Annotated in this window: 49 protein-coding genes and 1 pseudogene (2 of these 50 only partly in view); 32 read left to right on the forward strand and 18 right to left on the reverse strand. The window is 74.1% G+C overall.

Annotated elements, in window-relative coordinates:
• The 18 genes and pseudogenes from Cch01nite_RS03565 to Cch01nite_RS03645 all read left to right on the forward strand — a co-directional run.
• A protein-coding gene (locus tag Cch01nite_RS03565) for an ABC transporter substrate-binding protein (protein WP_203748646.1) crosses the window boundary here: on the forward strand, nt 1–971 show its 3' portion. It extends 748 nt beyond the left edge of the window; 971 of the gene's 1719 nt are visible here — the last part of the coding sequence; the start codon falls outside the window, past its left edge; its stop codon occupies nt 969–971.
• Between the two features lie 35 nt (nt 972–1006).
• The gene (locus Cch01nite_RS03570; protein WP_203748648.1) at nt 1007–2239 is read left to right on the forward strand and encodes an LLM class flavin-dependent oxidoreductase; all 1233 of its coding nucleotides are present in this window, start codon (nt 1007–1009) and stop codon (nt 2237–2239) included.
• 25 nt (nt 2240–2264) lie between these two features.
• Complete coding sequence (locus Cch01nite_RS03575; protein WP_203748650.1) at nt 2265–3146, forward strand: LLM class oxidoreductase; 882 nt, start codon at nt 2265–2267, stop codon at nt 3144–3146.
• Nucleotides 3143–4540 carry an O-acetylhomoserine aminocarboxypropyltransferase/cysteine synthase family protein gene (locus Cch01nite_RS03580; protein ID WP_203748653.1) on the forward strand — a complete coding sequence of 466 codons (1398 nt, stop codon included), beginning with the start codon at nt 3143–3145 and terminating at the stop codon, nt 4538–4540. The genes Cch01nite_RS03575 and Cch01nite_RS03580 overlap by 4 nt, the downstream gene beginning before the upstream one ends.
• Nucleotide 4541: 1 nt before the next feature.
• Nucleotides 4542–5723, forward strand: coding sequence for an acyl-CoA dehydrogenase family protein (locus Cch01nite_RS03585; RefSeq protein ID WP_203748656.1), 1182 nt, complete (start codon nt 4542–4544; stop codon nt 5721–5723).
• 44 nt (nt 5724–5767) lie between these two features.
• Nucleotides 5768–6838 carry an aldo/keto reductase gene (locus tag Cch01nite_RS03590; protein WP_203748658.1) on the forward strand — a complete coding sequence of 357 codons (1071 nt, stop codon included), beginning with the start codon at nt 5768–5770 and terminating at the stop codon, nt 6836–6838.
• A complete protein-coding gene (locus Cch01nite_RS03595; RefSeq protein WP_203748660.1) occupies nt 6835–7854 on the forward strand; it encodes an aldo/keto reductase in 1020 nt (339 codons plus the stop codon). Before Cch01nite_RS03590 ends, Cch01nite_RS03595 begins: the two co-directional genes overlap by 4 nt.
• Complete coding sequence (locus tag Cch01nite_RS03600) at nt 7851–8870, forward strand: LLM class flavin-dependent oxidoreductase (RefSeq protein ID WP_203748662.1); 1020 nt, start codon at nt 7851–7853, stop codon at nt 8868–8870. Before Cch01nite_RS03595 ends, Cch01nite_RS03600 begins: the two co-directional genes overlap by 4 nt.
• Nucleotides 8867–10186, forward strand: coding sequence for an NtaA/DmoA family FMN-dependent monooxygenase (locus Cch01nite_RS03605; RefSeq protein ID WP_203748664.1), 1320 nt, complete (start codon nt 8867–8869; stop codon nt 10184–10186). The genes Cch01nite_RS03600 and Cch01nite_RS03605 overlap by 4 nt, the downstream gene beginning before the upstream one ends.
• Complete coding sequence (locus Cch01nite_RS03610) at nt 10183–11214, forward strand: ABC transporter permease (protein WP_203748666.1); 1032 nt, start codon at nt 10183–10185, stop codon at nt 11212–11214. Before Cch01nite_RS03605 ends, Cch01nite_RS03610 begins: the two co-directional genes overlap by 4 nt.
• Nucleotides 11215–11216: 2 nt before the next feature.
• A complete protein-coding gene (locus Cch01nite_RS03615; protein ID WP_203748668.1) occupies nt 11217–12098 on the forward strand; it encodes an ABC transporter permease in 882 nt (293 codons plus the stop codon).
• Nucleotides 12095–13210: pseudogene (locus Cch01nite_RS03620) on the forward strand (ATP-binding cassette domain-containing protein); the annotation flags it as partial. The gene Cch01nite_RS03615 and the pseudogene Cch01nite_RS03620, both read left to right, overlap by 4 nt.
• 80 nt (nt 13211–13290) lie before the next feature.
• The gene (locus tag Cch01nite_RS23090; protein WP_505661158.1) at nt 13291–13803 is read left to right on the forward strand and encodes an ABC transporter ATP-binding protein; all 513 of its coding nucleotides are present in this window, start codon (nt 13291–13293) and stop codon (nt 13801–13803) included.
• Nucleotides 13800–14675 (forward strand): LLM class oxidoreductase, encoded by an 876-nt coding sequence (locus Cch01nite_RS03625; RefSeq protein WP_203748670.1) that lies wholly within the window; start codon nt 13800–13802, stop codon nt 14673–14675. Before Cch01nite_RS23090 ends, Cch01nite_RS03625 begins: the two co-directional genes overlap by 4 nt.
• Nucleotides 14672–15928, forward strand: coding sequence for an NtaA/DmoA family FMN-dependent monooxygenase (locus tag Cch01nite_RS03630; RefSeq protein WP_203748673.1), 1257 nt, complete (start codon nt 14672–14674; stop codon nt 15926–15928). The genes Cch01nite_RS03625 and Cch01nite_RS03630 overlap by 4 nt, the downstream gene beginning before the upstream one ends.
• A 15-nt stretch (nt 15929–15943) precedes the next feature.
• Nucleotides 15944–16870 carry an ATP-grasp domain-containing protein gene (locus Cch01nite_RS03635; protein WP_203748676.1) on the forward strand — a complete coding sequence of 309 codons (927 nt, stop codon included), beginning with the start codon at nt 15944–15946 and terminating at the stop codon, nt 16868–16870.
• A 32-nt stretch (nt 16871–16902) separates the two neighbouring features.
• Complete coding sequence (locus tag Cch01nite_RS03640) at nt 16903–17244, forward strand: carboxymuconolactone decarboxylase family protein (RefSeq protein WP_203748679.1); 342 nt, start codon at nt 16903–16905, stop codon at nt 17242–17244.
• A 66-nt stretch (nt 17245–17310) separates the two neighbouring features.
• Nucleotides 17311–18903: a CYTH and CHAD domain-containing protein gene (locus Cch01nite_RS03645; RefSeq protein ID WP_203748681.1), complete on the forward strand. Its 1593-nt coding sequence runs from the start codon at nt 17311–17313 to the stop codon at nt 18901–18903.
• Between the two features lie 69 nt (nt 18904–18972).
• On the opposite strand, the gene Cch01nite_RS03650 is transcribed toward Cch01nite_RS03645, so the two are convergent.
• The 4 genes from Cch01nite_RS03650 to Cch01nite_RS03665 are packed head-to-tail and all read right to left on the reverse strand — an operon-like array spanning nt 18973 to nt 23955.
• Nucleotides 18973–19914 (reverse strand): VOC family protein, encoded by a 942-nt coding sequence (locus Cch01nite_RS03650; RefSeq protein WP_203748683.1) that lies wholly within the window; start codon nt 19912–19914, stop codon nt 18973–18975.
• A gap of 60 nt (nt 19915–19974) precedes the next feature.
• The gene (locus Cch01nite_RS03655; protein ID WP_203748686.1) at nt 19975–20619 is read right to left on the reverse strand and encodes a CYTH domain-containing protein; all 645 of its coding nucleotides are present in this window, start codon (nt 20617–20619) and stop codon (nt 19975–19977) included.
• Nucleotides 20620–20671: 52 nt separating this feature from the next.
• The gene (locus Cch01nite_RS03660; protein ID WP_203748688.1) at nt 20672–23230 is read right to left on the reverse strand and encodes an ABC transporter permease; all 2559 of its coding nucleotides are present in this window, start codon (nt 23228–23230) and stop codon (nt 20672–20674) included.
• Nucleotides 23227–23955 carry an ABC transporter ATP-binding protein gene (locus Cch01nite_RS03665; protein WP_203748690.1) on the reverse strand — a complete coding sequence of 243 codons (729 nt, stop codon included), beginning with the start codon at nt 23953–23955 and terminating at the stop codon, nt 23227–23229. Before Cch01nite_RS03665 ends, Cch01nite_RS03660 begins: the two co-directional genes overlap by 4 nt.
• Nucleotides 23956–24146: 191 nt before the next feature.
• On the opposite strand from Cch01nite_RS03665, the gene Cch01nite_RS03670 reads away from it, so the two are divergent.
• From Cch01nite_RS03670 to Cch01nite_RS03685, 4 genes are all read left to right on the forward strand, one after another.
• Nucleotides 24147–25601: a DEAD/DEAH box helicase gene (locus Cch01nite_RS03670; RefSeq protein ID WP_203748692.1), complete on the forward strand. Its 1455-nt coding sequence runs from the start codon at nt 24147–24149 to the stop codon at nt 25599–25601.
• Nucleotides 25602–25788: 187 nt separating this feature from the next.
• Nucleotides 25789–26391 (forward strand): sulfite oxidase-like oxidoreductase, encoded by a 603-nt coding sequence (locus Cch01nite_RS03675; RefSeq protein ID WP_203748695.1) that lies wholly within the window; start codon nt 25789–25791, stop codon nt 26389–26391.
• Nucleotides 26388–27218, forward strand: coding sequence for a ferredoxin reductase (locus Cch01nite_RS03680; protein ID WP_373309765.1), 831 nt, complete (start codon nt 26388–26390; stop codon nt 27216–27218). The genes Cch01nite_RS03675 and Cch01nite_RS03680 overlap by 4 nt, the downstream gene beginning before the upstream one ends.
• A gap of 40 nt (nt 27219–27258) precedes the next feature.
• Nucleotides 27259–27744 (forward strand): NUDIX domain-containing protein, encoded by a 486-nt coding sequence (locus tag Cch01nite_RS03685; RefSeq protein WP_203748701.1) that lies wholly within the window; start codon nt 27259–27261, stop codon nt 27742–27744.
• A 28-nt stretch (nt 27745–27772) separates the two neighbouring features.
• Here Cch01nite_RS03685 and Cch01nite_RS03690 read toward each other — a convergent pair whose 3' ends face one another.
• Nucleotides 27773–30466 carry a phosphoenolpyruvate carboxylase gene (locus Cch01nite_RS03690; protein WP_203748704.1) on the reverse strand — a complete coding sequence of 898 codons (2694 nt, stop codon included), beginning with the start codon at nt 30464–30466 and terminating at the stop codon, nt 27773–27775.
• A 138-nt stretch (nt 30467–30604) separates the two neighbouring features.
• Between Cch01nite_RS03690 and Cch01nite_RS03695 the strand changes: the two genes are divergently transcribed.
• Nucleotides 30605–31027 carry a VOC family protein gene (locus Cch01nite_RS03695; protein ID WP_203748707.1) on the forward strand — a complete coding sequence of 141 codons (423 nt, stop codon included), beginning with the start codon at nt 30605–30607 and terminating at the stop codon, nt 31025–31027.
• An 80-nt stretch (nt 31028–31107) separates the two neighbouring features.
• On the opposite strand, the gene Cch01nite_RS03700 is transcribed toward Cch01nite_RS03695, so the two are convergent.
• Nucleotides 31108–32391 (reverse strand): S8 family peptidase, encoded by a 1284-nt coding sequence (locus Cch01nite_RS03700; RefSeq protein WP_203748710.1) that lies wholly within the window; start codon nt 32389–32391, stop codon nt 31108–31110.
• 139 nt (nt 32392–32530) lie between these two features.
• Between Cch01nite_RS03700 and Cch01nite_RS03705 the strand changes: the two genes are divergently transcribed.
• Together Cch01nite_RS03705 and Cch01nite_RS03710 are read left to right on the forward strand one after the other, a co-directional pair.
• Entirely contained in the window at nt 32531–35296 is a 2766-nt protein-coding gene (locus tag Cch01nite_RS03705; RefSeq protein ID WP_203748713.1) for a CHAT domain-containing protein, read from the forward strand.
• An 85-nt stretch (nt 35297–35381) separates the two neighbouring features.
• Nucleotides 35382–35846, forward strand: a complete 465-nt coding sequence (locus Cch01nite_RS03710; RefSeq protein ID WP_203748714.1) for a hypothetical protein — start codon at nt 35382–35384, stop codon at nt 35844–35846.
• Here the strand turns inward: Cch01nite_RS03710 and Cch01nite_RS03715 are convergent.
• The 3 genes from Cch01nite_RS03715 to Cch01nite_RS03725 form a co-directional block, all read right to left on the reverse strand.
• Nucleotides 35824–36438: an RNA polymerase sigma factor gene (locus Cch01nite_RS03715; protein ID WP_203748717.1), complete on the reverse strand. Its 615-nt coding sequence runs from the start codon at nt 36436–36438 to the stop codon at nt 35824–35826. The genes Cch01nite_RS03710 and Cch01nite_RS03715 overlap by 23 nt on opposite strands.
• Nucleotides 36439–36533: 95 nt before the next feature.
• The gene (locus tag Cch01nite_RS03720) at nt 36534–37760 is read right to left on the reverse strand and encodes a serine hydrolase domain-containing protein (RefSeq protein ID WP_203748720.1); all 1227 of its coding nucleotides are present in this window, start codon (nt 37758–37760) and stop codon (nt 36534–36536) included.
• A 75-nt stretch (nt 37761–37835) separates the two neighbouring features.
• The gene (locus tag Cch01nite_RS03725; RefSeq protein WP_203748722.1) at nt 37836–38807 is read right to left on the reverse strand and encodes an aldo/keto reductase; all 972 of its coding nucleotides are present in this window, start codon (nt 38805–38807) and stop codon (nt 37836–37838) included.
• Nucleotides 38808–38959: 152 nt separating this feature from the next.
• On the opposite strand from Cch01nite_RS03725, the gene Cch01nite_RS03730 reads away from it, so the two are divergent.
• Entirely contained in the window at nt 38960–39622 is a 663-nt protein-coding gene (locus Cch01nite_RS03730) for a histidine phosphatase family protein (protein ID WP_203748724.1), read from the forward strand.
• 26 nt (nt 39623–39648) lie between these two features.
• On the opposite strand, the gene Cch01nite_RS03735 is transcribed toward Cch01nite_RS03730, so the two are convergent.
• From Cch01nite_RS03735 to fdhD, 3 genes are read right to left on the reverse strand one after another with little or no spacing between them, the layout of a single operon-like run.
• Nucleotides 39649–40575, reverse strand: coding sequence for a Ppx/GppA phosphatase family protein (locus tag Cch01nite_RS03735; RefSeq protein ID WP_203748726.1), 927 nt, complete (start codon nt 40573–40575; stop codon nt 39649–39651).
• Nucleotides 40575–42896, reverse strand: a complete 2322-nt coding sequence (locus tag Cch01nite_RS03740) for an FdhF/YdeP family oxidoreductase (RefSeq protein ID WP_203748728.1) — start codon at nt 42894–42896, stop codon at nt 40575–40577. The genes Cch01nite_RS03735 and Cch01nite_RS03740 overlap by 1 nt, the downstream gene beginning before the upstream one ends.
• Nucleotides 42896–43738: a formate dehydrogenase accessory sulfurtransferase FdhD gene (gene fdhD, locus Cch01nite_RS03745; RefSeq protein ID WP_203748730.1), complete on the reverse strand. Its 843-nt coding sequence runs from the start codon at nt 43736–43738 to the stop codon at nt 42896–42898. The genes Cch01nite_RS03740 and fdhD overlap by 1 nt, the downstream gene beginning before the upstream one ends.
• 215 nt (nt 43739–43953) lie before the next feature.
• Here fdhD and Cch01nite_RS03750 point away from each other — a divergent pair, with 215 nt between their 5' ends.
• Nucleotides 43954–44475 carry a hypothetical protein gene (locus Cch01nite_RS03750; protein ID WP_203748732.1) on the forward strand — a complete coding sequence of 174 codons (522 nt, stop codon included), beginning with the start codon at nt 43954–43956 and terminating at the stop codon, nt 44473–44475.
• Nucleotides 44476–44516: 41 nt separating this feature from the next.
• Here the strand turns inward: Cch01nite_RS03750 and Cch01nite_RS03755 are convergent, their stop codons facing one another.
• The gene (locus Cch01nite_RS03755) at nt 44517–45203 is read right to left on the reverse strand and encodes a hypothetical protein (RefSeq protein WP_203748735.1); all 687 of its coding nucleotides are present in this window, start codon (nt 45201–45203) and stop codon (nt 44517–44519) included.
• A 174-nt stretch (nt 45204–45377) separates the two neighbouring features.
• Between Cch01nite_RS03755 and Cch01nite_RS03760 the strand changes: the two genes are divergently transcribed.
• From Cch01nite_RS03760 to Cch01nite_RS03775, 4 genes are all read left to right on the forward strand, one after another.
• Nucleotides 45378–45575 carry a DUF2510 domain-containing protein gene (locus tag Cch01nite_RS03760; RefSeq protein WP_203748738.1) on the forward strand — a complete coding sequence of 66 codons (198 nt, stop codon included), beginning with the start codon at nt 45378–45380 and terminating at the stop codon, nt 45573–45575.
• 37 nt (nt 45576–45612) lie between these two features.
• Nucleotides 45613–46077 (forward strand): hypothetical protein, encoded by a 465-nt coding sequence (locus Cch01nite_RS03765; protein ID WP_203748741.1) that lies wholly within the window; start codon nt 45613–45615, stop codon nt 46075–46077.
• Nucleotides 46074–46538 carry an SRPBCC family protein gene (locus Cch01nite_RS03770; protein WP_203748743.1) on the forward strand — a complete coding sequence of 155 codons (465 nt, stop codon included), beginning with the start codon at nt 46074–46076 and terminating at the stop codon, nt 46536–46538. The genes Cch01nite_RS03765 and Cch01nite_RS03770 overlap by 4 nt, the downstream gene beginning before the upstream one ends.
• Nucleotides 46539–46699: 161 nt before the next feature.
• A complete protein-coding gene (locus Cch01nite_RS03775) occupies nt 46700–47965 on the forward strand; it encodes a M15 family metallopeptidase (RefSeq protein ID WP_203748746.1) in 1266 nt (421 codons plus the stop codon).
• Between the two features lie 7 nt (nt 47966–47972).
• Here Cch01nite_RS03775 and pflA read toward each other — a convergent pair whose 3' ends face one another.
• The 3 genes from pflA to lysX form a co-directional block, all read right to left on the reverse strand.
• Entirely contained in the window at nt 47973–48857 is an 885-nt protein-coding gene (gene pflA, locus Cch01nite_RS03780; protein ID WP_203748749.1) for a pyruvate formate-lyase-activating protein, read from the reverse strand.
• 12 nt (nt 48858–48869) lie between these two features.
• Complete coding sequence (gene pflB / locus Cch01nite_RS03785; protein WP_203748752.1) at nt 48870–51122, reverse strand: formate C-acetyltransferase; 2253 nt, start codon at nt 51120–51122, stop codon at nt 48870–48872.
• 156 nt (nt 51123–51278) lie between these two features.
• Nucleotides 51279–54653: a bifunctional lysylphosphatidylglycerol synthetase/lysine--tRNA ligase LysX gene (lysX, locus tag Cch01nite_RS03790; protein ID WP_203748754.1), complete on the reverse strand. Its 3375-nt coding sequence runs from the start codon at nt 54651–54653 to the stop codon at nt 51279–51281.
• A 157-nt stretch (nt 54654–54810) separates the two neighbouring features.
• Between lysX and Cch01nite_RS03795 the strand changes: the two genes are divergently transcribed.
• Nucleotides 54811–55467: a DUF998 domain-containing protein gene (locus Cch01nite_RS03795; protein WP_203748756.1), complete on the forward strand. Its 657-nt coding sequence runs from the start codon at nt 54811–54813 to the stop codon at nt 55465–55467.
• Nucleotides 55468–55479: 12 nt separating this feature from the next.
• Here the strand turns inward: Cch01nite_RS03795 and Cch01nite_RS03800 are convergent, their stop codons facing one another.
• Together Cch01nite_RS03800 and Cch01nite_RS03805 are read right to left on the reverse strand one after the other, a co-directional pair.
• Nucleotides 55480–56274, reverse strand: coding sequence for a hypothetical protein (locus Cch01nite_RS03800; RefSeq protein ID WP_203748758.1), 795 nt, complete (start codon nt 56272–56274; stop codon nt 55480–55482).
• Nucleotides 56275–56729: 455 nt separating this feature from the next.
• Nucleotides 56730–56796: the 3' portion of a hypothetical protein gene (locus Cch01nite_RS03805; protein ID WP_203748759.1), read on the reverse strand. Its footprint extends 443 nt past the window's final position; the window shows 67 of its 510 coding nt (coding positions 444–510); the start codon falls outside the window, past its right edge; its stop codon occupies nt 56730–56732.

Below are 56796 nucleotides of genomic sequence, written 5' to 3' on the forward strand. Positions count from 1 at the left end.
GGTACGACTGGGCGCCGCCCGCGCTCAAGCACAAGGGTGAGGCGTACCTCGACAAGATCGTGTTCAGCTCCGTCCCCGAGGCGAGCGTCCGCACCGGGTCGCTGGAGTCCGGCGAGGTCGACGCGACCCTCGACGTGCAGACCACCGACGAGGCGCCGCTGCGCGACAAGGGCTTCGTCGTGGAGTCCGGCCGGGTCCGCGGCGCGGACATCCGGTTCGACTTCAACGTCGGCCTCTTCCCGACGGACGACCTCGCGGTCCGCCAGGCCATCCAGCTCGGCTGGAACCGGGACACCGTCGCGAAGAACGTCCTGACCGACTCCTACGAGATCTCCACCTCGGTCGTGGCACGGGCCGTGGACGGCTGGGTCGACTACAGCGGCACGCTGCTGCACCAGGACACGAAGAAGGCAGAGAAGCTGCTCGACGACGCCGGGTGGGTGCCCGGGCCGGACGGCATCCGCGTGAAGGACGGCAAGCCGCTCGTCGTCAAGCTCTCCGGGATCAGCAACCTCGTCGTCAACAAGCCCGCGTACGAGTCGATCCAGCAGGACCTGCGCAAGCTCGGCATCGACCTGCAGCTCACCGTCGTGCCGATCGCCGACTACACGGCCAACAACGCCAAGGCGAAGACGGACTTCAACATCACGGCCGCGAACCGCAGCCGCGCCGACATCTCGGTGCTCAACATCGCCTACAACCCGACCCTCGGGAACGCGAACTACGTGCCCGACGGCTTCGAGGGCCGCCAGGAGATCGTCGACACCCTGTCGGCGCTCGAGACGACGCTCGACCCGGACGAGCGGCACGCCGCCGCGAAGAAGGCCCAGGACCTGATCCTCGAGAAGTACGCGCTGACCAACCCCGTCTACACGCCGGCGCAGGTCATCGCGCACAGCCCGAAGGTGCACGGGATCCTCTTCGACGCCCAGGCACGCAACCCGTTCGTCAACACGTGGAAGGAGGACTGAGGGGCCTCGCGCCCTTCAGTCCGCAGGGGCCGGCCGTGGGCGAGCAGCTGCACCTCAACGTCAACATCCTCAACTCCGGGGTCTTCGGCGGCTCCTGGCGGCACCCCGACAACCCGCCGACGTCCGCGTACACGATCGAGCACTACACGCGCGTCGCCCGGGCCGCCGAGCGCGCCAAGCTCGACGCGGTGTTCCTCGCCGACGGGCCGGTGCTCGACGGCGGGCTCGAGCACCGCAGCGGCAACAGCTTCGAGCCGACCGTCAACCTCGCCCACCTGTCCGGCGTGACGAGCGACATCGGCCTGGTCGGCACCTTGTCGTCGAGCTACAACGACGCCGACGAGCTCGCCCACCGGCTGCTCGGCGTCGACCACCTCAGCGGCGGCCGGGTCGGCTGGAACGTCGTGACGACCGCCGGCGCGGCGGCGGCCCGGAACTTCGGCCGCACCGCCGAGCCGGCGCACGCCGACCGCTACACGCGGGCGGCCGACGTGGTGTCGCGGGTCGTCGAGGCCTGGGACGGCGCCGCCGACCCGTCGCCGCAGGGGCGGCCCGTCGTCGTGCAGGCGGGCGGGTCGACCGACGGCGTCGAGCTCGCGGGCCGGCTCGGCGAGGTCATCTTCTCGGCGTCGCAGACCCTCGAGGAGGGGATCGCCTACCGCGCCCGGGTCAAGGCCGTCGCCGAGCGGCACGGGCGGCGGCCCGAGGACGTCGTCGTGCTGCCCGGCGTCTCGACGGTCGTCGCCGCGACCGAGGAGGAGGCACGTCGTCGCCGGGCGACCCTCGCCGAGCTCGTGCCGTGGCCGTACGCGACCGCGCGGCTGTCCGCGCAGCTCGGGTTCGACGTGTCCGCGCACGACCCGGACGCCCTGGTGCCGCTCGACCTGCTACCCGAGCCCGACGACGCGGACGGCTCGCAGACGTTCTACCGGCTCGTCCTCGGCATCGTCCGCCGCGAGCGGCCGACGTTCCGGGCGTTGCTCGACCGTCTCGGCGGCGGCGCGGGGCACCGCATCGTCGTCGGCACACCCGAGCAGGTCGCCGACGACCTCGAGACCTGGTTCCGGGCCGGCGGCGCCGACGGGTTCAACGTCATGCCCGACGTGCTGCCGTCCGGGTTCGACGACTTCGCCGAGGGCGTCGTGCCCGTGCTTCAGGCGCGCGGGCTGTTCCGCCGCGAGTACGACGGCTCGACGCTGCGCGCCCACCTCGGGCTGCCCGTGCGACCGCTGCCCCTGACCGACCGCCCGCTCGCCACGACGTGGTGAGCACGACCCCTGACGGAGGCCGACCGTGAGCCCTGCTGCGATCCCGCTGCTGCTCGACGTCCCGCCCGTGCGCCCGACGGACGCCCGGTCCGTGCTCGACGTCCTCGCGCGTGCCGACGTCGCCGCGGTGCTCCTGCGCGACGGTGCCGGCTCCCCCGACCCCGCGGTGGGCGGCGTCGACCCGTCAGTCCTCGCCGGCCGGCTCACCGCGCTCGGCGGCCCCTCCGTGGTGGTCGAGGCGAGCACCGGTCACCACGCCCCGTACAACCTGGCGCGGCGGGTCCAGTCGCTCGCGCGGATCACGGGCGGGCGCGCGGGGCTGCTCCTGCGGCCCGGTGGGATCGACCCCCTCACGCGGGCCTCCGGTGCGGTCGACGGCCCCGGGTCGTTCGCCGAGTACGTCGCGGTCGTCCGGGCGCTGTGGTCGAGCTTCCCCGCTGAAGCCCTCGTAGGCGACGCCGCGAGCGGCACTTTCGCGGACGTCGGCCTGCTCGTGCCCCCGGCGTTCGAGGGCGCGACGTACCGGGTCGCCGGGGCGCTGAACGTGCCTGCCGCCGCCGACGAGCAGCCCGTGCTGCTCGTCGAGGGCGCGCGCGCCGTGCCGACCGGTGCGCACGGCGTGCTCGTCGGGCCGGACGACGCGTCCCCCGAGGGAGCTGCCCGGCTCGTCGTCGTCAGCGCCCGCGCCGCAGGGCACGGACCCGACGGGCTCCTGGACGCCGTCCTCGCGGCGGCCGAGCAGTCCGGGGACGCCGACGCGCTCGTCGTCCGCGTCCCGGCGTCCCCGGACTCGCTCGCCCCGGTCGTCGACCACTGGCTTGCCGCGCTCCACGGCGCCGGCCTCGTCACCGCGGATCGCGACGCTCCCCTGCACGTCACCCTGGCCCGGAAGGTCGTCCACGCATGACGCTGAACCTCGACGAGACGGCCACCGAGACGGTGGCCGGACCTCGCACCCTCGGCTTCACGACCGTGCAGGTGCACGGCGCCGACACGACCGACCTGGGCTACGGCGCACGCATCAACCCGGTGTACCTCAGCGCGGGCTTCGTGTTCGAGGACTTCGACCAGGCGCGGGACAGGTTCGCCGGCGACGACCCCGGCTACGTCTACTCGCGCATCAACAACCCGACGAACGCCGCCGTGGAGCGGCTCGTCGCCGAGCTCGAGGGCGGCGCCGCGGCGACGCTCGTCGGCAGCGGGCAGGCGGCCGTGACGGTCGCGGTGCTCGGGATCGTGCAGGCGGGCGACCACGTCCTGTCCGCCCCGAGCATCTACGAGGGCACCCGGGCGCTGTTCCGGCACAACCTCGCCCGGTTCGGGGTCGAGGTGGAGTTCGTCGACGAGCCGAACGACCCGGAGGACTGGCGGCGGCGGGTCCGCCCGAACACCCGGCTGTTCTACGGGGAGGTCATCCCGAACCCGAAGAACGACCTCATCGACCTCGCGGCGATCGCGCAGGTGGCGCACGAGCACGGGTCGCCGTTCGTGGTCGACGCGACCCTCGCGACGCCGTACCTGGTGCGGCCCGTCGACCACGGCGTCGACGTCGTCGTGCACTCCACGAGCAAGTTCCTCGCCGGGCACGGCAACGCGATCGGCGGAGTCGTGATCGACGCGGGTCGCTTCGACTGGGCCGCGCACACCGACCGCTACCCGCACCTCGCCGCCCCGGCCAGCGGCCCGGGGACGCCGTCGTTCGTCGAGAAGTTCGGCGGGCTCGCGGCGTTCGCGTACTCGCGCGGCGCCGTCGCGTCGCGGCTCGGCCCGAGCCTGTCGCCGTTCAACGCGTTCCTGCTCCAGCAGGGCCTGGAGACGTTGTCGCTGCGCGTGCAGCGGCACTCCGACAACGCGCTGACCGTCGCGCGGTGGCTCGAGCAGCAGCCGGAGGTCTCGTCGGTCGACTACGCCGGTCTCGAGTCGCACCCGCAGCACGACCTCGCCGTGCGCTACCTGCCGCGCGGGGCGGGCTCGGTGTTCGCGTTCACGCTGGCGGACGGGCTCGACGCGGCCCGGACCGTCATCGACGCGGTCGAGATCTTCACGCGGATGACGCACGTCGGCGACGTGCGCTCGCTGATCCTGCACCCGCCGACGACGACCCACTCGAAGCTCCCGGCGGCGGAGCGGGAGCGGGCGGGCATCCACCCCGGCCTGATCCGGCTCTCCGTCGGCATCGAGGACGTCGACGACCTGCTCGCCGACCTGGACCGGGCGTTCCGGGTGCTGCGCGGCGAACGACCGCCGTCGCTGCTCGCCCGGGGCGGCACCGCCGCGACGACGCCCGCGGAAGGGCTCTGACATGGCGGCGCCGACCCTGCCCCTGACACCCACCGCGCTGCGGGCCGCGCTCCGGCCGGTCCTCGACGTCCTCGCCGCCGGGTCCGCGGCCCGCGAGGCCGAGCGCCGGCACCCGTTCGCCGAGGTGCGCGAGCTCGCCGACCTCGGGGTGCTGCGCTTCCGCGTCCCCGTCGACGAGGGCGGCGCCGGGGCGAGCGTCCGCGAGCTCGTCGACCTCGTCATCGAGATCGCCCGCGCGGACTCCAACGTCGCGCAGGCGCTGCGGCCCGGGTTCCTCGTCGCCGACGGGCTCGCGCAGGACGTCACGCCGTCCGCCGCGCGGGACCGGACGCTGCGCCGCGTGCTCGACGGCGACCTGTTCGCGGGGACCCGCAACGAGGCGGACGGCCGCCCGGGCGCGGTCGCGACGACCATCGTGCGGGACGGCGACGGGTACGTGGTGAGCGGCCGCAAGTTCTACAGCACCGGCGGCCTGCACGCCCGGTGGTTCTCGGGCAGCGCGACCGACGAGGACGGCGTCGTCGTGACGTTCACGGTCCCGACCGACCGGCCCGGCGTGCAGGTGCTCGACGACTTCGACGCCGTCGGTCAGCGGCTCACCGCGTCGGGGACGACCGTGCTGGAGGGTGTGCGCGTCTCGGCGGACGAGGTGGACGCCGTGCGCCGCTCCGTTGGACACCCGGTGGGCGCGCTGGCCCAGCTCTACCTGGTGGCCGTGCTCGCGGGCATCGCGCACGCGGTGCTGGACGACGCGGTCGCGTTCGCGCAGCACCGGGCGCGTCCGATCAAGCACAGCTCCGCGGACCGGTCCGTCGACGACCCGTACGTCCGGGAGGCCGTCGGCGAGATCGCCGCCCACGCGTTCGCGGCCCGCTCGGCCGCGCTGGTGGCAGCCGAGCACCTGGACGTCGCGTGGGCGGCGGCCGACGGCGCGCCACCGACGACGGACGCGACGATCGCCGTCGCGACCGCCCAGGTCACCGCCGTGCGGGAGTCGCTCGCCGCCGCGCAGCGGCTGTTCGACGTGGGCGGCGGCTCCGCCACGGGCCGCGCGCACAACCTCGACCGGCACTGGCGCAACGCGCGCACGGTCGCGAACCACAACCCCGTCGCCTGGAAGGCGGCCGTCGTCGGCGCGCACCTGCTGACCGGCGAGCTCCCGCCCTCCACCGGGCTGTTCTGAACCCCGACTCTGCATCCCGACCGTACGACCCGAGGAGACACACCATGACCGCAGGGGGAACCGCCTACCTGGGCCGCACCGGGGTGCCGGTGAGCCGGCTGACGCTCGGCGCGATGAACTTCGGCGAGGGCGCGCCGTCCGGCACGGACGAGGCGATCCGGATCGTGCACGCCGCGCTCGACGCCGGCATCACCGTGATCGACACCGCGGACGTCTACACGCAGGGCGCGTCCGAGGAGCTGCTGCGCACCGCGCTCGCCGGGCGCCGCGACGACGTGTTCCTGGCCAGCAAGTTCCACGGGCAGATCGGCAAGGACCCGCGCAGCTCCGGGAACTCCCGGCGGTGGGTCGTGCGCGCCGTCGAGGACAGCCTGCGCCGCCTCGGCACCGACCACCTCGACCTGTACCAGGCGCACCGCCCTGACCCGCACACGGACCTGCTCGAGACGCTCGGGGTGCTCGACGACCTCGTGCGCCAGGGCAAGATCCGCTACCACGGCACGTCGGTGTTCCCGGTCGAGGACCTCGTCGAGGCGCAGCACCTCGCCCGGGAGAACCGGCTCGTGGCGCCCGCGACGGAGCAGGTGCCGTACTCGGCGCTCATCCGCGGGATCGAGCGCGGCACGCTGCCGGTCGCCCGCCGCTTCGGGCTGGGCGTCCTCACGTTCGGTCCGCTCGCCGCAGGGTGGCTGTCCGGGGCGTACCGGCAGGGAGCGCCGCAGCCGGCGACCACCCGCTCGGGCAAGATCCCCGGCCGGTTCGACGTGGATCTCGCGCGCAACGCCCCCAAGCTCGCCGCCGCGGACGCGCTGGCCCGGCTCGCCGAGGAGCACGGCCTGACGCTCGTGCAGCTCTCGGTCGCGTTCGCCCTGCACCACCCCGACGTGTCCTCCGTGATCGTCGGGCCGCGCACCGTCGAGCACCTGCACGCCTACCTCGACGCCGCCGAGACCGTGCTGTCCGACGAGGTGCTCGACCGGATCGACGAGATCGTCGCGCCCGGCACCACGTTCGTCGAGCGCGACAACGGCGTCGTCCTGCCCGCGCTCACCCCCGCCCGCCTGCGCCGACCGCAGCCGACCACCCCGCTGAACGAGACCGGAGAGACCCGATGACCACCTGGACCGCTTCCGACGACCGCTTCGACCGTCTCCCGCTGCGCCGGGCCGGCCGCTCCGGCCTCCTGCTGCCCGCGGTGTCGTTCGGCCTGTGGCAGAAGTTCGGCGACCGCCACCCGTACGAGACGCAGCGCGAGATCCTCCTCGCCGCGTTCGACCTGGGCATCACGCACTTCGACATCGCCAACCGGTACGGGCCGCCGCACCGCGCCGCCGAGAAGAACTTCGGCCGCCTGCTCCGCGAGGACCTCGGCGGTCACCGTGAGGAGATCGTCGTCTCGACGAAGGCGGGCAACCCGATCGGCCGCAGCCCGTACCTCGTCGGCGGCTCCCGCAAGTCGCTGCTCGGCTCGCTCGACCACAGCCTGCGCGACCTCGGCCTCGACTACGTCGACATCTTCTACTCGCACAGCCCGGACCTGAACACCCCGCTGGAGGAGACCGTCTCGGCGCTCGTCGACGCCGTCCGGCAGGGCAAGGCGCTGTACGTCGGCATCTCCAACTACTCCGCCGAGCGTGCGCACGAGGCCGCCGAGCTGCTGCGCGCGGCCGGCGTCCCGCTGCTCGTGCACCAGCCGCGCTACTCGATCTTCGACCGGCGCATCGAGCGGGAGGACATCCTCGGCCAGTCGGCCCGTGACGGGGTCGGCCTCGTCACGTACTCGCCGCTCGCCCAGGGCCTGCTGACCGACAAGTACCTCACGGGGCTGGTCCCCGCCGGGGCGCGGGCCGAGCAGAGCGACTTCCTCTCCCCCGACGACATCACCGCCGACTACCGCACCCGGGCGGCGGCGCTCGACGCCCTCGCCCGTGAGCGCGGCCAGTCGCTCGCCCAGCTCGCGCTGCAGTGGGTGCTCCGGCGTCCCGAGGTGACGAGCGCGCTGGTCGGCGCGAGCTCGGTCGACCAGCTCCGGCACAACCTCGCCGCACTCGACGCTGCGCCCCTCACCGACGCCGAGCTCGCCTCCGTCGACGAGCACGGCGTCCACGGCACCGGTCTGAGGCTGAAGTGAGCGCTGGGACGACCGGGATCCGCAGGCTCGGGTTCCTGCTCCACCTCGACCGCGACCAGGCACCCGCCGAGGCGTTCGCCGACGCGGTGACGCTGTTCCAGCGGGCCGAGCAGCTCGGGTACGACTCCGGCTGGGTCATCCAGCGGCACTTCCGGCAGGGCAACGAGCACGTGTCGTCGCCGCTGGTCCTGCTGGCCGCGATCGCGCAGCACACGGGCCGCATCCGGCTCGGCACCGGCGTGCTCGTGCTGCCGCTCGAGGACCCGCTGCGGGTGGCGGAGGACGCCGCGACCCTCGACGCGCTCAGCGGCGGCCGCCTGGAGCTCGGGATCGGGTCCGGCCCGTTCCCGGGCGCCTGGGAGGCGTTCGGCCGGGACCTCGCCGAGCGGCACGCGGCATGGGACGCGGCCGTCGACCGGCTGCACGAGGTGCTCGAGGGGACGCCGCTGAACAGCGCGGGCGAGCGGCTGCACCCTGCCGGGGCGGGCGTGCGCCGGCGGCTGTGGCAGGCGACGTCGAGCGCGCCCGAGGTCGCCGAGGCGCAGGCGGTGCGGGCCGCCGCCGCCGGGGACGGCCTGCAGCTGTCCCGGGCGACCGCGTGGAACCCGAACCTCGACGAGTCCGCGCAGGCGTCCCTCATCAAGGCGTACCGCTCGGCGCTCCCGCAGGGCGTCGAGCCGCGGGTGCTCGTCTCGCGCGCCGTCTACCCGGACGTGTCCCGCGAGGCGGCGCTCGAGAAGCTGGCGCCCGGCGCGCGGCGGTGGCAGGCGTGGCAGGGCCGCGGACGTCCCGAGATCGCCGACGCCTCCCCCGCCGAGTACCTCGACCGGGACCGGACCCGGTTCGGCACCCCCGACGAGATCGCCGACGGGCTCGCCACCGACGCGGGTCTCGCGGAGGCGACCGACCTCCTGGTGAGCTTCCCGCCCGCCGCGCCCGACCTGGCCGAGCACCTGCGGCTCCTCACCGCCACCGCGACCGAGGTCGCCCCGCGCCTGGGCTGGAAGGCGTCATGAGCTACCACCTCAACCTCTCGCTGCAGAACCCCGGGCACGTCCGGACGGCCTGGCGGCTGCCCGCCAACGACCCGTTCGCGCAGACCGACGTCGCCTACCTGCGACGGCTGGTGCAGGAGGCGGAGCGCGCGAAGATCCACGCCGTGTTCGTGGGCGACGGGCCGGCGCTCACGGGCGCCATCGAGCGCGCGCCGGAGGCCGGCATCGAGCCGGTCGTGCTGTTCGCCAGCCTGCTCGCCGGGACGAGCCACATCGGCGCGGTCGCCACGTCGAGCACGACGTACAACGACCCGTACAACCTCGCGCGGCGGTACTCGGCGCTCGACCACGTCACCGGCGGCCGGGCCGCCCTCAACGCGGTCACGACCTACTCGCCCGCGGCCGCCGCGAACTTCGGGCTCGCCGAGCCGCCCGCGAAGGAGGACCGCTACCGGCGTGCCGAGGAGTTCCTCGAGGTCATCACCGCGCTGTGGGACGCGTGGGAGCCCGGCGCGATCGTCGCCGACAAGGCGTCCGGGCGATACGCGGACCCGTCGAAGGTCCACGCGATCGACCACGCCGGCGAGTTCTTCTCCGTGCGCGGGCCGCTCAGCATCCCCGAGTCGCCGCAGGGCCGGCCGCTGCTCGTGCAGGCCGGGGCGTCGGAGGGCGGCGTGCGGCTCGGGGCACGGTTCGCGGACGTCGTGTTCGCCGTGGCGCAGACGCCCGAGCGGGCCGTCGCGTTCCGCGAGGACCTGCGGCTGCGGGCGCGGGCCTTCGGCCGGGACGACGGGCCGATCGTGTCGCTCGGCGTCGTCGTCCTCCTGGGGTCCACGCAGGAGGAGGCACGGCGCCGGGCCGACGACGTGCTCGGCACGATCGACATCGACACCGCCACCGCGCAGCTGCTCGCGTCGCTCGGCCTGCCGCCCGACAGCCACCGGCCCGACGACCCGCTCACGCTCGCCGACCTGCCGGACGTCGCGGAGCGCCGCAGCTCCGAAGGCTTCCAGGCCAGCACCCGGGCGCTGCTCGAACGGGGTCCCCGGACGCCTCGCGACCTCGTGCACCGCTCCGCCGGCGGTGCCGGGCACCGGCTCGTCGTCGGGACGCCCGAGCAGGTCGCCGACGACCTCGACGCCTGGTACCGGGCGGGCGCCGCCGACGGGTTCACGATCATGCCCGCGGACACCGCCACCGACCTGGAGGCGTTCACCGGCCACGTCGTCCCGCTCCTGCAGGACCGCGGGTCGTTCCAGCGGGAGTACTCGGGCACGACGCTGCGCGAGAGCTACGGCCTCGCACCCGTGCGGCGACGGGAGGTCGCGCGCACATGACCCGGTACCTCCTGCTCAAGGTCGGCCGCGCGCTGTTCGTGGTCTGGGCCGCGTTCACCCTCACGTTCGTGCTGCTCTACGTGCTGCCCGCGAACCCCGAGGACCTGATGTTCGACCCGTCCGAGATCAACACGGTCTCGGACGAGACGAAGGCGAGCGTCGCGGCGATGTACGGGTTCGACAAGCCCGTGCCGCTGCAGTACCTCGACCGGCTCGGCCACGCCCTGACCGGCGACTTCGGGAACTCGGTGCACAACGGCCAGCGCGTCTCCGACGCGATCGGCGAGGTGCTGCCCGCGACGATCGTGCTGTCGGTGGCGGCCCTCCTGCTCGCCGTCGTCATCGCGTTCGGGATCGCGGTCGTCGCCACCACCACGCGCGTCCCCTTCGTGCGCGCACTCGTCGAGGCGTTGCCCCCCGCGTCGGTGTCCGTCCCCGTGTTCCTGCTGGGGATCGTCGTCATCCACGTGTTCTCGTTCCGGCTGGGCTGGTTCCCGTCCTTCGGCGACGCGGGCTGGAGGGGGCTCGTGCTGCCGCTCGTGACGCTCGCGATCCCCGTGTCAGGACCCATCGCGCAGCTGCTCGTGCGCAGCTTCGAGACCGAGCTCGCCAGCCCGTACGTGACGACGTCGACCGCGAAGGGCGCGACCCGCGGCTGGATCGTGGTGCGCGACGTCGCCCGCAACGCCAGCCTGCCCGCCCTGACGATCGCCGGGGTCACGTTCGGCCACCTGATCGCGGGCGCCGTGATCATCGAGACGATCTTCTCCCGCACGGGTCTCGGGCGGCTCACGCAGGTCGCCATCAACAGCAAGGACGTGCCGCTCGTCCAGGGCGTCGTCGTGCTCGTCGCGCTGACCTTCGCCGTCATCAACCTCGTCGTCGACGTCGTCTACCCGCTGCTCGACCCGCGGCTGCGCGCCGAGTTGCGAGCGAAGCCCGCCGACGTGACCGCACCGGCCGTCACGGCAGCGCCCGCGACCGCCGACGTCGAGCCCGCCGCTCCCGCCGACCTCGTGAGGACCTGACCATGAGCACCCTCACCCTCACGGCCCCCGGCGCGGCCGCCACCGCGACGCTCCGGCGCCTCACGGACACCGTCCGCGACATCGCCCGCCAGCCGACCCTGCTGCTGTCGTGGGTCGTCGTCCTCGTCGCCGTCGCGTGGGCCGTCGTGCCCGACGTCTTCACCGACGCCAGCCCGTACGAGGGCGACAGCGCGCTGTCGTTCGCGCCGCCCGGCTGGGGCCACCCGTTCGGCACGGACCGGCTCGGTCGCGACCTGTACTCGCGGGCCGTGCACGGTGCCTCGGCGACCCTCACGGCGACGCTCATCGCCGTCCTCGTCGCCCTCACCGTAGGCGGGCTCATCGGGCTCGTCGCGGGTTACTTCGGCCGGCACGTCGACACCGCCGTGATGCGCACGGTCGACGTCGGGCTCGCGATCCCGAGCCTGCTCCTCGCCATGGTCATCGTCGCGATGCTCGGCTACTCGACGCGCAACATCGCCCTCGCCGTCGGCATCGCGTCCATCGCGTCGTTCGCGCGGGTCATGCGCGCCGAGGTCGTCCGGGTCGTCAGCAGCGACTACGTCGAGGCGGCCGACGGCGTCGGGGCCCGCCGCGCCGCCGTCGTCCTCAAGCACGTGCTGCCGAACTCGATGAGCTCGGTGCTGGCGCTCGCGGCGCTCGAGATCGGCACGTCCGTGCTCGCCGTCGCGAGCCTCGGGTTCCTCGGGTACGGCGCACCGCCGCCCGAGCCGGAGTGGGGCCTGCTCGTCGCCGAGGGCCGCGACTTCGTCGGGCAGTACCCGTGGATCTCCGTCCTGCCGGGCGTGCTCATCGCGGCGCTCGTGCTGTCGAGCCACCGGATCGCCACGTCGTTCCGACGCAGCCACCAGGAGACCTCATGACGCTCACCACCGCGGCGCCGGTCGTCGACCCGACCCGCGCCGACGAGCCCGCCGCGCCGCTGCTGCGCGTCGCGGACCTCGCCGTCACGTACCGCACGGACCGCGGCCGCCGGGAGGCTGTCGCGGCGGCGGACGTGCACGTGGAGCCGGGTGAGTTCGTCGCCGTCGTCGGCGAGTCCGGCTCCGGGAAGTCGACGCTCGTCCAGGCCTCCCTGGGCCTGCTGCCCGCGAACGGCCGCATCACGCGCGGCCGGGTCGAGTACTCGGGCGTCGACGTCACGCGGTGGAGCGACCGGCGGCTGTCCCGCGTCCGGGGGTCGTACGTGGGGTTCGTCCCGCAGGACCCCGGCACCGCGCTGAACCCGACCAAGCGCGTCGGCCAGCAGGTGCTCGAGGCGGTCGTGCTGAACGAGCCCGCGAGCCGGCCCCGCACCGCGGCCGAACGGGTCGCCCGGGCCGTCGAGAGCCTGGAGGTCGCCGGGCTCGCCGACGCCCGCCGCGTCTACGAGCAGTACCCGCACGAGCTCTCGGGCGGGATGCGCCAGCGTGTGCTCATCGCGATCGCGCTGGCCGGGAACCCGAAGCTGGTCGTCGCCGACGAACCCACGAGCGCCCTCGACGTCACCGTGCAGCGCGTCATCCTCGACCACCTCGGCGCCCTGCGCCGCGACCTCGGCATCGGCGTCCTGCTCGTCACGCACGACCTCGGCGTCGCGCTCGACCGCGCGGACCGGGTGGTCGTCATGCACGAGGGCCGGGTCGTCGAGGAGGGCGACGCCGGGGACGTCCTGCGCGCCCCGCGGGACCCGTACACGCGGCGCCTGCTCGCTGCGGCCCCGACGCGCAGCTCGGTCCGCCTCGCGCCGACGGACACCTCGACGCACACCCCGGCGCCCGCGCCGGAGCCGACCATCGCGGGGTCGACCGGTCCCGTCCTGTCCGCCGAGGGCGTCAGCCGGACGTTCCACGTCGGCCACGGCCCCACCCGCCGCACCATCCACGCGGTCGCCGGCGTCGACCTGCACGTGCACCCGGGACGCACGCACGCGATCGTCGGGGAGTCGGGCGCCGGGAAGTCCACGCTCGCCCGCCTGCTCGTCGGGCTCGGCACGCCCGACGGCGGCCGCGTCCGCGTCGGCGACGCCACGCTGCACGACCTGTCCCGTCGCGAGCGGCGCGAGGTCACCGCGACCTGCAGTTCGTCTACCAGAACCCGTACACGTCGCTCGACCCGCGGTTCAGCGTCGAACGTCTCGTGGCCGAGCCGCTGCGCTCGTTCCGGGTGGGCTCGCGGGCCGCGGTCCGGGACCGGGTCGTGGAGCTGCTGGACCAGGTGGCGCTCGACCCGAGCTACCTGCGGCAACGGCCGGGCCAGCTCTCGGGCGGGCAGCGGCAGCGGGTCGCGATCGCGCGGGCGCTCGCCCTCGAGCCGCGCACGATCGTGCTCGACGAGCCCGTGTCCGCGCTCGACGTGTCGGTGCAGGCGCAGATCCTCCAGCTCCTCGTCGACCTGCAAGCCCGGCTCGGCCTCAGCTACGTGCTCATCACGCACGACCTCGGCGTCGTGCGGCTCGTCGGCGACGACGTGACCGTCATGAAGGACGGCGTCGTCGTGGAGACCGGGACCGTCGACGACGTGTTCACCGCACCACGCCACGACTACACCCGGCGGCTCCTCGACGCCGTCCCCGGAGGTTCCCGATGACCGGCTCACGCGCTGGTACCCGCCCGACCCTGCTCGCCCCTCGGGGCGCGGCCGCGCTCGCGCTCCTCGACGACGACGTGCTGGACCGCGTCCGGGCCCTCCTCGTCGCCGGACGGTTGCACGGGCTCCTGCTCGGCGCGGAGCGGCTCGACGGCGGCGTCGCCGCGTCCGAGCCGACCGGACTCGCCGCGACCCTCGCCGGACGGCTGCCCGAGGCGGGGCTCGTCACCGTCTCCGCGGACCCGCACGACCACCCGTACAACACGGCACGCCGCACCCTGTCGCTCGACCACGTCACGGGTGCGCGGTCCGGGGTGCTGTTCGGCGGGCACGGCGCCACGGTCGGCGAGACGGCCGAACGGGTCCTCGTCGTCCGCGAGCTGTGGAACAGCTACCCCGTGCAGTCGATCGTGGGCGACCGCGCCACCGGCGTCTTCGCGGTCGTCGACGGCGTCCGGGACGTCGCGCACCGCGGCCCCCGGTACGACGTGGCCGGGGCGCTCAACACGCCGTCGAGCCGGCAGGGCGAGCCCGTCTCGTTCTGGTCGGTCGACGGCCCGGCGGGCGCGCCGGACGACGGGCTCGTCGACGTGCTCGTCGTCCCGGCGACGACGCACCTGAGCGCCACCGCCGGGGCGCGGGTGTACCGGCGCGGGCCGCTAGACCCGTCGTGGCCGGACGGCACCCCGCCGTGGGCCGCCGACGGGCTCGTGCTGGAGACCGGCGACCTGGCACCCGCCACGCTCGACGCCCTCGACCGGCTCCCCCGGCAGGCCGCGACCGTGACGGGCACGCTCCGTCACCGCCTGGGCCTGCCCGACCGCTCGATCAACCTCACCGACCGCCCCCGGACCTTCGGAGCCACCGCATGAGCCGCCGCGACGACCAGCTCCTGCTCAACGTCAACCTGCAGGGCTTCGGCCAGCGCCCGGCGGCGTGGCAGGTCACGGACGACGCGCCGGACGCCCAGCTCACGGCGGACTTCTGGGTCCGGGTCGCGCAGGTCGCGGAGCGAGGTCTGCTCGACGCCGTGTTCTTCGCGGACCACCCGAGCATCTCGAACCCGAACCCGCGTCCGCTGGGCCTCGTCGACCCCGTGGTGCTCGCGTCCGTCATCACGGCGCAGACCGAGCGGGTCGGGGTGATCGCGTCCGTCTCGACGACGTACACGCACCCGGTCGAGCTGGCCGAGCGGCTCCTGTCCGCCGACGAGCTGTCGGGCGGCCGCGTCGGCTGGAACGTCGTGACGACGTACGCGCCGTCGGTGGCGCGCAACTTCGGCCTGGACGCGAACCCGTCGCGCGAGGAGCGCTACCGCCGGGCCGACGAGGTCGTCCGCGCGGTCCGCAGCGTGTGGGACGCGGCGGCGGGCGACGGCACGTACCGGTTCGACGGCACGTACGTGCAGGTCGAGGGCCGGACGGGGCTGCGACCGAGCCGGCAGCGGCACCCGGTGCTGTTCCAGGCCGGCGGCTCGGCCCAGGGCCGGGACCTCGCGGCGCGCCACGCCGACGGGGTGTTCGCCGTGCAGCTCACTCTCGACGGCGCGGTCCGGGACTACGCCGACCTCAAGGCCGCGGCGCGGGAGGCGGGACGGCCCGGTGCACCGGCGATCACGCCCGGGCTCTCGCTCGTGCTCGGCAGCACCGAGGAGGAGGCCGTGCGGCTGTTCGACGACCTGGAGTCCCGGGTGCCGCCGCGGTACGCGCTCGGCGCCCTGAGCAACGTCCTGGCGCACGACGCGACGACGCTCGACCTGGACGCGCCGATCCCCGCCGACGTGCTCGACAAGCCGTGGGACCCGTCCGCGCACGTCACGTCGGCCGGGTACCGGACGACGTTCCTCGAGTGGATCGCCGACCGCCGCCACCTCACGGTGCGTGAGGTCGTCCGGGAGTTCGGCGGCTACGGCGCCCGCATCGTGATCGGGACGCCGGAGCAGGTCGCCGACGACATCGAGCACTGGTTCGAGAGCCACGCCGCCGACGGCTTCAACCTGATGCTCGACCGCTACCCGCAGGGCCTCGAGACGTTCGTCGACGAGGTCGTCCCGCTGCTGCAGAAGAAGGGCGTGTACCGGTACGACTACGCCGGCGACACGCTGCGCGCCCACATCGGCGCCTGATCCCCCGGAGGACCCATGAGCACCGTCGTCGTCCTGCACGACAACCCCGACTGGCTGCCGCCGTTCGAGCGGGCCTTCGCGCGCGAGGGGGTCCGGCTCGAGCCGTGGCACCTCGGCTCGACGACCCTCGACCTCGCCGACGTCCCGCAGGACGCCGTCTTCTGGTCGCGGCTGAGCGCGTCCGCGCACACGCGCGGCGTGCCGCACGCCTACCCGACGGCCGTCGCGACGCTCGACTGGCTGGAGGCGAGCGGCCGCCGGGTCGTCAACGGCAGCGCGGTCGCCGCGCTCGAGGTGAGCAAGGTCCGGCAGTACGCGCGGCTGGCCGCGGCCGGCTTCGACGTGCCCCGGACGATCGCCGTCGCCGGGACGGACGGGCTGGTCACCGCTGCGGCGACGTTCGGCGGCCCGTTCATCACGAAGCACAACCGGGGCGGCAAGGGCCTCGGCGTCCGGCGCTACGAGGACGCCGACGAGCTCGCGGCCGCCCTGGCCGACGGCCTCGTCGAGCCTCCCGTGGACGGCCTCACGCTGCTGCAGGAGCTGCTCGTCGCGCCCGAGCCGTTCGTCACGCGCGCCGAGTTCGCCGGCGGCGCGTTCCACTACGCGGTGCGGGTGGACACGTCGGGCGGCTTCGAGCTGTGCCCCGCCGAGGCGTGCGCGGTGCCGACCGCGACCGCGCCGTTGTTCTCGGTGCGCGAGGACGTCACCGCAGAGCACCCGCTCGTGACCCGGCTGGGCCGGTTCCTCGCCGCGCAGGGCGTCGAGATCGCGGGTGTGGAGTTCTTCGAGACCGTCGACGGGCGGGTCGTGCCGTACGACATCAACACGAACACGAACTACAGCCCGGACGTCGAGTCCTCCGTCGGGGACCCCGCCGCTGCGGCTGTCGCGCGGTTCCTCGGGGGGCTCGCGCGCGACGCGGGCCGCCTGGCCGCCTGAATCCCCACCCGAGCACCGACGAAGGAGCACCGTTGTCCGAGTACTACGACCGTCACGAGGACGCCACGTACACCAAGGTGTACAAGGACACGACCCCCGACGTGCTGGCCGCGTTCGGCGCGTTCGACCAGGCCGTGTTCGCCGCCGAGGGGCGCGCGATCCCGCTGAAGTACCGCGAGCTCATCGCGCTCGCCGTGGGCCTGTCGACCCAGTGCGTCTACTGCATCGACGCGCACAGCCGGAAGGCCGTCGCGGCCGGCGCCGACGAGACCGAGCTCGCGGAGACGGCCTGGGTCGCGACCGCGATCCGTGCGGGAGGCGCGTACGCGCACGGCCGGCTCGCGTTCAAGCTCGCGGGAGCGCACACCCACTGACGTGACGCCCGCGTGATGCCGTCCTGCCCGGAGGCGTGCACCCCGCGCCGCTGGCAGCCTCGGAGGGTGGGCACCCACCGCGAGGTCGAGGCGGCCTTCGAGGTGCCCGACGACGCGTCGCTGCCGGACCTGCGCGGCGTCGGCGGGCTCGTCGCGTCGCAGCGGCCCGACCCGGACGACCTCGTCGCGCAGTACTACGACACCGCGTCCCTGGACCTCCTGCGGGCCGGGGTGACGCTGCGCCGGCGCATCGGCGGCGCCGACGAGGGCTGGCACCTCAAGGTGCCCGCGCGGGACGCGAAGGACGGGGCACGGGCACGCACCGAGCACCGGCTCCCGCTCGGCGACCCGTCCGCGCCGGACGCGCTGCTCGACATGGTGCGTGCGCGGGTGCGGGACCGGCCGGTCGACGTCGTCGCGGAGCTGCGGACCCGGCGGGTGCCGCACCGGTGGTCGGACGCGACGGGCCGGGCGGTCGTCGAGGTCACCGACGACCACGTGCACGCGGTGGTGCACGACGGCGACGAGCGCGTCGTGGTGACCTGGCGGGAGTGGGAGGTGGAGCTCGTCGACGACGACGAGGGCACGTTCGCCGCCGTCACGGACCGCCTCGGCGTCGTCCCCGGGGCGACCGCCCGGGTGTCGCCCAAGCTCGAGCGTGCGCTGGGCGACCGCGTGCCGGTCCGTCGCGCCCCCGAGCCGCGCGACGACTCGGCCGGGGAGGTCGTGCGCGCGTATGTCGGCCGGCACCTCGAGCGGCTGCTCCTGGCGCACGACGGGGCCCGCCGCGGCGACGACGGCGCCGTGCACGACGCCCGCGTCGCGATCCGGCGGCTGCGCACGGCACTGGCGGTGTACCGGCCCGTGGTCGACCGCACGACGACCGACCCGCTGCGGGAGCGGCTCGCGGAGGTCGGGCACGCGCTCGGCGCGGCCCGCGACCCGCACGTCGAGCTGCGCGGGCTCCTGGACCGGGTCCACCGGGAACCGGTCGAGCTCGTGCTGGGACCTGTCGCGGACCGACTGCGGGACGACCGGTCACGGGCGTGGCGGGACGGTGTCGAACGGCTCGCCGTCGTGCTCGGCTCGGCGGCGTGGTGGCGGCTGCTCGACGGGCTCGACGCCGTCGCGGACGGCGGTGCGCCGGGCCCGGCCGCCGCGCAGCCCGCGGTCGACGTGATACCCCGGCGGGCCGGGCGTGCGTGGCGACGCCTCGACCGTCGCGCGGAGGACCTCGCCGCCACGGACCGTGCACCCTCGGACCGCGCAGCGTCGGACCGCGCAGCGTCGGACCTGGCAGCCGCGGACCGTCCAGCCGTCGGGCCCGCGGCCGACGTCGCCCGTCACGAGGTCCGCAAGGCCGCCCGTCGCGCACGCTACGCCGCCGAGGTGGCGGTCCCCGTGGTGGGGCGGCCGGCCCGGCGCAGCGCCCGGCGGGCTCGTGCCGTGCAGGACGTGCTCGGCGCCCAGCACGACACCGTGGTGCGTCGCGAGACGCTCCGGCGGATCGGCGTGCAGGCCCACCTGGACGGCGAGAACGCCTTCACGTTCGGCCGGCTGCACGCGCTCGAGCAGGCGGCCGGCGAGGCGGCGGCGGCCGAGGCGGAACGGCTGCTCGCGCGTGCTCGGCGCCCGTCGCACCGCGACTGGATGGCCTGACCCCACGGCCCGACCGGACGGCCCGGACGGCCCGACCGGCCCGGCAGGCCCGATCGGACGGCCGGAGGGTCAGCCGACGGCGACGCGCACGACGTTGCGCCACGGGTCCTCGAACAGCACCGTCGCGCCGTCGTCCGCCACGGGCACGCCCGCGAACCGCACCCGGTCGGCGAGGGCGCCGAGGTCGTCGCCGGTCGGCACGGTGATCCGCACCTCGCCGAGCCCGAGGGACGACGCGCGCGGTCCGGCCCCGGCGCTGTTCCACGTGTTCATCGCGAGGTGGTGGTGGTACCCGCCGGCGGACACGAACAGGGCACTGTGCCACTCGGCAGTCACGTCGAACCCGAGCGCGTCGACGTAGAACCGCCGTGCGGCGTCCACGTCGCCGACCTGCAGGTGCACGTGGCCGACGACGGCGTCTCCGGTGCCGGGCTGCTCGACGAGCTCGTCCGTGAGGTGCTCGCGCAGGAACGCGTTCGGGTCGAGCCGCAGCGAGTCCATGACGACACGCCCGTCGGCGTCGTGCTGCCAGAGGCTGCGGCTGCGGTCCCAGTAGAGCTCGACGCCGTTGCCCTCGGGGTCGGTGAGGTAGAACGCGAGCGAGACGAGGTGGTCGGCGGACCCGACGAAGGACCCCGGCTCACGCTGGGCGACGGACGCGAGCGTGGCGGCGAGCCCGGCCTGGTCGTCGAACAGGAGCGCGGTGTGGAACAGACCCGCCGAGCCGCGGACCGCGGGCGGCAGGTCGGGCGTGTGCCGCAGCACGACGAGCGGGGTTCTGCCGCGGCCGAGCGTCACGGTGTCCGTGCGGGGGACGCCGCCGAAGCGCTCGCCCGGGTCGTCGACCACGTCGAGCGCGAGGCCGTCGCGGTAGAACCGGACCTGGCGGTCGAGGTCCCCGACCAGCAGCGTGACGGCGTCCATGCCCGTCCCCGCGGCGAGGGAGTCGTGCGGGGCCGAGGCGTGCAGGGGCACGGCGGGGCCGGATCCGGGGGTCGGTGCTGTCGACATGTCTCTCACAATAGTTGAGAGTTCAACATTGTTCCCGCTGTGCGGTCCTGGCGGCGGCCCTCAGGCGGGCGGCACGTCCCCCGCACGGTGGTTGTGGCCGAGCCCGGTGAGGAACCGCGGGCCGGTCGTGACGAGCTCCGTGGCGAACGACGACGCCCACGCGCCGTACGGCGACCGCGCCAGCCCGTCGTTCGCGAACCGCCCGTCCGTCGTCACCTCCGTCACGCAGAAGTCGGGGATCACCAGGTCGGTCACCGGTCCCCCGCGCTCGACCTCCGCGACGACGAGCGGCGCGTTGCCGCCCGCGAACACGTCGATGACCCAGCCGTCCGCACCGAGCCACACCGAGTGGCGCAGCTTGGCGACCCGGGCGTCCGCCCGCCGGATCAGCTCGACGGCCACCGCCGGGTCCAGCTCGCGCTCCGCCTCGTACCGGGTCCCCTCGACCATCGGGCCCTTCACCGTGATCGCGCAGAAGTCGACCGCCCGCACGTGCCGCTCCAGCAGGGCGAGCTCGTCGTCGGCCGGGTCCAAGGGCTCGGAGACGGCCGACGCCTGCGCCCGGACCCGCACCGCGAACCCGTCCTGCGCGAGCAGGTACGACTGGACGATAAGCGCCGGGGCGCTCTCCAGCAGGTCCGTCGGCGGCCGCTCGACCCAGAACCGCCGCTCGAACTCGAAGTCGCCGTAGCCGGTGTCGCTCATCGCGAAATGCTCCCCGTGCGGTGCATGCCCGGAGCCTAGCGAGGTCGACCGCTCATTCAGCGCTCACCGCGAGCAGCACCGGCAGGCGCGCCGCCCGGATCGCGGGCCACACCGCCGCCAGCACGCCGACGACCACCGCGAGCGCCAGCATCACCAGCAGGCTCCCCCACGGCACGGCGAGCGTCCGCAGCCCCCGGTCGGCGAACACCGTCGGGAGCGTCGCCGCGAGCGCGACCCCCACCACGAGCCCGACGGCCGTGCCGAACACCGCGGTGAGCACCGACTCCACGGTGATGGTCGAGCCGAGCTGGACGCGGCCCAGCCCCACCGCCCGGAGCAGCCCGATCTCGCGCGTGCGCTCGATGACCGACAGCGCGAGCGTGTTGACGATGCCGAGCACGGCGATCACGACCGAGAGCCCGAGCAGCGCGTAGAGGATCACGAGCACCCGGTCCACCTGCTCGGCGAGGTCGGAGACGAACTGCTCGGGGTCCATCACGGTGACGACCACGTACGGCAGGACCGTCGTGGTGAGCTCGCCGCGCAGCTCCTCGAGGTCGGTGCCCGGCACCGCGGTGACGAACACCGTCGTGACCTGCTGCTGGTCGGCGGGCACGAGCTCGTCGAGCACCGCCTGCGGCGCGACGAGCGGCACGCCGAACGCGGGCGAGTCGATCACCGCACCGATGCGCACGGACCGCGGCTCCCCCGTGCCGGTGAGCGTGAGCTCGTCGCCGACCCGCCAGCCCTCGTCGCGGGCCGTGGTCCTCTGCACGGCGACGTCGCCGCGCGCGAGCGCGTCCCGGAACGACCCCTGCACCTCGGTGGTCCGGACGCTGCGCCCGATGGCCTCGGGGTCGACGCCGGTGACGGTGAACGAGCCGTCGTCGCCCTGCGCGACCCGGACGGCGGCGGTCGCGAACGCGTCGGCCGCACGCACGTCCGGCAGCGCACGCACGTCCGCGACGGCCTGTGCCGGGACCGTCCCGGCGGGTGCGACGCGCAGGATGAAGTCGGTGCTGGCCTCGCGCGTGACGATGGCACGCGTCGACGCCTGCGCGGTCGCGGCGATGACCGCCGACGCGCCGACGAGCGCCATGCCGATCATCAGGGCACCGGCCGTGTTGGCGGTCCGCCGGGGGTGGCGCACGACGTTGCCGCGCGCGAGCCTCCCGACGGGGCGCAGCACGAGCAGCGGGGCGCCGAGCGCGGTGAGGGCGCCGCGCGCGACGACGGGCGCGACACCGAGGACGCCGAGCACGACCGCGCACGCGCCGAGGCCGAGCATCCGGTCCGCGCCGTCCGCCTCCGGTCGCAGCAGCGCGCGGGAGATCGCGGCCGCCCCGACGAGGAGCAGCGTCGCCCCGACGAGCGCCCGGCGCACGAGCGACCGCTCGGGCAGCGTGACCTCGTCGCGCAGGGCGTCGACCGGCGGGACGAGGGCCGCCCGCCGCGCCGGCACGGCGGCGGCCGCGACGCTCACCAGCGTGCCGAGCAGCACCGAGACGACCACCGTGAACGCGTCGAGCGGCACCCGCCCGGTGAGGTCCATGCCGAACGACGCCATCACCCGGCGCAGCAGCACCACGAGGCCGAGCCCGCCGGCGACGCCGAGCACGGCACCGACGACGCCGACGAGGGCGGCCTGCAGCACGATCGACCCGAACACCTGCAGCGGGGAGGCACCGACGGCGCGCAGCAGCGCGAGCTCGCGCGTGCGCTGCCGGACCCACATGGCGAACGTGTTCGCGATGATGAACGCCCCGACGAACAGCGACACGCCCGCGAACACCAGCAGGAACGTCGTGACGAACCCGAGCACCTCCTCGATGCTCTCGGTCGCCTCCGCGCGCATCTCGTCGCCGGTGATCGCGACGGCGGGCGGCGCACCGGGAGTCGCGTCCTGGCGCAGCACGGGTCCGAGCCGGTCGGCGAGCTGCTGCTCGGTGACCCCCGGTTCGGCGTTCACGGCGATCGACACGGCCGTCCCGTCCGGCGCGAACGCCGCCTCGGCCGTCGCTCGGTCGACGAACACCACGGTGGCACCGGCGAGCGCGGCACCGATCTCGGCCACGCCGACGACCCGCACGGGCCGCAGCTCACCACCGACGACGAGCGTGGTGTCGTCCCCGACGGCGAGGCCGGACGCGTCGAGCGTCGTCTGCTCGACCACGACCTCGCCGGGGCCGCGCGGCGGGTGGCCCGCGACGAGGCGCACCGCCCGGTCCCGCGAGTCGTAGGCGAACGCGAAGCTCGGCGCCTGGGTGCTCTGCACGGCCGTCCCGTCGGCGCCGACGAGCACGACGGGCCCCTGCAGGTCGGGCAGCGCGGCGGCGACACCGTCGACCTGCTCGATGGGCCCGACCAGCGACAGCGGGACGCGGTTGTGCGTGCCGGCTCCCGGTCCCGCGGCCCCACCGGCGTCGTCGGCACCTCGCACGTACGCGTCGCCGAGCGTCGTCGTCGCGATGATGTCCGCGAACGTGGACCCGAGCATCGTGCGCAGGGCGAACGTGCCCGCGACGAACGCCACGCCGAGCGCCACCGCGAGCACGGAGAGGCAGAACCGGACGAGGTGCGCCCGGATCGCCCGCACCGCGACGCGGTTCACCGTCCGGCCGCCCCGAGCTGCTCGAGCACGGTCGCCGGCGTGGGGTCCCGCAGCTCCCCGACGAGCCGGCCGTCGGCGAGGAACAGCACGCGGTGCGCGAACCCGGCGGACGTCGGGTCGTGGGTGACCATCACGACGGACTGGCCGAGCTCGTCGACGCTGCGGCGCAGGAAGCCGAGGACCTCCGCCGACGAGGCGGAGTCCAGGTTTCCGGTCGGCTCGTCCGCGAACACCACGGCGGGCCGGGCGATGAGGGCCCGCGCGCACGCGACCCGCTGCTGCTGCCCGCCGGACAGCTCGCTCGGCTTGTGGTCGAGCCGGTCACCGAGACCGAGCGTGCGGACGACGAGGTCGAGGTGCTGCCGGTCGACGGGCCGGCGCGCGATGTCGAGCGGGAGCGTGATGTTCTCCAGCGCCGTGAGCGTCGGCACGAGGTTGTACGACTGGAACACGAACCCGACCCGGGTGCGCCGCAGGTGCGTGAGGCGCCGCTCGGACCACCGGCTGACCTCGGCGCCGTCGACCACGACCGAGCCGGACGTGGGCCGGTCGAGCCCGGCCAGGCAGTGCATGAACGTCGACTTGCCGGAGCCGGACGGCCCCATCACGGCGGTGAGCTCCCCACGGACGAGGTCGACGTCGATCCCGTCGAGCGCGCGCACGGCCGTGGGACCTTCCCCGTAGACCTTCACCAGGTCGTTCGCCGACGCGATCACGTCACTCATCCGACCCCCCAGCGGTGTGAGCTTCCTTGTGTCGATGGTGCCCCGTACAGGCCTCTCGCGCCGAGTGTGCGAGACTTGACCCACCTGAGGGCAGCGCGAGCTGCGCGCCCCGCGTCGTGGAGATCCCCCAGCACTCGTTCTGGTTGCTCTGGCGGCGGACCCCGACCGACTCTCCCCGAGAGGCTTCACCTGTGACTTCCTTCGCCGATCTCGGCGTGCCCGCTCCCCTCGTCTCCACGCTGGCGGACCAGGGCATCAGCGCTCCTTTCCCCATCCAGACCGCCACGCTCCCCGACTCGCTGGCCGGCCGTGACGTGCTCGGCCGCGGCCGCACGGGCTCCGGCAAGACCATCGCGTTCGCCCTGCCGCTCGTCGCCCGCCTCGCGGCCGAGCGTCGTGCCAAGGTCGCCCGTCGGCCGCGTGCCCTCGTCCTCGCCCCGACGCGTGAGCTCGCCTCGCAGATCGACGCGACCGTCGCCCCGCTCGCCAAGGCCATGGGCCTGAACACCACCGTCATCTTCGGCGGCGTCTCGCAGGGCAAGCAGACGTCCGCGCTCAACGGCGGCATCGACATCGTCATCGCCTGCCCGGGCCGCCTCGAGGACCTGCTCAACCAGAAGGCGCTCACGCTCGACGGCATCGAGGTCACGGTCCTCGACGAGGCCGACCACATGGCCGACCTCGGCTTCCTGCCGGGCGTCAAGCGGATCATGGACAAGACGCCGCGGGTCGGTCAGCGGATGCTGTTCTCCGCGACGCTCGACAACGGCGTGGACCAGCTCGTCAAGCGGTACCTGACCTCGCCCGTCGAGCACTCCGTCGACAGCGCGCAGTCGCCCGTCGCCGCGATGACGCACCACCTGTTCGAGGTGCGGGACGCCGAGACGAAGAAGGCGATCATCCACCACCTCGCGTCGGGCACCGGCCGTCGCGTGCTGTTCATGCGGACCAAGCACCAGGCCAAGAAGCTCGCCAAGCAGCTGACGGTCGACGGCATCCCCGCGGTCGACCTGCACGGCAACCTCGGCCAGGGTGCGCGCGAGCGCAACCTCGAGGCGTTCTCGTCGGGCGCCGTGAAGGTGCTCGTCGCGACCGACATCGCCGCCCGCGGGATCCACGTGGACGACGTCGAGCTCGTCGTGCACGTCGACCCGCCCGCCGAGCACAAGGCCTACCTGCACCGTTCGGGCCGCACCGCCCGCGCCGGCTCCGGCGGCGACGTGGTCACGCTCGTCCTGCCCGAGCAGCGCGGCGACGTCCGCGCGCTCACGCGGGCCGCGAAGATCACCGCGCAGCCGCAGCACGTCAACCCGGGCGACGCCGTGCTGACCCGGCTCGTCCCGGACGTCGCGCCGCACGTACCGTACGTCGCCGCGCCCGTCCAGGCGCCGTCCGGCCGGTCGTCCGGCGGCGGTGGCCGGACCCGCTCCGGCGGTGGCGCCCGGCAGGGTGCGTCCACGTCGACATCGTCGAGCAGCCGTGCCGGCTCGCAGGGCCGTGCGCCGGGTCAGCAGTTCCGGACCGCTCCCGCCGCGACCGGCGGCTCCACCGACGGCGGCCCGTCCCGGCGCCGGCGCGGCGGCCGGGGTCGCGGGCGCGGCGGTGTCGGCGGCGGTGTCGGCGGGGCCCAGGGCCCGCGCGGCTGAACCACCCGCACCTGACGACGAGGGGACCGTGGCCGACCGGCTGCGGTCCCCTCGTCGCGTCCCGGGCGTCGCACCCTGGCGCATCCGCCGCGCCGGCCGCATGATGTGACGCAACAGCCCACCCGCCCCCGGGAGCGCCCATGTCGACCGCTCTGACCTGCACCGCGACACCCGGCCCGGCCCTCCGATGGCCCTGATCTCCCGCGGGTTCCGCGGCAAGCGCGAGGCGGACCCGCGGCTTCCTCCGGGCCAGTACCTGGAACGCGGCTTCCCGGTGCTCTCCGCGGGCCCGACCCCGCGCGCCGACCTGTCCACGTGGACGTTCTCGATCGGCGGCGCCGACGGGCCGCGCGCGACCTGGTCGTGGGCCGAGCTCACCGCGCTGCCCGCCGACGACGTCGTCAAGGACATCCACTGCGTCACGAAGTGGACGAAGCTCGACACGTCGTGGCGTGGGGTGTCGCTGGACCGCCTGCTCGACGCGGTCGTGGTCGCCGACGACGAGCAGTACGCGCTCGCGCACTGCGACGGCGGCTACACCACGAACGTCCCGCTCGCCGACCTGCGCGGCGGCCAGGCGTGGATCGCCTACGAGTACGACGGCGCACCGCTCCCGCCGGAGCACGGCGGCCCCGCCCGGCTGCTGGTCCCGCACCTGTACTTCTGGAAGTCCGCGAAGTGGGTGCGCCGCATCGACCTCCTCACGGACGACGAGTGGGGCTTCTGGGAGAAGCTCGGCTACCACCAGTACGGGGACCCGTGGAAGGAGCAGCGGTATTGGGGGGACTGACCGGTGACGCCCCGCTCGCGCCCGACGGCGCACCCGCCGTCGAGGACGACGCCGCCGACCTCACCGACGACACCCCGTACGCGCTGCCGTGGCGGGTCGGCACCGTCGTCGAGCGCCGCCGCGAGACGCCGACGGCCCTGACGCTCGTGCTCGACGTCCCGGGCTGGCGCGGCGCACTCGCCGGCCAGCACGTCGACGTGCGGCTGACGGCCGAGGACGGGTACTCGACGCAGCGGTCCTACTCGCTCGCGTCGTCCGGCACCATGGGCCTGCCGACGGGGATGCCCGACGACGACCGCATCGCGCTCACCGTGCAGGTGGTGGACGACGGCGAGGTGTCCCCCTACCTGACCGAGGACGTCGTGGTCGGCGACCAGCTCGAGCTGCGCGGGCCCGTCGGCCACTGGTTCGTGTGGCACCCCACCGACCCGCATCCCGTGCAGCTCGTCGCCGGCGGGTCCGGCCTGGTGCCGCTCATGTCGATGGTCCGGACCCGGGCGCGGGCCCGCAGCGTCGCACCGTTCCGGCTGCTCGTCTCCGCCCGCACGCCGACCGACGCGATCTACGACGACGAGCTCGCCGCCGCCGGTCCCGGGGTCGACGTGACCCGGGTGTGGACCCGGCGTGCCCCGGTGGGCTGGGACGGCCCGGTGGGGCGCGTCGACGCCGCGCGGCTCGAGGCGGCGTGCTTCCCGCCCGACGAGCGCGCCCACGTGTTCGTGTGCGGGCCGACCCCGTTCGTCGAGACCGTCGCCGACCTGCTCGTCGACCTGGGGCACGACCCCGACCGCATCAAGACGGAACGGTTCGGACCGACCGGCCCCTGAGACCGCGGCGGCCGGGCGCCCCTGTGCCAGACTCCGCCGCATGGCCGCCCGCTACGCACCCGAGGACCACCTGGCCGACCGGACTCTGCTCGTCGCCGCCGCCTACGTGGTGCTGCGCCGCGACGACGCCGTCCTGCTGCACCTGCGGCAGGGCACCGGCTACCGCGACGGCCACTGGGCCGTGCTCGCCGGGCACGTCGAGCCCGCGGAGTCCGTGCACGAGGCCGCCGTGCGGGAGGCCGCCGAGGAGGCGGGCATCGCGGTGGCGCCCGAGGACCTGCACCCGCTCACCGTGCTGCACCGGTTCGAGCGGCACGGACCCGCCGTGGAGCAGCGGGTCGACGTGTTCTTCGAGGTCAGGCGCTGGACGGGCGACCCGTCCGTCCGCGAGCAGGCCAAGGCCGCGGACATGCGCTGGTTCCCGCTCGACGACCTGCCGGACCCCGTCGTGCCGCACGAGCGCCTCGTGCTCGACGCCCTCGCGGCGGGCCGGGCGCTCCCCGCCGTCATCTCGCTGCCGACCTGACGCGCGCCCTCGTCGGTCCGGGCGGACGTCAGCCGGTGTTCTGCACCCCGGCGGCGACGCCGTTCACGGTGAGGAGCAGGAGGCGGCGCAGGTCGTCCGCCTGCTCGACGGCGTCACCGGTCCGCAGCCCCCGCAGGGCCCGCAGCTGCAGCAGCGACAGCGCGTCGACGTACGGCGAGCGCAGCTGGACGGCGCGGCCCAGGATGCGGCGACGCGACAGGATCGCGTCGCTGTCCGTGATCGCCAGGACCGAGCGGCGCGTGAGGGTCATCTCGGACATCACCTGCTCGGCCAGGTCGGGCCGGTCGCCGAGCGCCAGGTAGCGGGCGGCGATGCGCTCGTCCGTCTTGGCCAGCGACATCTCGACGTTGTCGATCATCGTCGTGAACAGCGGCCACTGGGCGTACGCGGCGCGCAGCTCGTCGAGGTCGCCGATCGCGTCGAGCGCCGTGCCCAGGCCGTACCAGCCGGCCAGGTTGATGCGGGCCTGCGACCACGAGAAGACCCACGGGATCGCCCGCAGGTCGTCGAGCGACGAGACGGACAGACCGCGCCGGGCGGGCCGGGAGCCGATCGGCAGGAGGCCGACCTCCTCGAGCGGGGTGACCTCGGCGAACCACTGCGGGAACCCGTCGGCGCGCACGAGCTCGTGGAACCGCGTCCGGGAGATGTCGTCGAGCTTCGCCGCCAGGGCCGCGAACCGCTCCGTCGCCTCGGCGTTGCGCTTCTCGATCGACGGCGTGCCCGCGAGCAGCGTCGCGGCGACGACCTGCTCGATGTGCCGCGCGGCGATCACGGGGTCGCCGTACCGGGCGAAGATGACCTCGCCCTGCTCGGTGAGCTTGAACCGGCCGTCGACCGACCCGGGAGGCTGCGCGAGCACGGCCCGGTTGGCGGGGCCGCCGCCGCGGCCCAGCGCGCCGCCACGGCCGTGGAACAGGGTGAGCGCGATGCCGTGCCGCTCGGCCCACTCGGTGATCCGGCGCTGCGCCGTGTCGAGCGCGAGGGTCGCGGACACCGGGCCGACGTCCTTGGACGAGTCGGAGTAGCCGAGCATCACCTCGACGCGGCGGCCGTTCTCGGCCAGGCGGCGCTGCACCTGCGGGATCGCGAGGGCACCCTCGAGGATGTCGACGCTGGCCTCGAGGTCCGCGAACGTCTCGAACAGCGGGATCGCGTCGATGACGGGAACCTCGTCGGCGCCCTCGAACGCGTACTCCGCGAGCCGGTAGACGGCCGCGAGGTGCTCCGCGGACTGCGTGAACGACACGATGTACCGGCGCGCGGCGAGCACACCGAACCGGCGCTGCACGTTGCCGATCGCCCGGAACGTGTCGAGCACCTCGAGCGTCCGCTGCTCGAGCGCACCCTCGACGCCGTGGGCCTCCAGGTCGGCGAGCGCGGCGGCGTGCACCTGCGAGTGCTGCCGCACCTCGAGCTCGGCGAGGTGGAACCCGAACGTCGTGACCTGCCAGACGAGACGCTGCAGGTCGCCGTACGCGGGACGGCTGGCCCCGGCCGCCGCGAGCGAGCGCTGCACGACGAGCAGGTCCGACTCCAGGTCCTGCGCCGACGCGTAGGCCAGGTCGGAGTGCCGCTCACGCGTCGCGGCGACCCGCTCGGCGACGACCAGCAGCACGCGGCGGTGCGGCTCGCCCGGGGCCTCCCCCGCGATCCGTGCCGTCACGGCCTCGGACATGATCCGCTGGCGCTGCCACAGGGCGAGGAGCTCGCCCGACGGGGGCGTGCTCTCCGACTCGAGCGTCAAGGTGTCGGCGGTGCGGCGGGTCGCGACCTCGAGCGAGCGCAGCGCGCGCTCCGACGCGAGCGCGGCCGCCTCGCGCGTCACCTCGGCGGTGACGTTCGGGTTGCCGTCGCGGTCGCCGCCGATCCAGGTGCCGACGCGGGCGAACGGCCGCACGGCGGGCGCCGTGGTGCCCGCGGCGTCGCCCAGCAGCCAGTCGTCCAGACGGCGGTAGACCTCCGGGAACACCTCCGACAGCGTCGAGTCGAAGACGTTGAGGACCGTGCGGACCTCGTCGAGCACCGTCGGCTTGGCCTGGCGCAGCGGCGCCGTCCGCCACAGGGTGTCGATCTCCGCGAGGAGCCGCCGGTCGTTCTCGACGAGCGACATGCCGCCGATGCTGCGCACGTCCCGCTCCGCGACCAGCTCGGCGATGCGGCGGATCGCCGACGATACCGCGCGCCGCCGTGCCTCCGTGGGGTGCGCGGTGAACACCGGGCGGAACTCGAGGGCCTGCAGCCGGCGCAGGGTCTCCTCGCGGCCGAGCTCGGCGGTGGCCTGCGCGACGGCGGCGGGCAGCGAGTCGTCGGGCGCGAGCGTGCGAGGCTCCAGGCTGGCCTCCCGCTCGCGCAGGACGCGCACGCGGTGGTACTCCTCGGCCGTGTTGGCGAGGTGGAAGTAGCAGGTGAACGCGCGCGCGACCTGCTCGGCGCGCGCCAGGGAGAACGTCGCGACGAGCTGCTCGGCGCGCTCGAGCGCGCCGCCGTCGGGCTCGTCGTGCGCGTCGATGGCGAGCTCGCGGAGCCGCTCGACGTCGGCCAGGAGCTCGTCGCCCCCGGCTTCACGGAGCACGCGGCCGAGGAACTCGCCGAGGACCCTGACGTCGTTGCGCAGGGGGTCGGGGACCTCGTGGTGGGCGAGGCCTCGCCGGACGTCACGCGGGGGCAGCGGTGCGGTCACGGGGTCAAAATAGGCCACGTTCGTTTCGGGAGGTCACATGGTCCAGGCGATGGGCACCGTGACGAACGTCTCCCCGCGCCCTTGGCAGTGTCGGTGGCCGCCCGCAGGATGGGTGCGTCCGATGTGTCGAGCGACGTCGAGCAAGGAGGCCAGACCGTGACCACGCGTCTCAACCCGTACCTCGGGTTCCGCGACAACGCCAAGCAGGCCCTGGAGTTCTACCAGGGCGTCTTCGGTGGTGAGCTCAACCTGAGCTCGTTCGGGGACTTCCACGCGAGCGAGGACCCCGCCGAGGTCGACAAGATCATGCACGGCCAGCTCGAGACGCCCAGCGGCTACACGCTCATGGGCGCCGACACCCCGAACCAGATGCCGTACAACCCGGGCGACAACTACTCGGTCTCGCTGTCCGGCGACGACGAGGGCGAGCTGCGCGGGTACTGGGACAAGCTCGTCGACGGGGGCACCGTGACCGTGCCGCTCGAGAAGGCGCCCTGGGGCGACACGTTCGGCATGCTCACCGACAAGTTCGGGGTGGCGTGGCTCGTGAACATCGCGGGCGACCAGCCGACCGCCTGACGCGGCCCCCCCGGGACGGCCACCGGTGCCGGCGCGCTGCACGAGCGTGCCGGCACCTGGCGGTCGGTCGGCCGCTCGTCTCAGAGCGGCAGGAAGGGCGGGAGGTACGGTCCGTCGTCCGGGCGGTCGAGCGGCTGGTTCTGGAGGGCGGGCCGGAGCTCGGCGTACGCGGCACGCGGCGAGATCTGCCTGGCCGACGCGCGAGCGGCGACCTCACCGCTGAGCACCGCCGCGGAGAACGACGTCCCTTCCCACCTCGCCCAGCCCTCGAAGTCCGCCGACGCGGCGCCGGGCGCGGTGCCGTGACCCGTGAAGTACGTGCTGGTGACGCCCTCGCCCGCGACGAGGACGTCGATCCACTCGGCGTCCTGCGGTGTGAACGGGGACAGCTTGAAGGTCCCGGCGCCGGACCCCGGCATCGCGGAGCCGACCGCGACCACGTCGTCCAGCGCCGCGGGCCAGGACGGGACGCGGTGCTCGTCGCCGAGGCCGAGCCTCGGGTCGCCGTGGTTGCCGGCGCACGCGATGACGAGGACGTCCTGCGGCAGGCGGTCGACCGCCGTCGAGAGCGCCAGCGGCGGCTTGTTGTCAGCCGTGTAGCAGACGAGGGAGAGGTTGAGGATCTGGATCCCGGTCCTGCCGAGCTCCACGATCGCGGTCGCGACGTCCCAGGACTTCGCGTTCCCCTTGTCGTCGAGCACGCCGCGCACGCGGACGGTCGCGCCCGGGGCGCGGTCCAGGATGAGCCCGGCGACGAACGTGGCGTGCCCGGCCGCGAACGGCAGGGCGTCCGTCGCCGCCGGGACGGCGAGCACGTCTCGCGGCGAGTTCCCGCGGTAGCCCCCCGCCAGGTCGGGGTGGGCGAACAGGGCGGTGTCCAGGATCCCGACCGACATGCCGTCCCCGGCCGTCCCGAGCCGCCAGGAGGCCGGGCGCTTCGCCCGGGTCGGCGGCTCGCCGCCGCCGTGCGACACCGACCCGCCGCCACCGCTCACGGAGCCGACGAGCCGGTTCTTGCCCAGGGTGGGCACCCAGCCGGCGTACCGACCCTCGAACGAGGCGCGCACGCTGGTCAGCACGTCGTCGTCGTTCGCCGCCAGGCCGTGCCGCCGCCGCTTCGCCCAGGCCTGGTAGCCCGGGTGGTCCGGCGGCACGGGCGGCAGCGAGGCGACCAGGTGGTCGGCGTCCCGCGGTGCGAGCTGGAGCAGCGCGAGCCCCAGGTCGACGCTCGTGCGCTCGTCCGGCACCTCGCACCGCACCTCGTGCCGCGCCAGGAGGCGCTGGACCAGACGGAGGTGCTCGAGCGCGACGATGGCCTCGATCGGGTCGTTCTCGGTCCCTGGTCCGTCGTGCGACACGTCCATCGTGACCCCCCCGGCAGCGCTGCCCTTGTCGGCCACTATCGCAGCCACTCATACCGGGACGAAAGGGATATCTCGTTTGTCGTTGACGGCCGGACCGGGACTCGCGACGCTCGAAGGAGCGACGGACGAAGGGGGTGCCGTGACGGAGCTCGACGTGCGGGCCCAGGACGCGATGCGGCTGGCAGCCAGCGACCCGGGGGCCGCCGCCCCGCTGGCAGCCGAGGTGTCGCGCGCCGCCAGGCACGAGCGCCGGTGGGACGTCGTCTGCGTCGCGGAACGCGCGCTCGGTGTCGCGGCGATGCAGCAGTCGAGGTTCGAGGACGCGCTCCGGCACCTGCGGGCGGCCGTCGTCGCGGGCGAGCGGGCCGCGGACCGCACCGTGACGGGTGAGGCACGCATGAGCCTCGCGTCGGCGCTGATGCTGAGCGGTCGGCCGCAGCGGTCGTTCCGGGAGATCGACCAGGCGCTCGTCGAGCTCGACGGCCTCCCCGCGGCGCGCGCCCGGACGCAGCGGGCCGCGATCTACCAGGACCTCGGGCGTCTCGACGAGGCCCTCGAGGACCTGCGGCGCGCGCTGCCGGTCCTGCGCGCCGCGCACGACGCCCAGTGGGCGACACGCGCGCTCTCGAACCGCGGGCTCCTGCACGCGACCCGTCGTGAGTTCGCGGCCGCCCGCCGGGACCTGCGAGCCGCCGGGGAGCTGTGCGACGAGCACGGGCTGCGCGTCCCGGCGGCGTTCGTCGAGCACAACCTCGCCTGGGTGGACTCGCAGGCCGGCGACGTGCCGTCGGCGCTGCAGCACATGGCCGCCGCGACGCGCATGTTCACCGAGCTGGGCCTGTCGCCGGGCTCGCTGCTGACGGACCACGCGGAGCTGCTGCTGTCCGTCCGGCTCGTCGCCGAGGCCCGGTCCGTGGCCGAGGACGCCGTGGCCGCCGACGAGCGCGACGGGCGCCGCAACCACCTGCCGGAGTCGCGGCTGCTGCTGTCGACGATCGCGCTCGTGCAGGGCGACACCGGCGCCGCCCTGCGCTCCGCGGAAGCCGCCTCGCGGGAGTTCGCCCGGCTGCGGCGCCGCGAGTGGGCCGCGCTCGCCGACTTCTCCCGGGTGCAGGCGCTGGCCGCCGCGGACGGACCGGTGACACCGGCGCGGTGCCGTCGCGCCGCCGACGCCCTGTCGGAGGCGGGCTGGACGGTGCCCGCGCTCGAGGCGCGGCTGCTGGCCGGCCGGCTCGCGCTCCGCCGCGGCCGGGCCGCCGACGCGCGGCGCGACTTCGCGATGGCCGGGCGCGCACGGCACCTCGGTCCGGCCGACGCCCGGGCGCGCGCCTGGCTCGGCGAGGCCATGCTGCGCGAGGCCGACGGCCGGCGTGGTGGCGCGGTGTCCGCCTTGCGCGCAGGCATCCGGGTGCTCGAGGACCACCGGGCCACGATCGGCGCGACGGAGCTGCGTGCCCACGTCTCGATCAACCGTGGCGCCATCGCCCGGATGGGGATGCAGCTCGCCGTCGAGGACCACGACGCACGCGCGTCGCTGTGGTGGGCGGAGTGCGCCAAGGCGACCGCCGCCCCCGCGCGCGACGCCCGGCCACCGACCGACGCCGCGCTGGCGGACCTGCTCGCCGACCTGCGCGGCGTGATGGACTCGGTCGACGAACGGCGCAGCTCCCAGCAGCCGACGGGCGCGCTCGTCGCCCGGCAGGTGGCGCTCGAGCGGGAGATCCGCGACCACTGCCGGCGGCACCCGGGCAGCAGCGCGCGCAGCGTCCTGCCGCCCGACGTGGCGACCCTGGCGGACGCGCTCGGCGACGCGGCGCTGATCGAGTTCGTGGAGCTCGCCGACGAGCTCCTCGCCGTGACCGTGGTCGGGGGCCGCGCGAGGCTGCACCGTCTCGGCCCGACGGCGCACGTCGCCGCGCTCGTCGAGCAGATCCCGTTCGCGCTGCGCCGGCTGGCCCGCGACCGCGGCGGCGACGGGAACGGTGCCGAGCACCACCGCACCGGCGCCCGCAACGGCGCCGCGAGCGTCGTGGCGGCCGCCGGCCTGCTCGCGCAGGCCTGCGCCGCGCTCGGCGAGGCGCTCCTGCGCCCGGTGCTCACGGCCGTCGCCGACCGGCCGCTCGTCGTGGTCCCGACGGGGTCGCTGCACTCCGTCCCGTGGTCGCTGCTGCCGGCCTGCACCGGCCGTGCGGTCAGCGTGAGCCCGTCCGCGACGCTCTGGCACGTCGCGTCCGGGTCGACGAGCCCGGCGGGCCGGACCGTCGTCGTCGCCGGCCCCGGGCTGCCCGGGGCCCGGGCGGAGGCGGAGGTCGTGGCCGGTCTGCACGAGTCCCCCGTCGTCCTCGTCGGCGACGAGGCGACGGCACGGAACGTGTCGCACGCGATGGACGGAGCCGCGCTCGTGCACCTGGCGGCCCACGGCCGGGTCAGGTCGGACAACCCGCAGTTCTCGTCGCTGGCGCTCGCCGACGGGCCGTTCACGGTGTACGACCTCGAGCGGCTCGACCGCGCGCCGCACCAGGTCGTGCTCGCCGCGTGCGACACCGGGAGGTCCGCGCTGGTCGCCGGCGGCGAGATCCTCGGGTTCACCTCGGCGCTCCTGGCCGGGGGCACGGCCACGCTCGTCGCGCCCGTCGTGCCCGTGCCGGACATCGCGACCGTCGACCTGATGCGGGCGTACCACCGCGGGCTCGCGGCGGGTCACCCACCGGCCCACGCGCTCGCCGCCGCGCAGGAGGCGATGGGTCGGCGGGACCACGCCTCGCTCGCGGCGGCGGCGGGGTTCGTCCAGCTCGGGTACGGCGGGCAGCCGCACGCCACGGCGCCCGGGGTATCACCGGTGCCCGCTCGGCGCTCCTCCGTTCATGACACGCTGCTGACCATCCCTGGGGGCGCCAGGACTTGACGCGACCGTCGTCGGGTGGAAGGTAAGGGTGTCGGGCCCGCCGGGCACGACGGCGGACCACGACGACGAGCGACGGGTGACGCACATGACGCAGCCACGGTGGTCCGACGACGACCAGCTGCTGGCGGACGTGCAGCGAGCGCTCGCCGCGGCGGCGGTCGACGACCACGTGCTCGAGTCGGGCAAGGCCGCGTTCGCCTGGCGCACCGTCGACTCGGAGCTCGCCGAGCTCACCTACGACTCCCTGCTCGACGACGGCGCCGCCGTACGGGGCGGGACGTCCGAGAGCGGGACGGTCGAGATGCGCAGCCTCGCGTTCGAGGCGGGATCCGTCACGGTGGAGCTCGACGTCAGCCCGACCCGGATCGTCGGCCAGCTCGTCCCCGGACGGCAGGGCGTGATCGTCCTGCAGGCGCCGACCGGTGAGGTCGGGCGCGTGGCGTCGGACGAGTCCGGCTACTTCGCGATCGCGGCACCCGCCGAGCCGCTGGTCCGCGTGCGGTGCACGACCGATCTGGGGTCGGTCGTCACGGACTGGGTGCGACTCTGACGTCGGCGCCCTCGCCGATCGCACCGGCGATCGCCGGGTGCTCGCGGAGCCTGCGCAGCGCACGGCTGCGCGTCGGCCCGATGCTGCCCACCGGGATGCCGAGGCGGCGTCCGATCTCCACGTAGCTCAGCGGCGGGTCGTGGAGCAGCAGCAGGAGCAGCTCGCGGTGCGCCGACGGCAGGTCCGCGAACGCCCGGAGCAGCATCTCGTGGCGGTCCGCCTCGGTGAGGCCGTCGACGACCTCGGTGTCGACGGGCACGACGTCGGGGTCCTCCCGCTCGGCGGTCGCGTCGAGCGGGTCGAACGGCTGGGAGCGCCGGCGCAGCCGGAGGGTCCGGAGGCACTCGTGCCGGACGGTCGTGACGATCCAGCCCGGCAGCGCCTCGGGTTCCCGGATGTCCGCCAGGTGCTCCACGAGCCGCAGCCACAGGGTCTGGACGACGTCCTCGACGTCGGCGCGGGCGAGGCGGAAGCGGTGCGCGACGGACAGCACCAGGGGGCTGAACCGTTCCACGAGGCCGTTCCACGCGACCTGGTCCCCCTCGGCGGCGCGACGCACGAGGTCGGCCACGCTGGAACCGTCGAGGTCCATGACCTTCCTCCGTGCCGCTCGCGTCGCAGGACACCGGGCCACCGACGTGCGGTGTGGTGACGACGTTACGCCTCGGGGCGCGAGCGGCGCGCGTGTCATGACCTGGACGGCGACCTCCCGACCGACGCGCACAGCGCCTGCTCGGTGAGCGCGTCGGCCGCCGCGACGACCGCGTCCGTCGACTCGGTGGGGGTGAACACCTCGACGCTGCGCCGGCCCGCCGCGTCCGAGAAGCTCCGGCTCTTGTAGCCCGGGATCGACCCGTAGTGCCCCCAGAACGTGCCGCACGGGGTCGTGAACGACATGAGCCCGAGCCCGTACGACGCGTCCGGCACGACCTGGCCGGTGCTCGCCGAGACCGTCGTGCGCATCTGCGCCAGCAGCGCCGGCGGCAGCAGCCACCCCGCCTGCAGGGCTGTCGTGAACCGCGCGAGCTCGTCGACGGTCGACACCATCGCCCCCGCGGCCCCTGCCCACGTCGCGTCGTCGCGGCCGCTGAGGTCGAGGTACCCGTCGCCGGTGTCGGCGGGCGTCACGTACCCGTGCGCGTACCGTCCCCGGAACGCCTCCGAGGTCTGCAGGTAGGTGTGCCGCAGGTGCAGGGGCCGCGCGATCCGGCGGTCCACCAGGTCGCCCACCGTCTGGCCGGTGGCCCGTTCGAGGACCATGCCCAGCAGCACGTAGTCGGTGTTCGAGTACGCCCAGCCGGTGCCCGGCGCGAACGTCGGCGGGTGCGCGGTCGCGTACCCGACGAGGTCCGCGGGCGTGAACGTGTGCTCGACGCGCTCGGCCTCGGCGAACACGATCGCGAGCAGGTCCTCGTCCTGCGCGTAGTCGAACACACCGCCCGTGTGGTCGAGCAGCATCCGGAGGGTGATCCCGGCGCCGCCGGGGACGACCCCGGGCAGCCACCGCTCGACGCTGTCGTCGAGCGACAGCCGGCCTTCCGCGACGAGCTGCAGCACCACGGTCGCGACGAACATCTTGGTGTTGCTGCCGACCCGGAACTCGTCGTCCGGGGACAGCGGTCGCCACGGCGAGAGGCGTCCGGCGCCGACGGCGAACCGGGTCACGCGGCGCCCGTCGTCGACCCGGACGATCACACCTGTGGCACCCGCGGCGACGACCTGGCGGGCTGCCGCCCGCAGCGCCGCGTCGGCGGCGGGCCACCCGGGTGCGACGGGATGCGTCGCCGGGGTGACCCGTTCGGGGACGGCCGCCGCGGCCGGGCCCTGGGCCAGACCGACGGCGAGCGCGAGGACGGCCGACGCGGCGACGCAGCGCACGGCGAGTCGGCGATGACGAGCGGCTGTGGTGGTCATGCGCCCAGGCTCGACCCGGCGGGCCGGCGCGTCAGTCGTGCTGCCCCACGGGCACGGCTCGGGACAGCCCCCGGGCTACTCGTCCGCGGCCAGGTAGAAGTTCCGCTCCCAGCGGTGACGCCCGACGGTCTCGCGCTGCTCGGGGGTGAGCCGGCGCCCGTCGCTGGTGGCGGCGTTGCGCTCGACGTTGCGCACGGTGCGCATCCCCGCGATCACCGTGGACACGGCCGGCTGGTCCAGGACGTACCGCAGGGCGAGGTCGGGCAGCTCGTCGGTGCCGATGCCGAGGTCACCGGCGAGCGCGTCGACGTGCCGCTCGACCTGCGCGGCCCGGTCGCCGCCGAAGTAGGTGTTGCGGAAGTCGCCCTCGGGGAACGTCGAGCCCGCCGTGATGCGCCCGGTGAGGCCGCCCTCGTCCAGCGCGACCCGGACGATCACGCCGACGCCGTGCTCGGCGCACGCAGGCAGCAGGTGCTCCTCGGGCTGCTGGTGGAACGCGTTGAAGATCACCTGGACGGTGTCGACGGTGCCGCTGCGCACGAGGTCGAGCGCGTTCTCCGGCTGGTAGTCGTTGATCGAGACCCCGAAGAACCGGATCTTGCCCTGCTGGCGCAGGTCCGCGATCGTCTCGAGCCAGTCGCCCTTGCCGACCCACTCGTCGCTCCACACGTGGAACTGCAGGAGGTCGAACGCCTCCAGGCCCGACGCGGCGAGGCTCGTCTCCAGGCTCCGCCTGATGTGGTCGCCGGGGAACGTCTCGTCCGGGTGCAGGCCGCCGGGCGCGGGCCAGACGAAGTTCTTCGGCGGGACCTTCGTGGCGACGAGCACGTCCGGGTGGTCCCGCACGACGCCGCCGACGATCCGCTCGCTGTCGCCGTAGCCGCGTGCGGTGTCGATGAGGTTGACGCCGAGCTCGATCGCCCGGTGCAGCGCCGCGACCGACTCGTCCTCCTGGGCGCCGATCCACATGGAGCCACCGATGCCCCAGGCGCCGTAGCCGATCTCGGACACCGTGAGGCCGGTCCGGCCCAGCTGGCGGTACTCCATCGTTCGCTCCTCGTGGGTGAGTGCCGTCGCGCGACGGGCACCGTACAGCCTCCCCCGCGCAGCCCGGCGGTGCGAGCCGCGCGTCGGACCGCTCGGGGCGCGACCTCGGACGTCCCGGCCGCCCGCACCCGGACGGCGGGAGGATGCCACTCATGCGCCTCCTCCTGATCCGCCACGGCCAGACCCCGTCGAACGTCCACGGCCTGCTCGACACCGCCGCCCCCGGCCCGGGGCTCACCGTGCTCGGCGAGCGCCAGGCCGCCGCGGTCCCGCACGCGCTCGACGGACGCGGCATCGACGCGATCGCCGTCTCGCCGCTGGTGCGGACCTCGCTCACCGCCGCCCCGCTCGCCGAGGCCCGCGGCCTGGCTCCCGTGACCTACGACGGGCTGCGGGAGGTCGAGGCGGGCAGCCTCGAGATGGAGAGCCACCACGAGGCGCACCAGCGCTACCTCGGCACGGTGTTCGCCTGGGCGCGGGGCGACGTCACCCGGCGCATGCCGGGCGGGCCGGACGGGGTGGAGTTCCTCGGACGGTACGACGACGCCGTCGCCCAGATCGCGTCCGCAGGCGGGGACACCGTCGTCGCCGTCTCGCACGGCGCCGCGATCCGGTGCTGGGCGTCGGCCCGTGTGGCGGGGATCGACGTCGACGTGGTCGAACGGACCTCGCTGCAGAACACCGGCCTCGTGGAGATCGACGGCGACCCCACCCGCGGGTGGGAGCTCGTCAGCTGGCACCCGGACCCGCTGGGCGGGCTCCGGCTCGCGGCACGCGCGGCCGACGACCCGACCGGCGAGGCCGTCGACCGCTGACCGCTGACCGATGACCGATGACGCCGTCAGCGCATCTCGTCGAGGTGCAGCAGGATCAGCCCCTCGCGCAGGGCCCACGGCGACACGTCGAGCTCGTGGACGCCGAACGCCCGCATGGCCTCGGACAGCACGACTCCCCCGGCGACGATCTGGAACGTGCGGTCGGCGGTGATGCCGGGCAGCGCCGGACGCGCGTCGGCGGGGATGCGGGCGATGCGCGGCACCCAGTTGTCGAGCGCCGAGCGGCGCAGGACGCTGCGGTCGTGGACGCCGATGCCGTCGCTCGTCGCCCCGGCGAGCCGCGCGAGCGAGCGGATCGTCTTGGACGAGCCGACGACGTGCGCGGGTCCGGGCTCTGCGGCGAACCGCTGCGCCGCCTCGGCGAGCACCTCGCGGGCGTGCGCCCGGAGCGTCGCGACCTGCTCGGGGGTCGGCGGGTCGTCGGGCAGGAACAGGATGGTCGAGCGACCGGCACCCAGCGGCAGCGACACGGCGACGTCCGGGTAGTCGGCGTCGCCGGCGGCGATCTCCAGGGAGCCGCCGCCGATGTCGAGCACGAGCAGGCGCCCGGCGGACCACCCGTACCAGCGGCGCACCGCGAGGTAGGTGATCCGGGCCTCCTCCTCGCCCGTGAGCACCCGCAGCCGCACCCCGGTGGTCGCGGCGACCTCGTCGAGCACCTGCACGCCGTTGGCGGCCTCGCGGATCGCGGACGTCGCGAACGGCAGGAGCTCGTCGACGCCCGCGGCTGCCGCCTGCTCGGCGGCCTGGGCGACCGAGTCGACGATCGCCCGCACGCCCTCGTCGGTGATCGCGCCCGCGGGGTCGAGGTAGCGCATGAGGCGCAGCACGGACCGGTGCGACGACTGCGGCAGCGGCGGACCGCCGTGGCGCGCGTCGACGACCAGCAGGTGGACGGTGTTGGACCCGACGTCGAGCACCCCGAGCCGCATCAGGGCGTCACCCGACCGTCGTGGGCGGCACGCGAGACCGGTTCGAGCCGGACCACGATCGCCTTCGACACGGGTGTGTTGCTGCCGAGCGCGGTGCTCGCGAGCGGGACCAGCACGTTCGCCTCCGGGAAGTACGTGGCGGCGCAGCCGCGGGCGGTCGGGAACGCGACGACGCGGTAGTACGGCAGGACGCGGTCGGGCTCGTCCTTCCACTCGCTGACGATGTCGACCCGGTCGCCGTCGGCCAGGCCGAGCTCCGCGAGGTCGTCGGGGTGCACGAAGACGACGTCGCGTCCGCCGCGGATGCCGCGGTAGCGGTCGTTGAGGCCGTACATCGTCGTGTTGAACTGGTCGTGGGAGCGCACGGTCTGCAGGATCAGCCGCCCCTCGGGGCACTCGACGTGCAGCAGCTCGTTGACCGTGATCATGGCCCTGCCGGTCGGCGTCGGGAACGTCCGTGAGTCCCGCGGGCCGTTCGGCAGGACGAACCCGCCGGGGCGGCGGGCGCGCGCGTTGAAGTCCTCGAAGCCGGGGACGACGCGTGAGATGGAGTCCCGGATCGTGTCGTAGTCCCGCTCGAAGCCCGCCCAGTCGACCGGGTTGTCGTCGCCGAGGACGGCGCGGGCGAGGCGGGTGACGATCGAGACCTCCGACAGGAGCTCCGGCGAGGCGGGCAGCAGTGCGCCGTGCGTCGCGTGCACGGCGCAGACGGAGTCCTCGACGGTGACGAACTGCGGGCCGGACTCCTGCAGGTCGACGTCGGTGCGGCCGAGCGTCGGCAGGATGAGCGCCTCGGCGCCGGTGACGACGTGCGAGCGGTTGAGCTTCGTCGACACCTGCACGGTCAGGTCGGTCCCGCGCATCGCGGCCTCCGCCGCGCGGGTGTCGGAGATGGCCCCGACGAGGTTGCCGCCGAGCGCGAACCAGACCTTGATCTCGCCGCGCCCCATCGCCTCGATGCAGCGCACGGAGTCGACGCCGTGCGTCCGTGGCGGGTCGAACGAGAACTCGGCGGCGAGCGCGTCGAGGAAGGCGTCGGGCATCTTCTCCCAGATGCCCATCGTGCGGTCGCCCTGCACGTTGCTGTGCCCGCGGATCGGGGACGCACCGGCCCCCGGCTTGCCGATGTTCCCGCGCAGGAGCAGGAGGTTGACGATCTCCTTGATCGTGTCGACGCCCTTGCGGTGCTGCGTCAGGCCCATCGCCCACGTGATGATCACGCGGTCCGCGGCCAGGTACCGCTCGGCGAGCCGGTCGATCTCGTCGATCGCGAGCCCGGTCGCGAGGGCGACCTCCCGCTCGTCGAGGTTCCGCACGTGGTCCCGGAAGTCGTCGAGCCCGAGGGTGTGCTCGTCGAGGAAGGCGTGGTCGAGCACCGTCCCCGGCGCGCGGTCCTCGGCCTCGAGCACCCGCTTGGACAGCCACTGGAGCAGCGCCATGTCGCCGCCGCTGCGGATCTGCAGGAACTGGTCCGCCATCTCGGTGCCGCGGCCCGCGATCCCCCGCACGGTCTGCGGGTTCTTGTAGCGCTTGAGGGCGACCTCCGGCAGGGGGTTCACGGCGACGATCGCCGCGCCCCGGCGCTTGGCGGCCTCGAGCGCGGTGAGCATGCGCGGGTGGTTCGTGCCCGGGTTCTGGCCCATCACGACGACGAGGTCGGCCTGCGCGAAGTCGTCGTACGAGACGGTCGACTTGCCGATGCCGATGGTCGCGTTGAGGGCGGTGCCCGTCGACTCGTGGCACATGTTCGAGCAGTCCGGCAGGTTGTTCGTGCCGAAGGCCCGGACGAAGAGCTGGTACACGAACGCCGCCTCGTTGGACGCCCGGCCGCTCGTGTAGAACGCCGCCTGGTCGGGCGAGTCGAGGCCGCGGAGCCTGTCGGCGACGATCCGGAACGCCTCGTCCCACGTCACCGGGACGTAGTGGTCGCTCCCGGCGGCCTTGTGGACGGGCTCGACGAGCCGGCCCTGCTGGCCGAGCCAGTACTCCGACCTGTCCTGCAGCTCGGAGACCGGGTGCTCGGCCCAGAACGTCGTCGGGACGGTGAGCGGGGTCGCCTCCCACGCCACCGCGCGGGCGCCGTTCTCGCAGAACTCCGCCGGGGAGCGGTGGCCGGGGTCCGGCCACGCGCAGCTCATGCAGTCGAAGCCGTCCTTCTGGTTGATCTTGCTGAGCAGCTTCAGCGTCCGCACCGGACCGAGGTCGCGCAGCGCGGACACCATCGCGTTCGTGACGGCCGACGGGCCGGCCGCCGAGGTCTGCGGCGTCTCGACGACGAGACCGTCGTACGTCGGGTCGTCGACAGGTGGCTTGCGGACCATCAGACGCTCACCTCGACGAGCACGCGCTCGGGCCGCGAGTAGACGACCATCGACGGCCCCCGCAGGAACCCGACGAGCGTCAGGCCCGCCTCGTCCGCGAGGTCGACGGCGAGGGACGACGGCGCGGACACGGACGCGAGCATCGGGATGCCCGCCATGAGCGCCTTCTGCGCCAGCTCGAACGACGTGCGTCCCGAGACCAGGAGCACGGTGCCCCGCAACGGCAGCCGCCCGTCGAGCAGCGCCCAGCCGATCACCTTGTCGACCGCGTTGTGCCGGCCGACGTCCTCCCGCAGCACCAGCAGCTCGCCCGTGGCGGCGTCGAACAGCCCGGCAGCGTGCAGGCCACCGGTCGAGTCGAACACCTTCTGGCCCGCGCGCAGCCGGTCGGGCAGCGTCGTGAGCAGCACGGACGGCACGCGGAGCTCCTCGTCGGCGACCGCCCACCGGGAGCGCGTCCGGACCGTGTCGATGCTGGTCTTGCCGCACAGCCCGCACGCCGACGTCGTGTAGAAGCTCCGCTCCAGGCTCGGCGCCGGCTCCGGCACGCCCGGTCCGAGCGTCACGCTCAGCACGTTGTACGTGTTCGGCTCCCCGTCGGCCGCTCCCCCGCAGTACCGCGCCCCGGCGACGTGCTCCGCCTCGGAGACGACCCCCTCGGAGACGAGGAAGCCGGCGGCCAGCTCGACGTCGTTCCCGGGCGTGCGCATCGTCACGACGAGCGACCGGCCGCCGATCCGGATCTCCAGCGGCTCCTCCGCCGCGAGCACGTCCTCCGTGCGACGGGAACCGAGGTCACCCGTGATCCGCGTGACCCGCCGACGAATCGCGATCCGTTGCATTGCCCACCACTCCGACCATCGACTCGTGCCTCACGACCTCCCCGCACGGTAACCATCTCGAGCGGCGAAAGAGCCCTCGTCCGGCCGGGTTTCCCGCCGACGTGCGCCGTGGCGGTCCCGCACGGGCGTCGACGCCCGGCACGTGACAGATGTCAGTCCGGGGCGATGGCGGATCGCAGGTCCGCCGCACCGCGCTGACCAGCACGATCGTCCTCATGACGACTTCCACGATGTCCGCCGCCAACGCCGTCCTCGGTCTCGCCGTCCTCGCCTGGGTGCTGTGGCGCCAGGTGGAGGTCCGGGAGGTCGCCGCCGACCGCAGCCCCCGCGGTCTGCTCGTGCTCGCCGCGTTCGGCGCGTGGACCGCCGCGCAGGCGCTCGACGGGGCGGCGGTGTCACCGGTGGCCCTGGCCCTCGTCGTCGCCGGGGTGGCGGTCTCGGCCGGGTTCGGGGCGCTGCGCGGACGGCTGCAGCCCGTGTGGCGGGATGCGTCCGGACGGGTGCTGCGACGCGGCAACGCCCTGACGGTCGTCCTGTGGCTCACCGCGATCGCGGTCCACGTCGGCGTCGACGCCCTGGTCGCCCGCGTCGACCCGGGTGCGGCCGGCCTCGCCGGCGGGAGCCTGCTCGTGTGCCTTGCGGTGTCGCTCACCGCGCAGCGGCTCGTCGTCCGCGAGCGCGCGGCCCGGCTCGCCGGCGACGCCGCCGTCCCCGCCCCGTTCGCCGTCGCCGCCTGACCGGTCCTCCGGGTCGGGCCCGGCCGTCGCGCGCCGGACGGTCAGCTCCCGTGCGGGACCTCGCCCGGGTCCAGGCGCACGACGGTCTCGGCCGTGTGCGGCTCGACGACGTGGGTCAGGCTGTACTGGATGAGTCCGAGACGGCGGCTGAGCCTCAGCAGCGCCCGCTGCGGGCGGTCGGGCCGTTGGGCGTACTCGAACGACCCCCACGCGAGGACGTAGCGGGCGTCGGCGGGCACGCTCGTCGCGAACCGGTACGTCTGGTCGACGCCCGCCTGGACGAACGTGTCGTGCTCGAGGAGCCGGAAGCCGCGTCCCGTCCGCCCCGGGCCGGTCGTCCCTCCGGCGCGGTCGACCGCGGGCGCCGCCGGCTCCACGTCCCGACGGACCGAGCCGGTGAACAGCACCCGACCGAACAGCGGGTGGCTGGGGTCGGTGCCGAGCACGATCGGCGCGCCAGCCGACAGGTAGCGCAGGTCCACGCGGAGGTTCGTCAGGACGAGCGTCGACGTCCCGTGGTTGTGCAGCGTCAGCACGGCCACGACGACGCGCCGGTCGTGCGCGTCCGCACGGTCGGAGCCGAGGGCCACGACGTCGACGTCGAACGTCGCAGGCGCCAGCAGCCCGCGTTCGAGCGCGTAGCGCGTGTAGGCCCAGAGCGCACCGACCGCGACCACCACCAGCGCGACGAGCTGGAACACCAGGTACACCCAGCTGTTCGCCTCCATCACGTGCCACACCTCCTCCGGCCCAGGATCGACGCCGCGAGCTGCTCGGCGACGTGCGAACCCGGCCCACCTGAGACCGTCCGGCAGATGGTCCCGACACCGGTCCGATGCCACCGCGTCGGGGCGTGATACATGGGCGTGATACGTCGGTGCCGGTCCGAGTACCGTGAGCGGGTGACCACTGCGACGGCCGGCTGGTACCCCGATCCGCAGCAGCCCACCCAGCTGCGCTACTGGGACGGTGCGCGGTGGACCGGCTACCTGGTCGACACCGCACGCCCCGACGTCGTGCGGTACGAGCGGCCGCCGTGGGAGTCGTCCGTGCCGGGCGTCGACTGGCCGCTGACGATCGCCGTGACGTCGGCGCTGTGACCACCCCGCCCGCGCACGGCGCGACGGCCGGTGCCGCGTGACGACCGCCGCGATCGGTGAGGTCGTGCGGGAGCTGTGGGAGCTCGGCGCGCGTCACGGTCGGGTCCCGGAGCCGACGCCCGAGGTGGACCCGTGGGAGGACGACGACCCGTACCCGGACCGCGCGGTGGCCGCGGTCGTCGTCTTCACGGGTCGCCCGTCGATCGTGGTCCGCCTCGCCGACGACGGGCTGGACACGGTCACCGTCGAGGACGTCCTGGTGTTCGACGTCCCCCGTCGCGACACCGTCGCCGTCGTCGGGTCCGTCATGAGCGGGCGCGCCCGGCTCGACGGACCGGGCGGGATCCTGACGCGGTGGTCGTCCGTGCTGTTCGGCTCGGCCGCCGGCTGCTCGGTGCGGGTCCCTCTCGACGACGGCCGCGCGTACTCGTGCCAGCTGCCGTCGCTCGCGTGGAGCTCGTGGATCGGGTCGCTCCCGGTCGGGACGAGACCGGCGCGATGAGCACGCTGCGCTTCACCAGGACGACGACCGCCACGCCGCAGCAGCTCCTGGAGGCCCTGACGGACTTCGGCCCCGGCCGCTCGGAGGTGTTCCCGAACAGCCGCGACGACGCACTCACGGTGCACGAGCTGGGCCCGGGGTTCGCGGACGTCACCGAGGGCGGCAGCGGGTTCTGGGAACGGCTGCGCTACGACTGGTCGGACCCGACCCGGGTCGTGATGACCACGACGGACTCGAACGTGTGGGGCGGCCGGTCCGGGCACACCTACACGTTCACCGCCCTGCCCGACGGGACGACCCGGTTGGACGTCGTCGTCGTGCGCGAGGGGAAGAACCTGCGGGGACGGGTCGTGGGAGTCCTGGTGGGCACGGTCGCGAGACGCGTCATCGAGCGCGCCCTCGACACCACGGTGAGCGCCGTCGAGGCCCGCGGAGGTCCGCGCCCGACCGCGTCCGCCTGACGCCCCGCCGGCACGGCCCACCGGCACGCGTCACGGGCCGGTCGCGGACAGGATCCCAGGTCAGGCCGCTCGCCCGAATGGGGGGCCCTGCTTCACATCGGGGCGGGCCGAGCCGATGGGGAAGGTGGACCCACTGCGCCCACCCCCAGGAGCCGACCCCGATGCGAGCTGCGAGCCGCGGCAGCCACGCCGCGCCGCGTCGGCTGCGCGCGCCCGCAGGGCGCAGCACCGCCGGGCGGCACTCCGCGGCGACGGTCGCCGGCGGCGACGGCATCGCCGCCCTGGGTGCGGTCCTCCGGTCGGTCCCGGGCACCCCCCGCCAGCTGGTCGTCACGTCCGTCGTGTTCTGGGCGATCGCGGGCGGGATGTTCAGCGGGCACGAGGTGGCCGCCCACCGGCACGCCGTCGCGGCCGAGGCCCGCCGGCACGCCGTCGTCGCGGAGCAGGCGCAGATCGCGTCCGACGACGTGCACACCCTGGACCGGATGGCGGACGCGTCCCGTCGGCACGAGTCCGCACGGATCCTCGTCTCGAACCGGCAGGCCATGTTCGACACCGCCGGTCGGGCGCAGAAGGTGGTGCTCGCCGCCTCCACGCTCGCGACCGGCACGGTGGACGCGTTCGACGACCCGCAGCTGCCCGCGGACCTGCCGCCCGACCTGGCGGGCCTCGACGAGGCGCTCGCCCGGGTGCGGGACGCGCTCGCCGCCCAGGACGCCGTCACGGCCCGCGCTCTCGTCGGCGACATGGAGCAGCGTGTGCTCGCGGCCGCGCAGACGCACGCGAGCACGGCGGCGGAACGGATCGTGACCGACGTCGCGGTCGTGCCGGACGACCAGCACGCCGTCGTGGTCGGCGACATGGTCGCCCGGGTCCAGCAGGCGGCCGCGGTCATCGACGTCGTCGGGGCGGCGCAGGCCGCGGTGTCCGCGGACGGTGCGGCGACCGCGGTGGCCCAGGCCGCCTCCGTCGAGCGGGCCCGCGTCGCCTCGAGCGCCGCGACGGCCCGCAGCGGCGTCGACCGGGGTGCGTGGGGCGGCAACGTCAACGGGAAGATCCCGGTGAGCGCGCTCAGCAGCCCGACGTTCGACCCGAAGGTCAAGCTGCGCGACGACGCGGCCCGCGCCCTCGACCGCCTGAACACCGCGTTCCGGGCCAAGTTCGGTCGCGACGTCGTGGTCGGCGACTCCTACCGGTCGCTGGCGGCCCAGTTCTCCACGAAGGAGCAGCGGCCCACGCTGGCGGCGGCGCCGGGCACGTCGAACCACGGCTGGGGCCTGGCGGTCGACCTCACGGGCGGCATCGACGACGCGGCGTCGGCCCAGCACCGCTGGATGGACGCCCACGCCGGCGAGTTCGGGTGGGTCAACCCGGACTGGGCGAAGGCCGAGCGGTTCGAGCCGTGGCACTGGGAGTACGTCGGCTGACCGCCCGTCAGTACGTCGTCAGGCCGAGCGAGCGGAACTGCCCCCGCACGCGCTCCATCAGCTCGAGGCTCGGCTCGCGGACGTCGTCCAGCTCGTACGTCATGCCGAGCTCGGCCCACTTGTCGCGGCCCATCTGGTGGAAGGGCAGCACCTCGACCCGGGTGACGACCGCGCCGAGCGAGGCGACGTACTGCGCGACGGCCTCGACGTTGTCGACCGCGTCGGTGAGGCCGGGGACGAGCACGAAGCGGATCCACACCTCTTCCGTGCCACGGGCCGCCAGACGACGGCCGAACGCCAGCGTCGGGGCCAGCTCCTGACCGGTGACGCGCCGGTACGTGTCGGGCAGGCCGGACTTCACGTCGAGCAGGACGAGGTCGATGTCGTCGAGCATCTCGTCGGTGCACTGCGCGCCGAGGAAGCCGGACGTGTCGACCGCGGTGTGGACGCCCAGCTCCTTCGCGCCGCGCAGCAGCGTGCGCACGTACGGGGCCTGCATCATCGGCTCACCGCCGGACAGGGTCAGCCCGCCGCCGGTCGCCTTCATGACCCCCCGGTACCTCTTGACCCGCCGGAGCAGCTCCTGGGACGTCACGCTCTTGCCCCGCCGGATCTCGAGGGTGTCGGGGTTGTGGCAGTACAGGCACCGCAGCAGGCAGCCGGCCAGGAACACGGTCAGCCGTGTGCCCGGGCCGTCGACGGCCGTCACCAGCTCCCAGGAGTGCACCGACCCGAGCTCGCCCGCGCGCACCGCCGCGAGCCGGCCGCCGTGGTCGTACTCGACGTCGTCCAGCCCCGCGGTGCCGTGGCCGACGGGTCGCTCGGTGGAGCCGCCGACGAGCGGGTGCCCCAGGGGCACGACCTGGGCGCCCGTGGACTCGTTGCTGCTCATGGTCGCGACGGCTCAGACGGAGCCGTGGAAGGTGCGGGACAGCACGTCGAGCTGCTGCTCGCGGGTGAGCCGCACGAAGTTCACGGCGTAGCCGGACACCCGGATGGTGAGCTGCGGGTAGTTCTCCGGGTGCTCCATCGCGTCGAGCAGGGTGTCCTCGTTCAGCACGTTGACGTTCATGTGGTAGCCCTCGGACATCATCTGCGCGTCCAGCAGGCCGACCAGGTTGTGCACCTGCTCGTCGCGCGTGCGGCCGAGGCCCGGCGGGGTCACGGTGCTCGTCAGCGAGATGCCGTCCTGCGCCTCGTCGAACGGCAGCTTCGCGACGGACAGCGCGGAGGCGAGCATGCCGTGCGAGTCGCGGGCGTTCATCGGGTTGGCCCCCGGCGCGAACGGCTCCCCCGCGCGGCGGCCGTCGGGGGTGTTGCCCGTGGCCTTGCCGTAGACGACGTTCGACGTGATGGTCAGCACCGACTGGGTGTGCACGGCCTTGCGGTACGTCGGGTAGCGCCGGATCTTCTCCATGAACGTGCGGACCAGCTCGACGGCGATCTCGTCGACCGCGTCGTCGTCGTTGCCGTAGGTCGGGTAGTCGCCCTCGACCTCGTAGTCGACGACCAGGCCCGACTCGTCGCGGACCGGGTGGACCGTGGCGAACTTGATCGCCGACAGGGAGTCGGTCACGACCGACAGCCCGGCGATGCCGCACGCGAGGGTGCGCAGGATCGTGCTGTCGTGCAACGCCATCTCGATGCGCTCGTAGGCGTACTTGTCGTGCATGTAGTGCACGCAGTTGAGCGCGTCGATGTACGTCTGGGCCAGCCAGTCCATGGTGGCGTCGAACTTGGCGGACACGTCGTCGTAGTCGAGCACGTCGCCCTCGACCGGTGCCGACACGGGTGCGACCTGCTTGCCGGACACCTCGTCGCGGCCGCCGTTGATCGCGTACAGCAGCGCCTTGGCGAGGTTGACCCGCGCGCCGAAGAACTGCATCTGCTTGCCGACCGTCATCGGCGACACGCAGCACGCGATCGCGCCGTCGTCGCCGCAGACGGACGAGATGTGCGCGTCGGACTCGTACTGGACCGCCGACGTGTCGATCGAGACCCGGGCGCAGAAGTCCTTGAACCCCTCCGGGAGCCGCTCGCTCCAGAACACCGTCATGTTCGGCTCGGGCGCCGGACCCAGGTTGTACAAGGTCTGCAGCAGCCGGAACGAGCTCTTCGTGACGAGCGTGCGCCCGTCCTGCCCCATGCCGCCGATCGACTCCGTCACCCACGTCGGGTCGCCCGAGAACAGCTCGTCGTACTCCGGGGTGCGCAGGAAGCGCACGATCCGCAGCTTGATGACGAAGTCGTCGATCAGCTCCTGCACCTGCTCCTCGGTGAGCACGCCCGCCGCGAGGTCCCGCTGCAGGTAGACGTCGAGGAACGTCGAGGTGCGGCCCAGCGACATCGCCGCGCCGTTCTGCTCCTTCACCGCCGCCAGGTACGCGAAGTACAGCCACTGCACGGCCTCACGACCGCTCGCCGCCGGGCCCGAGATGTCGTACCCGTAGGACGCGGCCATCGCCTTGAGCTCCCCGAGCGCGCGGACCTGCTCGGCCAGCTCCTCCCGGTCGCGGATGACGTCCTCGACCGAACGCTCCATGTCGAGCATCGCGCGGTCGCGCTGCTTCGCGGCGACCAGCGCGTCGACCCCGTACAGCGCGACGCGGCGGTAGTCGCCGATGATCCGCCCACGCCCGTAGGCGTCCGGAAGGCCGGTGATGACGTGCGCCGAGCGTGCCTTGCGCACGTCCGACGGGTACGCGTCGAAGACGCCGTCGTTGTGGGTCTTGCGGTACTTGGTGAAGATGTCGCGCACCCGCTCGTCCGGCTCGTAGCCGTACGTCCGCAGGGCACCCTCGACCATCCGGTAGCCGCCGTTCGGCATGATCGCCCGCTTGAGGGGCGCGTCCGTCTGCAGCCCGACGATCAGGTCCAGGTCCTGGTCGATGTACCCGGGCGCGTGCGACGTGATGGTCGACGGGGTGTGCGCGTCGACGTCGTAGATCCCCTTCGCGCGCTCCTGCGGGAACATCGCGGCGATCTTCGCCCAGACGGCGCTCGTCCGCGCCGTCGGGCCGGCCAGGAACCCGTCGTCACCCTCGTACGGGGTGTAGTTGCGCTGGATGAAGTCGCGGACGTCGATGCCGTCCACCCACGGCCCGGAGGTGAACCCGGACCACGCCGCGGAGGTGACCGGGTCGATGGTGGTGGTCATCGGTGCTCCCTACGAACCTCGGCACGAACCTCGACGAAGGGCTGAGCTCCACGGTAGACCTCGGGCCGGCAGGCGGCGCCGGCGGGCTGCGTGCGGTCGGTGCATGCCGTTCTTCACCACTCCGCACTTCGACGGGCACGGGCCGACGCCGTGAGGTCACCGGGTGGGGCGCACGAGCGGGAACAGGATCGTGTCGCGGATGCTCAGCCCGGTGAGGTTCATGACGAGCCGGTCGACCCCCATGCCCATGCCACCCGTCGGCGGCATGGCGTACTCCAGGGCGGTGAGGAAGTCCTCGTCGACCTGCATGGCCTCGGGGTCGCCGGCCGCCGCGAGCAACGACTGGGCGACGAGCCGGCGGCGCTGCTCGAGCGGGTCGACGAGCTCGGAGTAGGCGGTGCCCTGCTCGGACGCGAAGATCACCAGGTCCCACTTCTCGGCGAGGCGGGGGTCGACCCGGTGCTGGCGGGTGAGCGGTGCGTTCTCCTTGGGGAAGTCGGTGTAGAACACGGGGGTCGTGGTGGTGCTCTCGCAGAGCTCGCCGTAGATCTCCTCGAGGACCACGGCCCAGGTGGCGTCCGGGTCGAGCTCGAGCCCGATCGTGACGGCGTGCCGGCTGAGCACCGCGAGCGGGGTGTCGGCCGTGACCTCCTCGCCGAGCTTCTCGGAGACTGCCTGGCAGACGGTCTTGACCGGCCACTCGCCCGACAGGTCGAACTCGGTCACGGTCCCGTCCGCGTCGGCGCGACGTGCCACCGGTGAGCCGAACACGGCGGTCGCGGCCTCCTGGATGATCTCCTGCGTGACGACCCGCATGGTGTCGTAGTCGCCGTACGTCTCGTACAGCTCGAGCGACGTGAACTCCGGGTTGTGCTTGAAGTCGACGCCCTCGTTGCGGAACTGGCGCCCGATCTCGAACACCTTCTCCATGCCCCCGACGACGAGCCGCTTGAGGTGGAGCTCGGTGGCGATGCGCAGGTAGAGATCCATGTCGTACGCGTTGATGTGCGTCTCGAACGGCCGCGCGTTCGCCCCGCCGTGGATGACCTGGAGCATCGGCGTCTCCACCTCGGTGAAGCCGCGCGCGTGCAGCGAGTCCCGGATGCTGCGGACGACGGTCGCCCGCGTGTACGCGACGTCCCGCGCGGCGGGTCGCACGATGAGGTCGACGTAGCGGGCACGGATCCGCGCCTCGGGGTCGGTCAGTCCCTTGTGCTTGTCCGGCAGCGGGCGCAGCGACTTGCTGGTGATCTGCAGGGACTCCGCCCGGACGGACAGCTCGCCGCGCCGCGTGGTGACGATCTCGCCGGTCACCCCGAGATGGTCGCCCAGGTCGACGTCGTGCCGCCACAGCTCCAGGTCGTCGGCACCGACGACGTCCGCGCCGACCATGACCTGCAGGTCGCCGGTCCCGTCGCGCAGCGTGCCGAAGCCGAGCTTTCCGCCGTCGCGCTTGCGGATCAGCCGGCCGACGACGGACACCCGACGCCCCGTCGACGTGTCGGGCGCGAGCTCGCCCGCGTCGTCGCGCACGGCGGCGAGGGTGTGGGTCCGCGGGTACGTCACCGGGTACGGGTCGATCCCTCTCGCCCGCAGCCCCTCGACCTTCGCTCGACGCACGCGCTGCTGCTCGGGGAGCCGGTGCGCGGACATCGCCTCCTCGACCGCGTCGGGCGCTGCCGGGATCTGCGCCCCGACCAGCGCGGCGTACTCCTCCCCCGCCCGGTCCAGCGCGTCCACCTCCGACGAGCGGCCCCCGCGCCGGTTGAGGAGCCGCAGCGAGGGCCGCCGGAGGAACCCCTCGGCGCTGCCGGCCGCCGTCCCGACGCGGGCCAGGTCCGAGGTGTACTCGAAGCAGATGAACCGGGGCTGCCACTCGGGCTGGTACTTCGCGTTCGAGCGGTACAGCGACTCGAGCTGCCAGTTGCGGGAGGCCAGCACGAGCGACTGCCGCCACAGGCGCGCGATCGGGCCGGCCCCGACCTCCGCCCCGCGCGCGAACGCCTCCCGGAACATCGCGAAGTTCAGCGACACGCGGCCCGCACCGAAAGCCGTCGCACGCTCGGCGAGCGAGGCGACCATGAGCTCGACGAGCCCGTTGTCGGCCGTGGGGTCGCGTCGCATGAGGTCCAGGGAGACGCCCGTGCGACCCCACGGCACGAAGCTGAGGAACGCGCGCAGCCTGCCCTCCTCGTCGAACGCCTCGACCAGCACGCACCCGCCGTCGAGCCGGTCGCCGAGCCGCCCGAGGGCCATCGAGAACCCGCGCTCGTCCCCGCCGTCCCCGCGCCACCGGGCCGCCGCGGCGTCGAGGGTCGCGAACTGCGCCGCGTCGAGCTGCTCGTGCCGGGACACGCGGGTCGTGTACCCGCGGCGCTGCAGCCTGGTCACCGACTGCCGGACCGCCTTCATCCCCGGCCCGGCCAGGGAGAACGCCCGCATGTCGAGGATCGCCTCGTCACCGATCTCCCACGCGGTCAGCCCGGCCTGCGCGTACGCCAGCGCGCCCGCGGTGCCCGCACCCATCACCGCGAGCGACCAGCCGTTCTTCCGGGCCTGCCTGCGCCACTCGTCGATCGCCGCCGCCCAGTGCAGGGGGTCCCCCACGGGGTTGCCGCTCGCGAGGCTCACCGACCCGACGACGCGGTAGGACACCCCGGCCCGGGCGGTCTGGGCCACCCCGGAGTCCCACACGACGGCCTTGTCGCGGCGGGTCGCGAAGTACCCGAGCGAGTCCTCCGCCCCGTAGTCGCGCAGCAGGGTCCGCACGCGGGCCTCGTCGGCCGCGTCGAGCGTGTGCGTGTACGGCGGGGACCGGAACAGGAGCACGGTTGCCCCGACGACGGTCGCCGCCGCGATCAGGTTGATGACGGCCCGCACCCACAGCGGCGCGCTCGCGTCGCTGGCGTGGTCGACCGCACCGAGGTCCCCGACCATCGTGTCCCACACGAAGAGCGCCGACGACCCGCCGTCCGGCGCGTGCCCGAACGTGCTGACCAGCCACGACCCGACGACGAGCACGACGACGCCACCGGCCAGGAAGAACGCGAGCGCCTGCAGGAAGCTGCCCCGGACCGCCTTCGCCCCGAACTGGCGACGCGCACGCAGCAGGACGAAGAGCACGGCGGTGACGAGCACGAAGCCGACCAGGCTGGCCGGGGAGCCGCCCTCGAGCAGCCGGACGATCCTCGCGAGCTGCGGGAGCACGACCCACCAGACCAGCAGGATCCACCAGGCGGACCGCATGCGGCGGTGCAGGGCGATCCCGACGCTGGCGAGCAGCGCCGAGTACACGAGGTTCGGGATGATCGGCAACGTCAGCTCGGAGACCACGTCGTCCGGCGCCGCGAAGTAGCGCCGGAACGGCGGCACGGCGGACACGACGAGGACGAGCCCGCTCGCCAGGAACATCACGGCCGCGAACCGGTCGGGCCACCGGTCGTCGAGCCGGTCGCTGCCCCGCACCGTGGGGCGGCGGTCGGGCGGGCCGGTGACAGGCGACTTCTCGGCAGTGGTGGAGACGTCGGACATGTGCCCCTCGCCCTCCGAGCCGGGCCGAGGCGCGCGCTCGTCGTTCCTCACCGGTGGCGGACTCCCCCGCCGCCGGGATGCCTGCCAGGAACATAACTGCGGGTCAGGACCGGCGCCATCCCCGGCCGACTCCGCCGCGCCGCGATACGTTGCCCAGATGGTCAGGCCCACGCCTCGGCTCGTCCTGGGCGTCGCCGTCGTCGCGGCCGTGCTCTACAGCAACTTCCTCATCGACTGGGTCCTGCGCGGCTTCGAGGGCATGGACCAGATCGTCAGCGAGCTCGAGTCCCCCGGCGAGCCCCACGCCGCCCTGCTGCGCGTCACCGACTGCGTGGCCGCGGTCCTGGTGGTGCAGCTCACCGTCTGGGTGCGCGCGGCGCTGCCCCGCGGGGTGTGGCGCGAGGTGTTCGCGTGGTCGACGGTCCTCTTCGCGGTCGGCGCGGTCGTGGCCGCAGTCATCCCCGAGCCGTGCGGACCGGGCGTGACGTGCGACGCCCCCGCCCAGGTGCTGCAGCACGACCTCCACGTCTACGGCAGCGTCGTCTCCGACACGGCCCTGTACGTCGGCGTCTTCGCCGTGATCCTGGCGACCTGGCGCACCGGGCCCGTGTGGTTCCGACGCGCGGGGTGGTGGTCGCTGGTCGTCGGCGGGCTGCTGTCGAGCCTGCTCTTCGGGTGGTTCCAGATGACGGAGGACCCCCCGTGGGCCGTCGGCATCAGCCAGCGGGTGCACATCGTGTGCATCAGCGCCTGGATCGTCTGCCTCGGGCTGTTCGCCGCGTCGGCCGCCCGCACCGAGGACCGCCCGACCTGACCCGCCGGCGGCTCACGCGTGACCGCGGGTCGTCTCCACGAGCACCTCCCGGCCGGTGCCGCCCGCGATCTGCACGGTCATCACGGGGCCGACCCCCGGGGCGTAGAGCTTCAGCTCGGCGACGTCCGGCTCCAGCGGCGTGGTGTCCCGCGTGAGCAGCGCGCCGGTGTACGCACCCACCGGGGTCTGCACCGCCTCGTCGACGGACAGCACGACCGCCTGGTCCTCCGCCTCGCCGGCCAGGTGCTCCTGGCGGTACTCCGTGCCGGGCCGCGGCCGGGCGGGGACGACGACCCCCGGAGACGCACCGTCCACCCCTGCCTCCCACGAGCCGGACGTGGACACCACGGCACCGTTCTCGTACTCCTTGGTGTCCTCCCCGAGGTACCAGACGTTCCCGGTCGCGTCCTGGGCGTACAGGTCGTACGTGTCCTCCACCGCGGCCCCGCCGTCGGTCACCAGGTCGTGCACCACGCGCGCCTCGATGCCGAGGGCCACGGTCACGGTCCGGTCGAGCACGGTCACCTCGACCCGCAGGTCGCCACCCTCGTCGTCGGTCTCCCGGTAGACCCAGCGGTCGCCGACCGCCATCGGCCAGTACGGGTTCGAGATGTCGACCGTGAAGTCGGCGGGGTCCAGCCGGACCGCCTCCGAGCCCTGCGGAAGCGGCACCTGGCCCGCGGCCGGTGGGCTGCCCGACGCCGACGGACCCGACGACGGGTTCGCCGTGCACGCGCCCAGCGTCCCGCCCAGCACGGCACCCATCAGCACCCCTGCGACGACGGTCCTCGTCGTGGTCCGCGGCATCACGCACCCCCGGTCTCGGTCGGTCGAACCTGTGCCCGGCTCGATCGTGCGCGCCCGAGCCTGACGGCAGGCTGACGGCCACGGACCATGTCGGCGACCTTGCGCCGTTGTCCCCGGTGGCCCGCTTCTCGTTGCCGACTTGAATTCCGGTGGGAACCTGGAACGGTCTGAACACAGCGGGTGCCAGCCTTCGACGCAACCGGTGAGGCCTTGAACGCGGCGCGACGCCAACCCCAGCACCCACGAGATTGGCGGCCAAAGTCAGCGCCATCTCGAGCGCTTTGCCCTTGGTGTACTACACCTTCGGACATCCGGGTGTAGGTGCGCGCGGTCGGCACCCGGGCGGGTCGTATATCAGGGTGCGGCGGACTCCGCCGGGCCACGTCTGGGTCTCCAACTGCCCGTCCGCCGCCCAGGTCGGGGTGACGATCCCGGCCACCGCTGTCGACCTGCGGTCATCTCCAGGGTTTCAGCACCTCCGCACCTTCGAAGACCGGGCTACCGTCGACCCATTCGAAAAGA

It is taken from the genome of Cellulomonas chitinilytica, from assembly GCF_016862675.1.
Classification (GTDB): Bacteria; Actinomycetota; Actinomycetes; order Actinomycetales; family Cellulomonadaceae; genus Cellulomonas; species Cellulomonas chitinilytica.

Coding starts and splice junctions, on each gene's coding strand:
- Cch01nite_RS03580 (WP_203748653.1), top strand. CDS start 3,143: ATGACGCTGAACCTCGACGAGACGGCCACCGAGACGGTGGCCGGACCT.
- Cch01nite_RS03585 (WP_203748656.1), top strand. CDS start 4,542: ATGGCGGCGCCGACCCTGCCCCTGACACCCACCGCGCTGCGGGCCGCG.
- Cch01nite_RS03590 (WP_203748658.1), top strand. CDS start 5,768: ATGACCGCAGGGGGAACCGCCTACCTGGGCCGCACCGGGGTGCCGGTG.
- Cch01nite_RS03595 (WP_203748660.1), top strand. CDS start 6,835: ATGACCACCTGGACCGCTTCCGACGACCGCTTCGACCGTCTCCCGCTG.
- Cch01nite_RS03605 (WP_203748664.1), top strand. CDS start 8,867: ATGAGCTACCACCTCAACCTCTCGCTGCAGAACCCCGGGCACGTCCGG.
- Cch01nite_RS03610 (WP_203748666.1), top strand. CDS start 10,183: ATGACCCGGTACCTCCTGCTCAAGGTCGGCCGCGCGCTGTTCGTGGTC.
- Cch01nite_RS03615 (WP_203748668.1), top strand. CDS start 11,217: ATGAGCACCCTCACCCTCACGGCCCCCGGCGCGGCCGCCACCGCGACG.
- Cch01nite_RS03625 (WP_203748670.1), top strand. CDS start 13,800: ATGACCGGCTCACGCGCTGGTACCCGCCCGACCCTGCTCGCCCCTCGG.
- Cch01nite_RS03630 (WP_203748673.1), top strand. CDS start 14,672: ATGAGCCGCCGCGACGACCAGCTCCTGCTCAACGTCAACCTGCAGGGC.
- Cch01nite_RS03635 (WP_203748676.1), top strand. CDS start 15,944: ATGAGCACCGTCGTCGTCCTGCACGACAACCCCGACTGGCTGCCGCCG.
- Cch01nite_RS03650 (WP_203748683.1), bottom strand. CDS start 19,914: ATGTCGACAGCACCGACCCCCGGATCCGGCCCCGCCGTGCCCCTGCAC.
- Cch01nite_RS03655 (WP_203748686.1), bottom strand. CDS start 20,619: ATGAGCGACACCGGCTACGGCGACTTCGAGTTCGAGCGGCGGTTCTGG.
- Cch01nite_RS03665 (WP_203748690.1), bottom strand. CDS start 23,955: ATGAGTGACGTGATCGCGTCGGCGAACGACCTGGTGAAGGTCTACGGG.
- Cch01nite_RS03675 (WP_203748695.1), top strand. CDS start 25,789: ATGGCCCTGATCTCCCGCGGGTTCCGCGGCAAGCGCGAGGCGGACCCG.
- Cch01nite_RS03685 (WP_203748701.1), top strand. CDS start 27,259: ATGGCCGCCCGCTACGCACCCGAGGACCACCTGGCCGACCGGACTCTG.
- Cch01nite_RS03700 (WP_203748710.1), bottom strand. CDS start 32,391: ATGGACGTGTCGCACGACGGACCAGGGACCGAGAACGACCCGATCGAG.
- Cch01nite_RS03710 (WP_203748714.1), top strand. CDS start 35,382: ATGACGCAGCCACGGTGGTCCGACGACGACCAGCTGCTGGCGGACGTG.
- Cch01nite_RS03715 (WP_203748717.1), bottom strand. CDS start 36,438: ATGGACCTCGACGGTTCCAGCGTGGCCGACCTCGTGCGTCGCGCCGCC.
- Cch01nite_RS03720 (WP_203748720.1), bottom strand. CDS start 37,760: ATGACCACCACAGCCGCTCGTCATCGCCGACTCGCCGTGCGCTGCGTC.
- Cch01nite_RS03725 (WP_203748722.1), bottom strand. CDS start 38,807: ATGGAGTACCGCCAGCTGGGCCGGACCGGCCTCACGGTGTCCGAGATC.
- Cch01nite_RS03730 (WP_203748724.1), top strand. CDS start 38,960: ATGCGCCTCCTCCTGATCCGCCACGGCCAGACCCCGTCGAACGTCCAC.
- Cch01nite_RS03735 (WP_203748726.1), bottom strand. CDS start 40,575: ATGCGGCTCGGGGTGCTCGACGTCGGGTCCAACACCGTCCACCTGCTG.
- Cch01nite_RS03740 (WP_203748728.1), bottom strand. CDS start 42,896: ATGGTCCGCAAGCCACCTGTCGACGACCCGACGTACGACGGTCTCGTC.
- fdhD (WP_203748730.1), bottom strand. CDS start 43,738: ATGCAACGGATCGCGATTCGTCGGCGGGTCACGCGGATCACGGGTGAC.
- Cch01nite_RS03750 (WP_203748732.1), top strand. CDS start 43,954: ATGACGACTTCCACGATGTCCGCCGCCAACGCCGTCCTCGGTCTCGCC.
- Cch01nite_RS03755 (WP_203748735.1), bottom strand. CDS start 45,203: ATGGAGGCGAACAGCTGGGTGTACCTGGTGTTCCAGCTCGTCGCGCTG.
- Cch01nite_RS03770 (WP_203748743.1), top strand. CDS start 46,074: ATGAGCACGCTGCGCTTCACCAGGACGACGACCGCCACGCCGCAGCAG.
- Cch01nite_RS03775 (WP_203748746.1), top strand. CDS start 46,700: ATGCGAGCTGCGAGCCGCGGCAGCCACGCCGCGCCGCGTCGGCTGCGC.
- pflA (WP_203748749.1), bottom strand. CDS start 48,857: ATGAGCAGCAACGAGTCCACGGGCGCCCAGGTCGTGCCCCTGGGGCAC.
- pflB (WP_203748752.1), bottom strand. CDS start 51,122: ATGACCACCACCATCGACCCGGTCACCTCCGCGGCGTGGTCCGGGTTC.
- lysX (WP_203748754.1), bottom strand. CDS start 54,653: ATGTCCGACGTCTCCACCACTGCCGAGAAGTCGCCTGTCACCGGCCCG.
- Cch01nite_RS03795 (WP_203748756.1), top strand. CDS start 54,811: ATGGTCAGGCCCACGCCTCGGCTCGTCCTGGGCGTCGCCGTCGTCGCG.
- Cch01nite_RS03800 (WP_203748758.1), bottom strand. CDS start 56,274: ATGCCGCGGACCACGACGAGGACCGTCGTCGCAGGGGTGCTGATGGGT.